This is a genomic window from Pseudomonas sp. UBA6276, from assembly GCF_002438365.1.
Taxonomy (GTDB): Bacteria; Pseudomonadota; Gammaproteobacteria; order Pseudomonadales; family Pseudomonadaceae; genus Aquipseudomonas; species Aquipseudomonas coleopterorum.
The window spans coordinates 1-55,030 of sequence record NZ_DJUS01000156.1 but is presented as its reverse complement, the minus strand read 5'-3'; the positions used below and the strand labels follow the sequence as shown (position 1 = coordinate 55,030).

Annotated in this window: 63 protein-coding genes and 1 pseudogene; 49 read left to right on the top strand and 15 right to left on the bottom strand. The window is 60.4% G+C overall.

All coding sequences use genetic code 11. The features are described from left to right. From B2V21_RS18180 to B2V21_RS21660, 4 genes are all read left to right on the top strand, one after another. Nucleotides 1-1,226: tyrosine-type recombinase/integrase (locus tag B2V21_RS18180; RefSeq protein WP_286917618.1), on the top strand; the 1,226-nt coding region annotated here is incomplete at its 5' end. Continuing rightward, nucleotides 1,223-1,543: a hypothetical protein gene (locus tag B2V21_RS18175; RefSeq protein ID WP_286917617.1), complete on the top strand. Its 321-nt coding sequence runs from the start codon at nt 1,223-1,225 to the stop codon at nt 1,541-1,543. The genes B2V21_RS18180 and B2V21_RS18175, both read left to right, overlap by 4 nt. Before the next feature lie 2 nt (nt 1,544-1,545). Next, a complete protein-coding gene (locus B2V21_RS18170) occupies nt 1,546-1,935 on the top strand; it encodes an antiterminator Q family protein (RefSeq protein WP_286917616.1) in 390 nt (129 codons plus the stop codon). 53 nt (nt 1,936-1,988) lie between these two features. Next, nucleotides 1,989-2,378, top strand: a complete 390-nt coding sequence (locus tag B2V21_RS21660) for a DUF1652 domain-containing protein (RefSeq protein WP_414708425.1) — start codon at nt 1,989-1,991, stop codon at nt 2,376-2,378. Nucleotides 2,379-2,468: 90 nt separating this feature from the next. Here B2V21_RS21660 and B2V21_RS18165 read toward each other — a convergent pair whose 3' ends face one another. After that, nucleotides 2,469-2,819 carry a hypothetical protein gene (locus tag B2V21_RS18165; RefSeq protein ID WP_286917615.1) on the bottom strand — a complete coding sequence of 117 codons (351 nt, stop codon included), beginning with the start codon at nt 2,817-2,819 and terminating at the stop codon, nt 2,469-2,471. A 576-nt stretch (nt 2,820-3,395) separates the two neighbouring features. Here B2V21_RS18165 and B2V21_RS18160 point away from each other — a divergent pair. From B2V21_RS18160 to B2V21_RS18150, 3 genes are read left to right on the top strand one after another with little or no spacing between them, the layout of a single operon-like run. Beyond that, a complete protein-coding gene (locus tag B2V21_RS18160) occupies nt 3,396-3,725 on the top strand; it encodes a phage holin, lambda family (protein WP_286917614.1) in 330 nt (109 codons plus the stop codon). Beyond that, nucleotides 3,722-4,150 (top strand): hypothetical protein, encoded by a 429-nt coding sequence (locus B2V21_RS18155; RefSeq protein ID WP_286917613.1) that lies wholly within the window; start codon nt 3,722-3,724, stop codon nt 4,148-4,150. Before B2V21_RS18160 ends, B2V21_RS18155 begins: the two co-directional genes overlap by 4 nt. Then, on the top strand, nt 4,080-4,268 hold the full coding sequence (locus tag B2V21_RS18150; protein ID WP_286917620.1) for a hypothetical protein: 189 nt from the start codon (nt 4,080-4,082) through the stop codon (nt 4,266-4,268). Before B2V21_RS18155 ends, B2V21_RS18150 begins: the two co-directional genes overlap by 71 nt. Nucleotides 4,269-4,311: 43 nt before the next feature. Here B2V21_RS18150 and B2V21_RS18145 read toward each other — a convergent pair whose 3' ends face one another. After that, a complete protein-coding gene (locus B2V21_RS18145) occupies nt 4,312-4,545 on the bottom strand; it encodes a hypothetical protein (RefSeq protein ID WP_286917612.1) in 234 nt (77 codons plus the stop codon). An 88-nt stretch (nt 4,546-4,633) separates the two neighbouring features. Between B2V21_RS18145 and B2V21_RS18140 the strand changes: the two genes are divergently transcribed. From B2V21_RS18140 to B2V21_RS17985, 32 genes are all read left to right on the top strand, one after another. Next, nucleotides 4,634-5,359 carry a hypothetical protein gene (locus B2V21_RS18140; RefSeq protein WP_286917611.1) on the top strand — a complete coding sequence of 242 codons (726 nt, stop codon included), beginning with the start codon at nt 4,634-4,636 and terminating at the stop codon, nt 5,357-5,359. A 284-nt stretch (nt 5,360-5,643) separates the two neighbouring features. Then, on the top strand, nt 5,644-6,135 hold the full coding sequence (locus tag B2V21_RS18135) for a terminase small subunit (protein WP_282346439.1): 492 nt from the start codon (nt 5,644-5,646) through the stop codon (nt 6,133-6,135). Then, nucleotides 6,107-8,014 (top strand): phage terminase large subunit family protein, encoded by a 1,908-nt coding sequence (locus tag B2V21_RS18130; RefSeq protein WP_286917610.1) that lies wholly within the window; start codon nt 6,107-6,109, stop codon nt 8,012-8,014. The genes B2V21_RS18135 and B2V21_RS18130 overlap by 29 nt, the downstream gene beginning before the upstream one ends. Nucleotides 8,015-8,019: 5 nt before the next feature. Further along, the gene (locus B2V21_RS18125) at nt 8,020-8,229 is read left to right on the top strand and encodes a hypothetical protein (RefSeq protein ID WP_282346441.1); all 210 of its coding nucleotides are present in this window, start codon (nt 8,020-8,022) and stop codon (nt 8,227-8,229) included. A gap of 1 nt (nt 8,230) precedes the next feature. Further along, the gene (locus B2V21_RS18120) at nt 8,231-9,850 is read left to right on the top strand and encodes a phage portal protein (RefSeq protein WP_286917609.1); all 1,620 of its coding nucleotides are present in this window, start codon (nt 8,231-8,233) and stop codon (nt 9,848-9,850) included. Nucleotides 9,851-9,853: 3 nt separating this feature from the next. Then, nucleotides 9,854-11,086, top strand: a complete 1,233-nt coding sequence (locus B2V21_RS18115; protein ID WP_286917608.1) for a S49 family peptidase — start codon at nt 9,854-9,856, stop codon at nt 11,084-11,086. Further along, nucleotides 11,083-11,433, top strand: a complete 351-nt coding sequence (locus B2V21_RS18110; protein WP_286917607.1) for a head decoration protein — start codon at nt 11,083-11,085, stop codon at nt 11,431-11,433. Before B2V21_RS18115 ends, B2V21_RS18110 begins: the two co-directional genes overlap by 4 nt. A 58-nt stretch (nt 11,434-11,491) precedes the next feature. Next, entirely contained in the window at nt 11,492-12,496 is a 1,005-nt protein-coding gene (locus B2V21_RS18105) for a major capsid protein (protein ID WP_286917606.1), read from the top strand. After that, on the top strand, nt 12,496-12,819 hold the full coding sequence (locus B2V21_RS18100) for a head-tail joining protein (protein WP_286917605.1): 324 nt from the start codon (nt 12,496-12,498) through the stop codon (nt 12,817-12,819). The genes B2V21_RS18105 and B2V21_RS18100 overlap by 1 nt, the downstream gene beginning before the upstream one ends. 2 nt (nt 12,820-12,821) lie before the next feature. Then, complete coding sequence (locus B2V21_RS18095; protein WP_282346453.1) at nt 12,822-13,307, top strand: hypothetical protein; 486 nt, start codon at nt 12,822-12,824, stop codon at nt 13,305-13,307. Further along, on the top strand, nt 13,288-13,530 hold the full coding sequence (locus tag B2V21_RS18090) for a DUF7210 family protein (RefSeq protein WP_286917604.1): 243 nt from the start codon (nt 13,288-13,290) through the stop codon (nt 13,528-13,530). Before B2V21_RS18095 ends, B2V21_RS18090 begins: the two co-directional genes overlap by 20 nt. A 3-nt stretch (nt 13,531-13,533) precedes the next feature. Beyond that, nucleotides 13,534-14,286, top strand: a complete 753-nt coding sequence (locus B2V21_RS18085; RefSeq protein ID WP_286917603.1) for a hypothetical protein — start codon at nt 13,534-13,536, stop codon at nt 14,284-14,286. A 56-nt stretch (nt 14,287-14,342) separates the two neighbouring features. Beyond that, nucleotides 14,343-14,645 (top strand): hypothetical protein, encoded by a 303-nt coding sequence (locus B2V21_RS18080; RefSeq protein WP_286917602.1) that lies wholly within the window; start codon nt 14,343-14,345, stop codon nt 14,643-14,645. Nucleotides 14,646-14,747: 102 nt separating this feature from the next. Beyond that, nucleotides 14,748-18,068 (top strand): tape measure protein, encoded by a 3,321-nt coding sequence (locus B2V21_RS18075; protein WP_286917601.1) that lies wholly within the window; start codon nt 14,748-14,750, stop codon nt 18,066-18,068. A 56-nt stretch (nt 18,069-18,124) separates the two neighbouring features. Then, nucleotides 18,125-18,634, top strand: a complete 510-nt coding sequence (locus B2V21_RS18070) for a hypothetical protein (RefSeq protein ID WP_286917600.1) — start codon at nt 18,125-18,127, stop codon at nt 18,632-18,634. Next, nucleotides 18,634-20,445, top strand: coding sequence for a hypothetical protein (locus tag B2V21_RS18065; RefSeq protein WP_286917599.1), 1,812 nt, complete (start codon nt 18,634-18,636; stop codon nt 20,443-20,445). Before B2V21_RS18070 ends, B2V21_RS18065 begins: the two co-directional genes overlap by 1 nt. 72 nt (nt 20,446-20,517) lie before the next feature. Beyond that, on the top strand, nt 20,518-20,901 hold the full coding sequence (locus B2V21_RS18060) for a hypothetical protein (RefSeq protein WP_286917598.1): 384 nt from the start codon (nt 20,518-20,520) through the stop codon (nt 20,899-20,901). Continuing rightward, nucleotides 20,902-21,417, top strand: coding sequence for a hypothetical protein (locus B2V21_RS18055; protein ID WP_286917597.1), 516 nt, complete (start codon nt 20,902-20,904; stop codon nt 21,415-21,417). 12 nt (nt 21,418-21,429) lie between these two features. Beyond that, nucleotides 21,430-22,266 (top strand): hypothetical protein, encoded by an 837-nt coding sequence (locus tag B2V21_RS18050; protein ID WP_286917596.1) that lies wholly within the window; start codon nt 21,430-21,432, stop codon nt 22,264-22,266. A gap of 15 nt (nt 22,267-22,281) precedes the next feature. Further along, entirely contained in the window at nt 22,282-23,805 is a 1,524-nt protein-coding gene (locus B2V21_RS18045; RefSeq protein ID WP_286917595.1) for a hypothetical protein, read from the top strand. 29 nt (nt 23,806-23,834) lie between these two features. Beyond that, nucleotides 23,835-24,386, top strand: a complete 552-nt coding sequence (locus B2V21_RS18040) for a hypothetical protein (protein ID WP_286917594.1) — start codon at nt 23,835-23,837, stop codon at nt 24,384-24,386. Continuing rightward, a complete protein-coding gene (locus tag B2V21_RS18035; protein ID WP_286917593.1) occupies nt 24,383-24,886 on the top strand; it encodes a hypothetical protein in 504 nt (167 codons plus the stop codon). Before B2V21_RS18040 ends, B2V21_RS18035 begins: the two co-directional genes overlap by 4 nt. Nucleotides 24,887-24,891: 5 nt before the next feature. Further along, nucleotides 24,892-25,413 (top strand): hypothetical protein, encoded by a 522-nt coding sequence (locus B2V21_RS18030; RefSeq protein WP_286917592.1) that lies wholly within the window; start codon nt 24,892-24,894, stop codon nt 25,411-25,413. Beyond that, complete coding sequence (locus tag B2V21_RS18025; protein ID WP_286917591.1) at nt 25,413-27,659, top strand: hypothetical protein; 2,247 nt, start codon at nt 25,413-25,415, stop codon at nt 27,657-27,659. Before B2V21_RS18030 ends, B2V21_RS18025 begins: the two co-directional genes overlap by 1 nt. Nucleotides 27,660-27,662: 3 nt before the next feature. Further along, entirely contained in the window at nt 27,663-28,100 is a 438-nt protein-coding gene (locus B2V21_RS18020) for a hypothetical protein (protein ID WP_286917590.1), read from the top strand. 57 nt (nt 28,101-28,157) lie between these two features. Then, complete coding sequence (locus B2V21_RS18015) at nt 28,158-28,598, top strand: lysozyme (protein WP_286917589.1); 441 nt, start codon at nt 28,158-28,160, stop codon at nt 28,596-28,598. Beyond that, nucleotides 28,595-29,131: a DUF2514 domain-containing protein gene (locus B2V21_RS18010; RefSeq protein WP_286917588.1), complete on the top strand. Its 537-nt coding sequence runs from the start codon at nt 28,595-28,597 to the stop codon at nt 29,129-29,131. Before B2V21_RS18015 ends, B2V21_RS18010 begins: the two co-directional genes overlap by 4 nt. Nucleotides 29,132-29,308: 177 nt before the next feature. After that, the gene (locus B2V21_RS18005; protein ID WP_286917587.1) at nt 29,309-30,103 is read left to right on the top strand and encodes a DNA adenine methylase; all 795 of its coding nucleotides are present in this window, start codon (nt 29,309-29,311) and stop codon (nt 30,101-30,103) included. Nucleotides 30,104-30,184: 81 nt separating this feature from the next. Then, complete coding sequence (locus tag B2V21_RS18000; protein ID WP_286917586.1) at nt 30,185-30,307, top strand: DUF2514 family protein; 123 nt, start codon at nt 30,185-30,187, stop codon at nt 30,305-30,307. A gap of 70 nt (nt 30,308-30,377) precedes the next feature. Beyond that, nucleotides 30,378-30,581, top strand: coding sequence for a hypothetical protein (locus B2V21_RS17995; protein WP_286917585.1), 204 nt, complete (start codon nt 30,378-30,380; stop codon nt 30,579-30,581). Nucleotides 30,582-30,997: 416 nt separating this feature from the next. Further along, entirely contained in the window at nt 30,998-31,300 is a 303-nt protein-coding gene (locus B2V21_RS17990) for a hypothetical protein (RefSeq protein ID WP_286917584.1), read from the top strand. Beyond that, complete coding sequence (locus tag B2V21_RS17985; protein WP_286917583.1) at nt 31,291-32,919, top strand: methyl-accepting chemotaxis protein; 1,629 nt, start codon at nt 31,291-31,293, stop codon at nt 32,917-32,919. Before B2V21_RS17990 ends, B2V21_RS17985 begins: the two co-directional genes overlap by 10 nt. Before the next feature lie 8 nt (nt 32,920-32,927). On the opposite strand, the gene B2V21_RS17980 is transcribed toward B2V21_RS17985, so the two are convergent. Next, nucleotides 32,928-33,344: a hypothetical protein gene (locus B2V21_RS17980; protein ID WP_286917582.1), complete on the bottom strand. Its 417-nt coding sequence runs from the start codon at nt 33,342-33,344 to the stop codon at nt 32,928-32,930. A 617-nt stretch (nt 33,345-33,961) separates the two neighbouring features. Next, nucleotides 33,962-34,420 (bottom strand): hypothetical protein, encoded by a 459-nt coding sequence (locus tag B2V21_RS17975; protein WP_286917581.1) that lies wholly within the window; start codon nt 34,418-34,420, stop codon nt 33,962-33,964. A gap of 563 nt (nt 34,421-34,983) precedes the next feature. Between B2V21_RS17975 and B2V21_RS17970 the strand changes: the two genes are divergently transcribed. Further along, on the top strand, nt 34,984-36,144 hold the full coding sequence (locus tag B2V21_RS17970) for an acyltransferase family protein (RefSeq protein WP_286917580.1): 1,161 nt from the start codon (nt 34,984-34,986) through the stop codon (nt 36,142-36,144). Nucleotides 36,145-36,149: 5 nt separating this feature from the next. Here the strand turns inward: B2V21_RS17970 and B2V21_RS17965 are convergent, their stop codons facing one another. After that, the gene (locus tag B2V21_RS17965) at nt 36,150-37,739 is read right to left on the bottom strand and encodes a histidine kinase famiy protein (RefSeq protein WP_286917579.1); all 1,590 of its coding nucleotides are present in this window, start codon (nt 37,737-37,739) and stop codon (nt 36,150-36,152) included. 62 nt (nt 37,740-37,801) lie between these two features. Then, nucleotides 37,802-38,227 carry a response regulator gene (locus tag B2V21_RS17960; RefSeq protein WP_156463097.1) on the bottom strand — a complete coding sequence of 142 codons (426 nt, stop codon included), beginning with the start codon at nt 38,225-38,227 and terminating at the stop codon, nt 37,802-37,804. Between the two features lie 128 nt (nt 38,228-38,355). Here B2V21_RS17960 and B2V21_RS17955 point away from each other — a divergent pair, with 128 nt between their 5' ends. Then, entirely contained in the window at nt 38,356-39,576 is a 1,221-nt protein-coding gene (locus tag B2V21_RS17955; protein ID WP_286917578.1) for a GGDEF domain-containing protein, read from the top strand. Between the two features lie 16 nt (nt 39,577-39,592). Here the strand turns inward: B2V21_RS17955 and B2V21_RS17950 are convergent, their stop codons facing one another. Beyond that, nucleotides 39,593-39,835: a hypothetical protein gene (locus B2V21_RS17950; RefSeq protein ID WP_049859949.1), complete on the bottom strand. Its 243-nt coding sequence runs from the start codon at nt 39,833-39,835 to the stop codon at nt 39,593-39,595. Nucleotides 39,836-39,887: 52 nt separating this feature from the next. Then, nucleotides 39,888-40,748 (bottom strand): DHH family phosphoesterase, encoded by an 861-nt coding sequence (locus tag B2V21_RS17945; protein WP_286917577.1) that lies wholly within the window; start codon nt 40,746-40,748, stop codon nt 39,888-39,890. A 189-nt stretch (nt 40,749-40,937) separates the two neighbouring features. Here B2V21_RS17945 and B2V21_RS17940 point away from each other — a divergent pair, with 189 nt between their 5' ends. Beyond that, on the top strand, nt 40,938-41,159 hold the full coding sequence (locus B2V21_RS17940; RefSeq protein ID WP_286917576.1) for a hypothetical protein: 222 nt from the start codon (nt 40,938-40,940) through the stop codon (nt 41,157-41,159). A gap of 38 nt (nt 41,160-41,197) precedes the next feature. After that, nucleotides 41,198-42,052, top strand: coding sequence for an NAD-dependent protein deacetylase (locus B2V21_RS17935; protein WP_286917619.1), 855 nt, complete (start codon nt 41,198-41,200; stop codon nt 42,050-42,052). Here B2V21_RS17935 and B2V21_RS17930 read toward each other — a convergent pair. After that, the gene (locus B2V21_RS17930) at nt 42,044-42,961 is read right to left on the bottom strand and encodes a ZIP family metal transporter (RefSeq protein WP_049859953.1); all 918 of its coding nucleotides are present in this window, start codon (nt 42,959-42,961) and stop codon (nt 42,044-42,046) included. The two genes, B2V21_RS17935 and B2V21_RS17930, sit on opposite strands and share 9 nt — an antisense overlap. 188 nt (nt 42,962-43,149) lie before the next feature. Between B2V21_RS17930 and B2V21_RS17925 the strand changes: the two genes are divergently transcribed. The 3 genes from B2V21_RS17925 to B2V21_RS17915 all read left to right on the top strand — a co-directional run bounded on the left by B2V21_RS17925 (nt 43,150) and on the right by B2V21_RS17915 (nt 45,023). Then, the gene (locus B2V21_RS17925; RefSeq protein ID WP_049859954.1) at nt 43,150-43,686 is read left to right on the top strand and encodes a DUF3455 domain-containing protein; all 537 of its coding nucleotides are present in this window, start codon (nt 43,150-43,152) and stop codon (nt 43,684-43,686) included. A gap of 96 nt (nt 43,687-43,782) precedes the next feature. Then, a complete protein-coding gene (locus tag B2V21_RS17920) occupies nt 43,783-44,319 on the top strand; it encodes a sigma-70 family RNA polymerase sigma factor (protein WP_049859955.1) in 537 nt (178 codons plus the stop codon). Further along, complete coding sequence (locus B2V21_RS17915) at nt 44,316-45,023, top strand: anti-sigma factor (RefSeq protein ID WP_376787106.1); 708 nt, start codon at nt 44,316-44,318, stop codon at nt 45,021-45,023. The genes B2V21_RS17920 and B2V21_RS17915 overlap by 4 nt, the downstream gene beginning before the upstream one ends. A gap of 16 nt (nt 45,024-45,039) precedes the next feature. On the opposite strand, the gene B2V21_RS17910 is transcribed toward B2V21_RS17915, so the two are convergent. Both B2V21_RS17910 and B2V21_RS17905 read right to left on the bottom strand, forming a co-directional pair. Next, entirely contained in the window at nt 45,040-45,339 is a 300-nt protein-coding gene (locus B2V21_RS17910; protein WP_082223603.1) for a YkgJ family cysteine cluster protein, read from the bottom strand. A gap of 101 nt (nt 45,340-45,440) precedes the next feature. Next, a pseudogene (locus B2V21_RS17905) lies at nt 45,441-47,283 on the bottom strand (DNA topoisomerase III). A 155-nt stretch (nt 47,284-47,438) separates the two neighbouring features. Between B2V21_RS17905 and B2V21_RS17900 the strand changes: the two are divergent. Beyond that, nucleotides 47,439-49,805 (top strand): DNA polymerase II, encoded by a 2,367-nt coding sequence (locus tag B2V21_RS17900; RefSeq protein ID WP_286917574.1) that lies wholly within the window; start codon nt 47,439-47,441, stop codon nt 49,803-49,805. Between the two features lie 2 nt (nt 49,806-49,807). Here B2V21_RS17900 and B2V21_RS17895 read toward each other — a convergent pair whose 3' ends face one another. From B2V21_RS17895 to B2V21_RS17880, 4 genes are all read right to left on the bottom strand, one after another. Continuing rightward, nucleotides 49,808-50,326, bottom strand: coding sequence for a sigma factor-like helix-turn-helix DNA-binding protein (locus B2V21_RS17895; RefSeq protein WP_282346523.1), 519 nt, complete (start codon nt 50,324-50,326; stop codon nt 49,808-49,810). A gap of 362 nt (nt 50,327-50,688) precedes the next feature. Further along, complete coding sequence (locus tag B2V21_RS17890; RefSeq protein ID WP_049859960.1) at nt 50,689-51,156, bottom strand: Lrp/AsnC family transcriptional regulator; 468 nt, start codon at nt 51,154-51,156, stop codon at nt 50,689-50,691. An 89-nt stretch (nt 51,157-51,245) separates the two neighbouring features. After that, a complete protein-coding gene (locus tag B2V21_RS17885; RefSeq protein WP_286917573.1) occupies nt 51,246-52,112 on the bottom strand; it encodes a pirin family protein in 867 nt (288 codons plus the stop codon). Between the two features lie 68 nt (nt 52,113-52,180). Next, nucleotides 52,181-53,554 carry an aldehyde dehydrogenase family protein gene (locus tag B2V21_RS17880; protein WP_286917572.1) on the bottom strand — a complete coding sequence of 458 codons (1,374 nt, stop codon included), beginning with the start codon at nt 53,552-53,554 and terminating at the stop codon, nt 52,181-52,183. Nucleotides 53,555-53,654: 100 nt separating this feature from the next. Between B2V21_RS17880 and ptrR the strand changes: the two genes are divergently transcribed. Next, nucleotides 53,655-54,566: a putrescine utilization regulator PtrR gene (ptrR, locus tag B2V21_RS17875; RefSeq protein ID WP_192000502.1), complete on the top strand. Its 912-nt coding sequence runs from the start codon at nt 53,655-53,657 to the stop codon at nt 54,564-54,566. A gap of 223 nt (nt 54,567-54,789) precedes the next feature. Beyond that, the coding region (locus tag B2V21_RS17870) for an FAD-dependent oxidoreductase (protein ID WP_286917571.1) at nt 54,790-55,030 on the top strand (241 nt) is incomplete at its 3' end.

Sequence of the window (55,030 nt, the reverse complement as noted above, 5' to 3'; positions counted from 1 at the left end):
TGCGCGACCCCCGGCACCCTGGCCTGTACCTGCGCTTCGGTCAGGATCGGCAGCGCGGGTCGTGGTACCTGGTCAAGGGCAAGGCGTGGAACCAGATAGCGCGCTACCCCGACCTCGGCGCCGCTGCGGTGCTGGCCGAGCTGCCAGCGCTGCGTCAGCGCCTGCTCCGCGACCCTGCCGCGGTCGTTGCCCTGGGCGGCCTGGCCACGGTCGGTCAGCTGCTCGACTGGTACGGCGACCGCATGGGCCGCGATCGCTCGCTTTCGGACAAGCGTAAGGCCGGTGCCAAGTCGGCCATTGCCTGCCACCTCAAGCCGCGTTTGGAAGACGTTCCCGTGCGCGAGGTAACGGCGCCGGTGCTGGACAAGCGCCTCATGTGGCCCGCGCAGGAAGACCTGTCGCTGTCCTACGTCCACCAACTGTTTACCCTGTTGGTGCTCGCGTTCCGCCAGGCGCACAAGCTGGGCATGATCGAATCGAACCCGGTGGCAGGCCTCAAATTCGTCGACTTCACCAAGGCGCGCATCATGCCCAAGGCAGCCCGGCTGCGCGGTGTGCACTTGGCAACCGTGGTGCCCATGCTGGCAGAGCTGTTCGATACCGAACCGGCCGAGGCCATGCTGGCGCTGATGATGCTGTGTCACGGTACCCGCGTCGGCGAAACGCGGCTGGCCCGCTGGCCCGATATCAGCCTGGCCGACGGGGAATGGTTCATCCCTGCGCAGAATACGAAAACCCGCACCGAGCATCGCCTGCCTCTGACTGCACAGGCACAGGCCCTGCTGGCGCGCTACCGCGCGATCCAGATCACCCAGGGCTACGACGGCACCTACATGTTCCCATCGCGCCGTGGGCGGGCCCTCAGCGAAGGCCAGGCCAGTGCCATATTCACCCGGATGGGGAAGGGCGAGTGGACCAGCCACGACCTGCGGAAGGTGGCGCGCACCGCGTGGACCGACCTGGGCATCGACGGGCACATCGGCGAGATGCTGCTGAACCATTCGCTGGGCAAGATCGCCTCCACCTACATCAACACGCAGGCCCGGGCGTACCGCCTGCTGGCCTTGGAAAAGTGGCATGGCTGGTTAGATGAGCGCGGCTTTAAGGCCATTCACAACCTGACAGACGCCCAATACGAAGAATCGGATAAACCGCTGCACGCCACGAACGACGTGGGCTGTGAGGCACTTTCGGAAATTGTGAATGGCGAGGTTTCAGAAGCATGAAAAAGAGCCATGGCCCTGCATTTCGTGCCGCCCGCATCGAGCTCGCCAGGTGCTCGGCCTGCCGTGGTCGCGCCGTGACGCAGGGTGTTTTCCATGAGTTGCCATGTCTGCAGTGCAATGCGTCCGGCTGGGTTTCGGCTGAAACCGGCCAAGCGCTACCGCTCGACGTACTGGTGATGCAGCTCAGCATCCGCCTACAGGCCGCCGAACAGAAGATCGAACAGTTGAATCGGTCGGTGCCGATGAATGGCCCGGCCGCCCAGTACACACAGAGCAACCGCCGCGGCGCCGGCGGCTCGAATTACACAGGAGATTGATCATGAATACTCGTAAGCCGCTGGAGCGCCCGCTGGGTGACACTGAGTACATGCTTGAACAATGGGGTTGGTGGCGAATGGATGGGATGGGAATTCCACGCTACATCTCGCCACTCTATGCGTTGATGCGGGAGCACACCCCTTGTGAGTCAGGTACGAAGAGCTACGTCATTACTGATGACCTGGCATTGGCCGTTGACGCAGCTGTTTCGCGCTTGACGACTCGCAACGAGCAAATGGGCTTCTTTGTATGGCTCTACTTTGGGGCAAAATGGCCTGCTCTGAGAATCGCTCGCCAATTCAATATTGGAGAGGCCAAAGCCAGGGAGATAATCAAGGCTGGGGTTGCTTGGGTGGACTGCGCGCTTGAGCAGCTACGTTATGCAGCATGACCGCTCAAGGAGAGGCCTTGATGTCCTGTTGACCATACGGCAGCGCGTGGCAAATGATTTCGGCGTTTGCTATACGTATCCGGGTCGAGCTGCTTCATGTGGCCGGCTCTCAGGCGATTTGTGATCCTATTAGCAGATATGGAGGGTGTATGGCGGGGTATGGACTGTCTTCCTTAGAAATCAAAGCTTTACTCGAGCGGGTGTTTTTACCGGATCTCTGCCGTTGCATCTCAAGAGACAATGACAATATGGACCTGACTCTCATCAGCGCTGAGGATCCATCAGTTTATGTGCGGGTTCCAGGGATCAGTCTGCGTAGCCTGGATTCTTCTCGAGCGATTGCTGACTTAGTAGCACAGGTGAAAGGGCTTCTGGTCGCTCGTAAGGAAGCGGTTGGGCTTGACCTTCCAAGAAAAACGAAAAATAGCTTTCCGCGCGGATAAGCATCTGTTTTCATAGCAAGGTGTTTAGCTGTTCCAGCGTGGCACCCCCTCAGAAAAGCCCGGCGATTGTATCGGGCTTTTTTGTCCGCGCTATACATCAAATCTCTTGTTTTCGGTGATTTTCAGGAACAGGCCCTCGGCCAATGTATCCCCGTAGAAAAATATTGAGGCACGCCTGCGATCAAATTTCCCAACTTTATTCCAGCGCACGCATGACAGCCCTTTTTTCGACGCTGCGATTTGGGCCTCTGTAACATTGCCGATAAGCCTTATGTCAAATGGATCATGCTTAGGGCTTAGGAATATGAGCATACACAGCCAAGAATCCAGCTCTGACATGTTGGCTTTTTCAACAACTAGGACTTCTTTGGATTCATTGAGAATGTAATGAATTTCATAGAATTCTGTAAGTCTCGCGGGTGCTGCTAATAGAGTTTGCATGACCAAATACCCGGCGGCCTCTACGTGCCCTGTCCAGTAAAACTGTAGTGCGGAGCTCTTAAGTTATAAGTGGTAAAAATTTTTTGTTACCCAGATTCCGTAATTCTCACGGTGGTTTTTTTCAAGTCCTGGATGGACAATACGAGTGATTCTATCTGGTTCTCAATCAATAAAATATCCATCATAAGGTGTTCGAGTTTCTGACTTCTAAGGAAGAGGGCATGGCTTCGTAGCATCTGCACGATCATCTCCAGCTGCAAAGTCGCATCGTTTATGTCTTGCTGCATATCTTTGAGATGAGTAGTAGGCATTCGATGCTCCGAAGCTTGGTGGTATGGGCTTCATCACAGATCCGTCAGGAGCGGATCTGTCGCTCACTTTCCTCAGGCTATCGTCTAGTGGTGCCGAAACTTCAGTAGTTTTTTCCTATTGAGACGATGCATAAAGCAGTTCAAAACAATTGAAGCTCCCTGCCTAGTGAGCATTAGCGGGTATTGATACCAATCTTACGCTTTGGCAACCGCTGGGGCTTCCGTATCTATCTCCCCGGTCCGGGGAGGCATTTGGATTTCAATCATGCCAGAGAAAGACCCTGACCTCTGGGCCCAGATATGGCTGCACCTGCGCCTGTACCTAAGCAACCCTCTCTGGCAAGGAGCGATCATGGCAACGGTTATTTCTGGGCTTCGTGTGTTGTACGAGGCCAAAGAGACCAGCAAGCGCCGCATCCTGCTGGAGTCGCTGATCTGTGGTGGGCTGAGCCTGTCGGCGAGCAGCGTCATCGAGTGGATGGAGTGGCCGTCGAGCTTGTCCGTTGCCGCCGGCGGTGCGATCGGCTTTGTCGGTGTGACCGTCATCCGCGAAATGATCGTGAAGTTTCTCGGTCGCAAGGCGGACAGCCTATGAACCTGCTCAAAAGCATTGCCGCTGCACTGATCATCGCTTTGGTGGCCGCGCTGCTCATTGCCATCCAGCAGTACCGCGTGATCGCGCTGGAAGGGCAGGTGACGGTGCAGACACAGGCGGCGAAGTATGCAACCGAAGCCAACACTGAAAGCCTGAAGACTATCACCACACTCCAGGCCGAGGCCAAACGCAACGCCAACTACCTGGCCGATCTGCAGCAGCGCCTCAAGGCCAGCGAAGACAAGGCCCGCCAAGCGAGGAAGGACTTTGAAGAACTCAAGCGTAAAAGCGCGGCTGTTCGCAAGTGGGCTGATCAGCCTTTGCCTGACGGCCTGCGCGGCAAGCCCGCAGCCACTGGCAGGAAAGACAGTAGCGGTAAGGCTGGAAGCGCCGGAAATGGTGCCTTGCGAGCGGGTCAGCGATAGCGATGACAACTTGGCGCTGAACGGCGACCTTTGGGCGCTCAAGGATCGGGCCATCAACCTGCTCGATACCTGCGCTGACCAAGTGGACGCGCAGATCAAACGCAGCCAGAGCAAGTAGGCTACGTGCCGATCTCATTATGGTTGTGTCTTGGTATCTGACGCTACCGTTTCACCAAGTAAAGAGATGGCCGAATCACCTGTCTTGATGTTGAGCTAGGCGCGTCGGTTAAGGCTTTGAGTATTAACAGTTGTTCATGGTAGAACGACATAGCGATGGCGAACTGATCAATCTGCTTCATCACCTCCGGATCTTCCGCAAGGTCAGTGTCCTTCAGCTTTGACACCGTGTCGGCTAATTGTCTGAGACAGTTTGCGGCTTCTTGAAGATCGTTCATGTCTGACTCACTTCGTGTTGATTGAGATATTCGGTCAACATCATATCGGCCGCACAGAGATATGCATGAGTAGCAACTCGGGGTGCACATGTTCAAGGTTCAATCCCGTGGTCTGACTGACGGCCTTGCCGAACTGACTATTATCGAGCAACGCCAGATCCCATTTGCCACAGCGGTCGCGCTTACCGAAACCGCGAAGGTCATCAAGTCCACGATCGAAGACGAGATGCGTACCGTCTTCGACAGGCCCACGCCCTACACCATGAACGCCCTGCGCCTGAACCCAGCCACCAAGCAGAAGCTCGAGGCATGGGTGTGGATCAAGGACGAAGCGGACGGCGCGGCGCCTGCGACCAGGTGGTTGACGCCTGAGGTCTACGGCGGCCCACGGAACAACAAGCGCAGCGAGTCGCTGTTGCGTGCACGCGGCATCCTGCCCGAAGGCAAGTTCGTCGTACCTGGCAAAGGCATGAAACTGGACAACTACGGCAACATCGGGCGTGGTCAGTTGCAGAGGATTCTGTCTGGCCTCGGTGCCCAGGGCGATCGGCTGCAGAACAGCACGGACAGCAGACGCAGTGCGGGCAATCGGTCGCGATACTTCGTGATGCGCAAAGGCCGCGAGGCGGTCGGGATTGCCGAGCGAGTAGGTACCAGGCGCGGGGATATCCAGATGGTGCTGGCCTTCGTCAGTAAGCCTGGGTATGCCAAGACGCTCGACTTCTTCGAGATCGGGGACCGGGTCGCTGATCGTGAGCTCGCTTCGCAGTTCGAGAAAGCATTCGACCGCGCCCTGTCCACCCGGCAGCGCTGACTGCAATGCACCAAGACGGTGCAAAAGGGTCCTTTCCCCCCACCCCTTGGGGTGAGGGTAATTCGAGCCCCGTCCTTCAACTATGTATGACTTTTTTCTGGAGGGGTTGGTTGTTGTTTTGTCGCTGGGCTGAAAGGCCCGGAATAGAGCGGTTTTAGCGAAAAAATACACCAACCTGACCCCCTGAAATACCAACCAAACACCAACCGGCCTGCGGTAGCTTCCCGCCTCGTCATTGGAGGAGGCATATGGAGCCGAAACCTCACTGGCTAAACAAGAGCAGCATGGCCGCCAGCCTCGGCATCACCGTGCAAGCGTTCGATAAATGGAAGGTCGAACCCATCGCCCGAATCGGTCGCGAAAACTTCTATGACGTGCGCTCAATCCTGGACAACCGCCTGAAGCTGGCTGAGCAGAAAGCAGCGGCGGACGAGCAGCCTTCCGGTATCGATCCCCTCATTGAGTACAAGCTGCTTGAGGAACGGCGCGGGTTGACCGCGGCTCAGCGGATCGGCCAGGAGAACAAGAACGCCGTATCAGCCCGGCAACTGGTGCCGGTCGACTTCATCACCTTCGCGCTTTCGCGGGTGGTGGCCCAGATCGGGTCCGTGCTCGACACGGTCGCCCACAAGGTTAAACGCAAGCATCCCGATATCGGGCCGCGCCATGTTGAAGCCATGCAACGCGAAATCGCTCTCGCCCGCAACATCGCCTCCGAGCTAGGCGACCAACTACCTGAGATCCTCGATGAGTACCTTGCCACCCTGGATGACTGATCTGCGCAAAGCGATCAAGGCCGGGCTGCAAGCACTATTCAAAGAGCCACCACTCACTTTGGTGGATTGGGCAGACACGCATTTCTACCTCTCGTCCGAGTCTTCCTATCAAGAGGGGAAATGGGAAACGGCGCCGTTCCAGGTTGCCCTGCTCAATGCCATGGGCAATGACCTCATCCAGTTCTTCAACCTGATGAAGTCTGCCCGGGTCGGCTACACCAAAATGCTCATGGCGAACGTGGGCTACAAGATCCAGCACAAGCGGCGAAGTGTGGCCGTCTTCTCGCCGACCGACCCCGACGCTGAAGAGCTGATGAAGCAGCACATCGAGACGATGGTCAGGGATGTGCCGACGCTCTTGGAATTGGCCCCATGGCATGGCAAGAAGCACAGGGATAGCTCGCTGACTTCCAAGCGTTTCCAGAACAAAAAGATGCTCTGGTGCCGCGGCGGCAAGGCCAGTCGAAACTACCGCGGTATCTCCGCCGACGAGGTCGTGTACGACGAGCTGTCCAACTTCGAGCAGAACGTAGAGGGCGAGGGCGCTCCCACGTTTCTCGGGGACAAGCGCCTTGAGGGCGCGATCTTCAAGAAATCGATCAGGGGCTCGACGCCCAAGATCAAAGGCACGTGCCAGATCGAGAAGGCCGTTGAGGAATCGCCGTACCTGCTGCGTTTCAACATTCCATGTCCGCATTGCGGCCGTGAGCAGCACCTGAAATGGGGTGGCAAGGATTGCGACTTTGGCATCAAGTGGGAACGGGACGAGCATGGCGAGATCACCCAGGCCTGGTATGTGTGCGAGCACACTAAATGCGTGGTCTGGTATCACGAAATGGTCGAGGCAGCTCACCGCGGGCGCTGGATCTGTGAGAAGTCAGGTATCTGGACCCGTGACAGCATCGACTGGTACGGGGCCGACGATGAGTTGAGAGCGACCCCACGAAGCGTCAGCTTTCATGTCTGGACCGCCTACAGCACTTTCACCACTTGGCTGGAAATGGTGCTGGAGTTCGACAAGGTCAAGGACAACCGCGAGAACCTGATTGCCTTCGTCAACACGACGCTTGGCGAAACATGGGAAGACGATCAGGGTGAGAAGGTCGACTGGGAGCTGCTCTATGGTCGTCGCGAGGTGTACCCGCAGGTGCATGCGCGCGGCCTGACCCTGATGGGATCGATCGATACCCAGGATGATCGCTATGAGGGCAGAGTCTGGGCTTTCGGCCTGGGCGAAGAAGCCTGGCTGGTCGACAAGTGGGTGCTCATGGGCGACCCGGCCAGCGAAGAGCTTCGCAAGAAGGTACGCCTGAAGGTGCGGCAGCAATACGTGCGCGGCGACGGCGCCAAGATGGGTGTGGAGCGCTGGTGCTGGGACTCCGGCGGCCACTACACCGATGAGGTCTACGCCGAAAGCCGTGCCCTGGGCGACACTTGGGTGATCCCGGTCAAGGGTGCCAACATTCCCGGCAAGCCGATCGCCAACTGGCCGAAGTCGCGCAACGCGAAGAAGGTCTACCTGACCGAGGTCGGCACCGAGAACGCCAAGGAGTTGATCTACAGCCGCCTCAAGATTCAGCCCAATACTTCCGGCGTGCCGGTACCGGGCTGCGTTCACTTCCCCGCCAATGACGACATCTGCGGTGAGGACGAGCTGAAGCAGCTCACGGCTGAAACCAAAGAACTGAAGATCGAGAAAGGCAGGCGGGTGTACCGCTGGACGGCCAAAGGTCGCCGCAACGAGGCACTCGACTGTTTCGTTTACGCCCTGGCCGCCTTGCGGATCAGCCAGCATCGATTCGGTCTCGATCTTGAAATGCTCGCCGGCGCCAAGCGCGCCCTTCCGCAACGAGGCACCCGTAGCCGGGTGCGAGGATGACAATCATGACCCCAGCGCAATCGCGGCTGGCCGCGGTGCAGGATGCAATCGACAAGATCCTGAAGGGTGGCCAGAGCGTTCGCTACGGCGAGCGTCAGGTAACCCGGGCTGACCTGGGCGCACTGCGCAAGCTTGAAATCGCTTACACGGCGGAAGTCGCCGCCGAAGCCAACCGCGCCCGCGGCCGCAACCGAATCAGCTATATGAGGATCTGACATGGCCTGGTGGACACGTACCACTCCAGAAGAGCGGATGGTGCGTGAAGCCACGCGCGCCGTCTCCGGTCTGGTGCAAAGCCAACCCCGTGCACAGGGCGGTGGCGGCGGAAGTGAAACGCGCTGGCGCGGCGCGTCGCGCATGCTGCGTAGCATGTCGAGCTGGATCCCGTTTCTGGGTAGCCCGAACCGCGATCTGAGCTCGCCCGAGCGCAAGACCCTGGTTGCCCGTTCGCGCGATGCCATGCGCAACCATCTCATTGCCCGCGCCGCGATCGTGCGAACCCGAACCAACGTGGTGGGTACCGGCCTCATCTGCCGGCCGCAGGTCGACCATGAGGCCCTGGGTCTCACGGAAGAACAGGCCGATGAGCTCAACGCGCAGATCCAGCGGGAGTGGGAGCTTTACGCTGGCGACCCGCGCGAGTGTGACGCCGAAGCAACACTGAACCACTACCAGCAACAGGCACTGGCGCTGGTTTCGGCAATGACTGGCGGCGACTGCTTTGTCGCAACGCCGTGGATCGAACGCCCGGGCACCGTCTACAACACCCGCCTGCAGCTGATCGAGACGGACCGAGTTTCCAACCCACACGGCCAGCCCGATAGCGAGCGCCTGGTAGAGGGCGTCGAGTTCGACGACTACGGTGCGCCGGTGGCCTACCACATCTGCAACGGGTACCCGGACGACAAGTTCCTGAAGTACCCGCTGCGTTGGGAGCGGGTCGAGGTGTTCGGTGCAGAGACTGGCCGGCGCCGCGTGCTGCAAATCTGGTGTGACAAGGAACGTCCTGGGCTCAAGCGCGGGGCTCCGTACCTGGCGCCAATCCTTGAGCCGTTACAGAAGCTCGAGCGGTACGCCAGTGCCGAACTGATGGCGGCGGTGATCTCGGCGATGTTCACGGTGTTCATCAAGAAGGGCGAAGACTTCGGCGCGGGTGCAGGTCAGGGCCAGCCGGTCTTTGGTGATGAGGACGGCACGGTTGGGGGCGATGTAGGTCCAGCGCCTCTGGAACTGGGCGAAGGCGCCATCGTTGACCTGGCGCCCGGCGAAGAGCCCATGGTTGCCAACCCAGCCAGACCCAACGCCCAGTTCGACCCATTCTTCTCGGCGATCGTGAAAGAAATTGGTGCTGCATTGGAGCTTCCTCTGGAAGAACTGATGCTGCACTACAGCAGCAGCTACAGCGCCGCCCGCGCGGCCATGCTGCAGGCCTGGCGCTTCTACACCATGCGGCGCTGGTGGCTGGTGTGCGACTTCTGTCAGCCCAGCTATGAGCTGATGTTCGACGAAGCCGTGGCGGCCGGCCGCATTCGTGCGCCGGGCTACCGGGACCCGGCTCTGCGCCGCGCCTATACCCAGGCCATCTGGATCGGCCCGGCGCGCGGTGCGATCGACGAGCTTAAAGAGGCCAAGGCGGCCCGCGAGCGCATCGACGTGGGCATCAGCAACGAAACCATGGAAACAGCGGCGATGTCCGGCGAGACCTGGCAGCAGGTCAACCGGCAGCGCGCGCGCGAGCTCAAGCAGCGCCGCGACAACGGAACAACCGCGGCAACTGTGGCTGCCGCGCCAAAGCCGCTCGTTCCCGAGCCTGAATCACCTGAAGACGAGGAATGACCCATGCCAAGAGCCTTTGAGCTGGCTTCTGCTCAGCCTTGGCTGATGCTGCCCGATGCCTTGGAGAACCTGCTCGCCATCTCCGAGCGCATGGGGGATCCAGTGGCGTTGGAGACAAAGCTGGGTCGCAAGCTGGACAACAGCCAGTCGGTCAGCATCCGCAACGGTGTGGCCATCGTGCCTGTGATTGGCCCGATCTTCCGTTACGCCAACTTGTTCACAGAGATCAGCGGCGCGACCAGCACCCAGGTGCTGGCGACCGACATTCGGGAAGCGCTGGATAATCCGGCGGTGCAGTCGATCATCCTGAACATCGACAGTCCCGGCGGCGTGGCCAGCGGCATCAACGAGCTCTCCGAGATGATCCACGCGGGCCGAGCGCAGAAGAAGATCGTGGCGTACATCGGCGGGAGCGGGGCGAGCGGTGCCTACTGGATCGCCTCCGCCGCGCACGAAATAGTCATCGACGAAACGGGAATCGCCGGCAGCGTCGGCGTGGTGGTCGAGGCGGTGGTCGATAGCGAGAAAGCCACCGGCCGCAAGAGCTACCAGATTGTGAGCCGTAACGCTCCGAACAAGCGTCCGGACCTGGCCACGGAAGAAGGCCGGGCAAAGGTCGCCGAGACAGTCGATGCGCTCGAGGATGTGTTCGTGGCCAAGGTCGCGCGCAATCTGGGCGTGGATGCAGAGAAAGTACCTGGCATGGGTGACCATGGCGGGTTGCGTGTGGGGCAGGCGGCCGTAGCGGCTGGTCTGGCTCACCGAACGGGCTCGCTTGAGGGCCTGATCACCGAGCTGTCCAAGCCGGCAGCGAAAATCACGAGGAAAAACACCATGACGAAAGTCAGCAACACCGCTGAGTTGCAGGCGGCCATCGCTGCCGGCGGCGATCTCACTGCCATCGAGATCAGCGCCCCGGAGAAGATCGATGTAGAGACCCTTCGCAAGGAAGCGGCAGCGACCGCTACCGCCAGCGAAAAGGACCGCATCACTGGTATCCAGGCCTTGGCGGCCCCCGGCTTTGAAACCGAAGTGCAGGCTGCCATCGACGGTGGGCTCACTGTCGAGGCCGCAGGCCTGAGCTTGTTCAAGGCTGCTCAGGACCGCGGTGTGACCTTGGACAGCATCAAGCGTGATGCCAAGAAGGTCGATCCCGCCTCCGCATCCGCGGGCAAGGGCAAGGTTGAGTTCTCCACCAAATCCATCTGGGCCTCTCGCAAAGGAGCGAAAGCATGAACTATGACATCGTCACCCAGGGCGCTCGCACCGCGGCCTTCCTCCTGAACGAGGCCTCTGGTGAGCGCTCCCGCGAGCAGATCGTGCTCCTGAAGGGCAACACTGCATTCCCGCCTGGCCAGATCCTGTCGAAGAACGCGGCCGGCAAGTACGTGGCATTCGCCGCGCCTGCCGAGGGCGCCGCCGTCGAGGTTGCGATTCTGTATGAAGGCCGTCCTGCGGATACCACTGCCGATCGCTACGCGGCCGCCGTAGTCCGCGACTGCGAGGTGGTCGAAAGCCTTCTGGTCGGTCTGACTGAACCAGCGCGTGCTGCTCTGCTCGCCGCCGGCATCATCCTGCGCTGATTTTCAGCACCTCATTCCCCAACCGCCGCTGGCGGTTTTTTTGTTTTTGGAGATCGGAATGGCCGATTTGAGCATTTTCAACGGTGATGCGTTTGGCACCATCGCCCTGACCACCGCTATCAACCAGCCTGTCGAAGGCCAGGCGGTGCCCACTCGCTTGGATACGCTCTTCGAAGAAGAAGGCGTAACCACCACTGCTGTCTTCATCGAGCGCGAGCACGACAACCTGACCCTGGTACCGGCTGCCGAGCGCGGCGCGCCAAGCGACCCAACCACTGGCCCGGGCCGCGACATGATCCCGTTCCAGACCATCCACCTGCCGACTCGCGCAGTTATTCGCGCTGACGAGGTCCAGGGTATCCGGGCGTTCGGCTCGGAAAGCGAACTCGAGACCGTCGAGGCGATGGTTGAGAAGCGCTTGCTGAAGATGCGTAAACGCCTGGAGGCGACCATCCGCTACCAGCGCGTGGGCGCCATCACTGGCAAGGTGTACGACGCCGACGGCACTCGGGTGCTGCTGGACCTGTATGCCCGATTCGGCATCGAGCAGCAGACCGTGGCCTTCACCATGGGCACCACGACCACCAAGCTGCTGGCCAAAGTGACTGAAGCCAAGCGCCGGGCGGAAGACGCTGTGGGCGGTACCGGCATCATCGCCGGCTGGCTGGGCATTGCCGGACGCAACTGGTTCGACGCATTCACCAACCATGATTCGGTGCAGAAGGCTTTCGATCGCTGGAACGATGGCCAGTTCTTGCGCGACGACCATCGCCGCGATGGTTTCAGCTTCGGTGGTGTGAACTGGGAAGAGTTTTACGGCAACCTGGGCGGCGTCCAGTTCATGGATCCCGACGTTGCCTACCTGGTGCCGGTAGGCGTGGATGGCCTGTTCATCACCAACTTCGCGCCGGCCGACTACATGGAAACAGTCAACACCACCGGTGTTCCGTTCTATGCCAGCCAGGAAATGTTGCGCCACAACAAAGGCGTGGACATGGAAGCCCAGAGCAACCCGCTGAGCATCTGCACCCTGCCGCGCGCCATCATCAAGTTGACCAAGTAATGGGCCGCTCGGAGTTCGACCAGGTCTTCGAGGGCGCGGACGACGAGCTGTTCAGCACCTTCGGCCAGCGAGGTGAGTGCTTCTATGACTCGCGGGAAGGGGCGCCGCCCCAGCCCGTGAGCGTGGTGCTGCAGACCAATGTCAGCGATCCAGCTGGCGGCAGCTTCGTTGCCGTCCACCTGGCCGCCGACCTGCGCATCAGCCAGGTGCCCAATCCATGCAAGGGTGATTTGCTCACCGTGGACTGCAAGCGCTACCTGCTCGATGAGTACGTGGGCACAGACGGCCTCATCAACCGCTTTTCACTCATGCCGGCGGACTGACTATGGACAACCCACTGACCTTGGGCCGAAAGGCGCTGATCGAGCGGCTCACCACGATTTCAGTGGCCAACGGGTATTTCACCTCGGCCGGCTCGAACGTGCGAACGGGCTGGCTCAATGAGCAGCTGCAGGCCCGCGACGCCAGCTTTCCTATCATCGTTGTGCAAAAGGGCCGGGGCCAGGCGCCAGTGCCCGGCCCCATGGCGCTGAAAGCCTTCTCTGGCTTCAGCATCGTTGGTGCTGTCAGCACAGGCATGGACGACTACGAGGATGCCATCGAAGCGCTTGAGCACGACCTGTTGAAGTGCCTGGTTCCCGTGCAAGGCCGCGCCCTGGACTGGCTACCAAAAGGCGTCACCGGCATCACAGTCGGCACCCCCGAGACTTTCCCACCAGGTGAGTCGCTCAAGGCCGCAACGGTCCTTATCCCCGTACAGCTGCACACCATCATTCAGGGAGAACACCCCCATGTCCGACAAAGCCGATAAGACCGACAAGGCGCCAGGCATTCCAGTGCCCAGCACCGTCAAGGCCACCGAACCGGTCGCCGAGGCGGAGCGTGCATTGCCGCGCTTCGAAGTGGAGCTGCTCAAGCCTCACACCCATGCCCGCACGGACTACGCGCCGGGCAACAAAATCAAAGTCACTGCCGAGCAGCGCACCTGGTTGAAAGACCTGGGCGTGATCGCTGGCGACACCTCGGAGAAGTAAGACATGCCACAGATTGAAACCTTCCTGGTCGGTGGCCAGGTCAAGATGCGCAAGTACGGTGTCGGCGGCCCATTCATGCCCGTGGGCCTGGTCTCGACGCTGACCCAGGCCATCGAAACCAACGACATCACCCTGGCCGATACCACCACCCCGCAGGGTGGCGAGTACGACTCCATCAGCCGGATCAGCAGCATGTCGCTGACCATGAACTGGCGCGAGTTCTACACCTCGAATCTGGCGGCCATCTACTGGGGCACCGTCGACCGAGTGCCGGCGACCACCGTCACTGACGAACCGCACACCGCGAGCAAGGGCGGCACCATCCTGCTGGACAAGATGCCACTGACCATCACGTCGGTGAAGCTGGCGGCCGGCGGTGCGACTGCTTACGACGACGGTGACGACTGGCAAATGACAGGCTCGGGCATCGAGATTCTGGAAGCGGGCGCGATCGCCGATGGCGCTCAGTTGCTGATCACCTATGCCTCTGCGTCCGTGGACATCATCGAAGCCTTGACCGGCAGCGGCGAGGTCTACGAGTTCCTGTTCGAAGGTGCGAACGCCGCGGGCACGAAAAATCGCGTCAACCTGCAGTACTTCCGCTGCCAGCTCAGCCCGGCCGCCAGCGCTGATTGGATCAGCACCGATGATTTCATGGGCAGCGAGGTCACCGCCAAGGTGCTCTCCGACCCCAAGAAAACCGGTGCCGGCAAGTCGAAGTACATGCGCATCATGAAAGAAACCGCTGCGGCCTGACGCCGCGCCTGTAACCCAGCCCGCTCCCGCGGGCTGTCTTCATTGTGGAGTGCAGCATGAGTGAAATGACCGCCTCGAAGGTCGTTATGATCGATGGAAGGGAGGTGATCTTCCGAGAGCTTTCAGTTGCGGAGATCCGCTTGATGATGTCGGAAGAGCCTGAGTCTGACGGGCTGGGCGGCTCCTTTTTTGAGGACATCCGCCTCTCTGATTTGCGGCGTTTCACCAACCTGGAAGTTGACGAAGTGGAAGGCATGAGGCCAAGCCAACTACGCGCCGTGATCACGCACATAAAGGGGCAGAACCCCGATTTTTTCGCGTGGCTGGCCAGGGTCAACAACCCGCCGGCCAGGCTCTGAAGAACCTCGACGACTGCATCTGCGCCCTGATCCGAATCGGGCACCACCAGGTGCTTTACTACCCATGGCGCCTGTTCCTGCGCGCTTTGAAGGGCTGAAATCATGCGTGACATCGAACTCCGGCTGACGGCTGACCTGGACGGCGCCACCAAGGAAGTGGCCGGGTTTCGCAAAGAATACGGCGAGATGGTCAAGGTGGTCGAAAAGCCCCTGCGCCAGGTTAATGCATTCCGCGAACTGGAATCGAACGTCGAAAAGACCGGTCGAGCTATGCAGGATGCTCGGGAGCGCGTTCGCCAGCTCGGCGCCGAACTGGCCCGGGCCGAAACGCCATCTCGCAAGCTGCAGGAAACGTATCGCGCTTCGGTCCGCGACCTTGAGCGCCTGGGCCGCGTCGAGGCGCAACAGGTAACTCAGCTGAACCAAATGGGCGCAGGTTTGCGCGCCGCTGGCCTGGATACCCGAAACCTTGCCGCCGAGCAGACCCGACTCAGCGCCGCGTACAACAAAGCGCTCGCGGCTGGCCGGGCAGATACCTCCCTCAACACTGCCAAAACAGCGCTTGGTGCCGGCGCGGTACGGGAAACGCAGGCTGAACTGCTTCGATTGCGGCAGCAGTATTCTTTGGTGAAGTCTTCGGGCGAGCTTTCCGCTCGTGATCTTGGGATCGCCCAAGACAACTACCGTCGCAAGGTCAGCGAAACGCTGGCACGGCTGCGTGAGATGCGTGCCGTCAACGCAGTGCCTGTGAAGGCAGTGCCGGTTCTGGCCGATACAGCGCGGCAAAACCTTGGCATTAACCAACTCAAGGCGCTGCGCGTACAAATTGCTACCTTGACCGCTGACTATCAGCGCCTGACTCGATCGGGAGTTCTGTCCGCCACAGAGCGGGCGGTAGCTGAAACGCAGTATCGCCGCAAGGTCGAAGAATCTCGGCGCGCCATCGCGGCCTTGTCTGGAGAGCAGCAACGTTCCGGTTCCATCTCCCAAGGTGGTGGCGGAGGCTTCTCGGACAATTTGACCCTGGCCGCGGGCGCTGCCTCGGCCGTTGCTGTGGCGGCGGCTTACCTGCGCACGACCGATAGCGCCAAAAAGATGGACGCGCAGCTCCGGCTCACTACCGCTTCGCAAGCTGAGTTCAATGAGGTGCAGCGCGCTACGTTCGATATTGCTCAACGCAACCAGGCTCCGCTGGCCGACGTAGTTACCCTCTATAGCCGTCTGCAGCCCGCCATGGTGCAAATGGGGAGGGGGCAAAAAGACACGCTAAACATCATCGATGCGGTCACCCAATCCCTACGGATCAGTGGAGCGACTGCATCGGAGACAGGTAGCACTATTACCCAGTTCTCCCAGGCGCTGGGCTCAGGCGTGCTTCGTGGTGAGGAATTCAACTCCATTGCCGAAAACTCACCAAGGCTGTTGAGGGCATTGGCGGAAGGGTTGAAGGTACCCACCGGCGCACTTCGAAACATGGCATCGGAAGGCAAGCTGACCGCCGACGTCATCGTCGACACGCTTTTGGGGCAGCTTCCGAAACTTGCGGCTGAGGCGGCGCAGTTGCCAGAAACGTTCGGTGGGGCTCTCACCAAACTCAACAACCAACTGGCTGTATCGGTCAAGCAGTTTGATGAGTGGTCCGGCCTTTCTTCGGATGCAATTGAGCTGGCGCAAGGCCTTACTGCCGCTCTCAAAGGGCTGTCCAGCGGCGAATTCGGAGATTATTTCCGCAGAGATAAACAGTCCATTGCGGGCTTCAATAACGAGATCGGCGTCGTGATGGCGCGAATCCGTGATTTGCAAAACGTCCGCTCAGGCTTGAAAAGCGATTCGGATACCTCGCTTTTTCAATGGAAGTTCTGGGATCGCAAAGAGATAGATGCCGAGGTTTCGGCACTCAAGCAGCACATTGCCGAGATGTCTACCCAGCGCGATAAGTTTGCTGCAGATCAAGGGCAGAGCAATGCTGAGCAGGACACTTTGGCTGCTGAACGTTTGGCCTCAGCTCAGAAAAATGCCCAAGATCTGAAGGATGTTCAAACCAAGCTGGTTGCTGATACCAAAGCTTCGCTTAAAGCCCAGGTTTCAGCTGAGAGAAAAGCCGCAAGTGATGTCGAAAAGGCCAAAGCTGCACAGTTAAAGACTCAAGAAAAGTACAGCAAAGCGATTTCATCTCTTGGCGCTGAAGCGAGCGGCGATGGTTCATATGCTTCTGCTCAGTCGCTGAAGGTGGGCGCTCGCCAAGCGCTGCAGAGGGGAGACGTTAAGTCAGCGAAAGAGCAGGCCAATGCAGCGCTTGAGATTCTCGAAAAGCTTGCCGACGCGGGGGAAAACACCTACGGCTTTGCCGGGTTCATCAAGGAGCTGAAAGGAATCGAGGTCGCGGCTGACGGCATCAATGTCAAAAAGGCTCAGGATAGCCTGGAGCAGGCCAAGCAGAAGACAGCCGAATTAAAGTCTGGGTTGGAAGAGCTGAAGTCGGTTGTGATCACGCCGACCATGTCAGACGAGGCAATCGCCAAGATCTTGAAGCAGGTTCAAGACCTCAAAATCAAGATCGGTCAGCAGTTCGCCATCCCGGTTGGCATTACCCCCACCAATGAAATGCAGACAATCGCTGGACAAGCCCCGGCGGTGAAGTTCCCGACTGTCGACGACGCCAAGACAGTGGCACCCACGCCCCTCGAAGTGCCGAAGACTCGCGGGAAGACTCAGAAGCTCACCTACCAATCGGGCGTTAACAGCTATTCGCAGCAGGATGCAGTTGTACCGGTGCAGCCCGTCGTCGAGGAGGATGCCTATCAGAAAATGGTGCGTGAAGTGGCCGCGCGCGGGAAGGTGCAAGTCCCTGTCGAGCCTGCGGTCCCAGATGGATCTATCGCTGATGTGACCGTCGCCGTTGCGCCAGAGTTGGACGATGCTGCAGCCACTTCCGCCAAGAGTCAGGTAGCGGCCGTTGCTGAACAGATGCGTCAAGCTCTGGTACTGCCTGTGACTATCATTCCGCCGAACGGGTCAGCCAGCGTTTCCCGGGCTGATCCGGATGTCCCTCAGTTTGCCCGCGGCGATATGGTTCGTGGTCCTGGCACTGGAACCAGTGACAGCATCCTGGCTCGGCTTTCGAACGGCGAATTTGTGATGCGAGCGGCTGCGGTCCAGCACTATGGCCCACAACTGCTGCGGCAACTGAACGAGCGCCGCTTGCCCAAGTTCGCAACGGGTGGGCTGGTAGCGCCGCGAATGATGCCCAGTATTCCAGCGCCCGCGGCGTCGATTCTGAATCAGATTGATCCGCCTATGCCGGAAAGCATGGGAACCGTTGCCCTATCGGTTGGGGGCGAGACTTATCAGTTGCAGGCCCCTCAACAGGACTTCCAGCGGCTGATCAGGAATCAGCGCCTCAAGTTCGGTAAGAACAATTGAGGATGTGCAACCAATCAGACCCACCTCGGTGGGTTTTTTCATTTCTGGAGTAATGGATGAGCCTGCCGCTGATCATGTTGGGGGGCATCCCCATCGTTCTGGATTCCGGCGCGCCGGATCAGTCCGACAACCCGCTGCTTGGGGAATCGATCATCCGGCTGTCCGGCGGCGAAGGCGTCAAGATGACCCACTGGGGCAAGGCCGCCGGCACGATCAGCGGCCAGGGCTGGATGCCGCCTGGCTTGGATGGCCTGGACTACAGCCAGCCGCTCGAGCTGCGCCTCACCGCGCAGGAGAGCATGGTGAGCAACGAGCGCATGCTGGCGCTCACCAGTACCCCCCGCGATGACTGGGCACCTTGGGCATTCGCCTTGGTTGGTCCCCGTTGGGTTGAGGTGGGGTGCGTTGTCGATGGGCTGATCGTTACGGTTGACCAAGTCGTGGGCGCCACCCGGTACATGGCGCAGTGGATGCCGGTTTACAACGTGTTCGCCAGCAAGCCCCCCAAGACACAGAGCTCGGGCCAGGGCAGCTTCGGGTGGACCATCGCCTGGGAAGAGGTCTGATGCTGATCAACGGATTGCCGCTCAACGCGGCAGCGCTGTGTGGCCTGCTGGGAGAAGCGCGTGCGCCCGAGCCACTACCGATCGTGCCCGGCCGTGCATTTCGCTGGCGCCTGCGCGTGACGGTAGGCGGCATTGATGTAACCACCCGGCTGACGGGCCAGGTCCACGTCGACCGCGAGCGCGGTGCTGCGGGCCTGGCGGACTTTACCTTGCAGATGAACGCGGGGCCGGTGGTGCCGATGGATTGGGTGGGCCGCGAAGTCACGATCGATTACATCAGCACCGCGTCAGGCATCACCACCGAGAAACGCCGCTACACCGGGCGCATCGTCACCACCGAATGGGGCTCGCTGGCCAGGCTGCTGGTGTGCCACTGCGGTGATCAGCTGCAGCAGCGCGTCGAGGCCATGAGCGCCCAGGCGGTGGAAGCGCTGGTCCCTTCCTACTGGTCGGGCGAGGTGTTTGAAGCCGTCGACGGGCGCAGCCGCTGGGACTATGCCCAAGAGCGCCTGACGTCGGTGCAGGGGAGCCTGGATTCTTCGGCGACCGGAGAACTGCGACTGACCACTTGGTATGCGGGTAATATCGATTTCACGTTCGGCGCCGGCACCACGGTCTACGACTCGGTGGCGCTGTCCTATGCAGATCTCACCAGCCTCACCAACACGGTGGAGATTGAGGCGAACTATCGTTTCCCGCGGCTTCGCCAGCTCAACGAGAATTTCACCTGGGTGCATCCGGACACCAATGGCATGGGCGGGCTCAGCGGGTTTTGCCAATGGCGCCCGGACAGTACCGAGCTGCCCGACGTGGCCATGGTTCGCGATGCCGTCACCGGTAGCGGCCTGAGCCTGGTGCGCAGCCCGAGCTACAATCGGGTGCCACTCAGCGCGCCGGATCCTTGCGGCACCGGCCAGCCTTGGGTGAACAACTATGCCGACCTGCTGCTGGGGGCGTCACTCACCGGCGGCCGACGCTGGAGCCAGCCGATCACTGAGAAATACACCCTCAAGGTGGTGGCCGAAAACAGCATTGCCCAGGCCGGTCAGGTCATTGCACGCGAGTCCCTGTCGATCGAGTACACCAACGACCTTGCGGACTCATGGGAAAGCTCGGCTTTCGGCATCGACGCGCCGAGGCAGGTGAGCACCACGACGGGCAATGGTGTGGGCGGCAATGGCACCGGCGGTGTAGGCGGCGCCCCTTCGCAGGACGGCGGCGAGACTGGCCACAAGGATCAGCGCGACGAGGCGCAGCGGCTGGGCGCTTTCCAATGCCTGCTGCATCAGGCCAAGACGTCGATCATCCAGGCGCACAGCGGGACTCGGGTCAGTTGGGAGTCACCGACCAGCATGGTGATGGATGTCGACTTGGTGCATACCCTCGCAATCAGCGACCAGGGCATCAACGCCGCGGCGCGGTGCAGCCATGTTTATGACACGTTTGACCTGGCGGCCGGTAGCGCCATCACCACGCTGACGATCACCGTGATGCGCGGGGGCGGCGCGGCAGAAGATCCGCTTGAGCCGCCTGCAGCATCCTCCGAGCCGCAACCTGAACCTGAAGGTCCGGACCCCATCGGACGGAGCCTTCCGACTCAGCTGGGCGGCAAGAAAGGAGCGCCGGCCTACAACGAAGAGCTGGACGGTTTTTCTGGCAACTACGACAACGCCGATCCGACGCTCGAGGTGTTCCCTCGACGCTTCCAGGTGACGTCGATCGACATACCCGAAGAAGACACCGACGAAAAAACCGTCGATATCGCGGCGACCTACCGGGTCGTCATCCCCAACGACCTTCTGGAGTTGTAAGCCATGTCAGAGACCGAGCGGCGTGCCTTGGGCGTTGCACTGGAGACGAACCGGCGGGCGAGTGGCGCCGCCATGGAATCATCCAGGCGCGCAATTGGCCCGGCAATGGAGGCGGAGCGCCGTGGCTCAGGGGCTCAGATTGCCGACGACATTCAGCGCCTGGGAGGAGTGCAGCGCCGAAGCACGACCCTGTCGCGGATCGAGCGCCGCGGTGGGATCGGTGGGCAGACCGGATCCGGGGTCTGGGCCGCGCCGAACCTGGGCGGCGGCGGGGGCATTGCAAGCCCGTTGCGCGAGGCTGACTACACAAAGCGCGAGTATTGGCCCAATGGGGCGCTCAGTAGCGATGGACTGTTCAACATGCCTGCCCTGAAGAGCCTGGTGCTCACAGATAGCAGCGGTGCCACTGTCGTCGTGAACCTTGCTCAACCCGTCACTCCGTCACAGGACGAATAGATGCGTTTTATCAACAATTGGATCACCCAGCTGAATCAGCCCATGGGGGCCTCAGCGACTTCGCTACCTGTGCCGGACGCCGCACTGGCGCGCCTGACTGAGGGCTCGTACCTCCTGACGCTGGTCAACTCCGCAAGCGCACTGGACCAGACCCAGTGGGAGGTCATTGAGGTGACTGTAGGCAACGGTTTGGTGCATGCCACCCGAGGCCGAGAGGGCACCGTGCGCAAGGCATGGCCGGTAGGCACGCTGATCTATTGCGGGGTCACAGCAGGGACGCTCAACGAGCTTTATGCGCAGATCATAGATCTCGCATCTCGCGTGTATGCCTTGGAAACAGGAAACCCCAACCCGGATCCTGATCCAGAGCCAAATCCCGACCCTGATCCAAATCCTCAGCCTTTGCCTGATTACGCCCTCATGGATGTTCAGGGCCGAATCTTCACGGACAGCCAGGGCGATATTTTGGTGGGTGACCCACCGCCCCCCACCACCGGCCCCATATTGATCAGCTAACCAGGAGTACGCATGAGCACCATCCAGCACACAGTTACAGGCACTGCCGACCCACAAGGCGCACCGCCCAGCGTTGGCGCCCATTACATCAACACCCTGACACGCCGCACCTGGATTTCTGCGGGAACATCGTCTGTTGAGGATTGGGGCAAGCCCCTGCCTGGCAAGGCAGTCATCAAAGATTACAAAACGCCCGCATTTGATCTGGACATGCAAAGTTCGATCACTACTATCCAGATGGAGAGGCCACTGGATGCCAACGTTGAAGCCTTTTCGGTCAACCTCCCAAGCTCCAATGTTGTGAGCATTGATGAGACGGTTTTGATACTGGACAACACAAACTTTGCTAAAGGCCGTGTTGACTTTGTTTCGCCACTACCGGACGCATGGCGACGTGGCGTGCCAAAGAGTATTACGGTCGGTGATCAAGGTATTACCTATCTCAAATTTTCGAGAGTGGTTAACGGGCAGGGCCAGTGCTATTACTCATTGGTTGAGAACAAAGTTCTGAATAATGGCGACGAGTATGAAGGGGTTTCTGGCGCTGTTGTCACGTTGGATTCGCAATTTCGCAAGACTATGTGGAATACATGGGCAGCCGCAGATAAGTTAATCCTTCCGAAACTCGAAGATACTTATCCCCCGAGCATGTATACGGAATATGAGCTTGTCGTTCACGATTTCAGCGGAACTCAACAGAAAATTCAGATCGACGTAGAGAAAGGGCAGCCTTTGACTGGTTATACCGAACTCGTCGTGGGAGCGTATGAAGCCAAGCTCTTCCGGTTTTCCTATTGGGTGGGTACCGCAAAGTACCGCTGGAAGTTGATGAGTGAGCACACGCTCTGAAGAAAGGGGGGAGCTATGGAGCGCACACTCGTGTTTCCCTGGCATGGTCGGGTGCAGGGTGGCCAGGTGCATTTGAAAGATGGCACTACCCGGCCTTTTCCAGCGTTGCCTACCGCAGTGGCCGGCGCCACAGGACCTGGTGACAATCACCGTATTGTTGTCAATGGCGTCGCCCCGCTGAGTGAAGAGGAGATCGCCCGAACCCCTGCCGGTGGGGAGTATTGGCCGGGGCGCGCGCTGATCACCGCCGGCATGCTTTACGGCAACCCGGTTGAATGGATCTACCAAACGCTGGACGGGTCACGCTGGAGTGTTGGGCTGGAATCCCGAACGATTGAAACTTCCAGTTCCTCGCTGCGACTTCGGTTTCGTCGATTCGGCGAGTTTCAACGAGCGCCTGAAGAGCAGGTGAGGGGAATAAGCATCCCGGTTGGTCGGCTCACGGCCGCTGAGCGCGCGCTGTTCTTTGCTGACCTGGGTGGGATAGGCGACGTGGTGATGCGGCTGCATTCGGTCAGTCCTACAGGGCGCAGGGCCATCCTTGCGCTGATGGCACACAACTCCGGCGAGGGATTCGACAACGCGCCGCGCGCCTACACCTTCGTTGAGATTTCCATCACCGGCGCCAGCGCGGAACTGCAGGCATCCAGCAGCGTGCTCTATGGCAAGGCAGACATACGCAAATCAAGCGAGGTGCCTCAGGACACTCACCTGGTTCCAGACGTCGTTGGTAACGAGTGGGAGGAGGTAGATCGCGAACCGGTCTACGGGGCGGACGGAGCCCGGGTGGGAGACCGTGTGACCTATGACTTCAAAGCCTCGGTCAGTTTGATTTCAACGCCGAGCAGCAGCGGCCTTCCGGGCCCAACGAGCTATACACAGGTGCAAACCTGGATCGCGGCCGTGACGTACGATGGTGAAACCCCGGTGCCGTGTACGATCCGTTGCACCACACGTGCCGAACGCGCGATGCCGAACATGTCTGCTGTGACGGATCTGCAGGAAATCAGGTATGTCCAGGACAATGGACAGCAAGAGGTCGAGCAGCGAGGGCAATACCATCTTGAGGGCAGCGCAAATAGCGTGTCGTCCGCAACGTGCAGTTGGGAATACCCCGGCGGAAGTTGGTCAAGAGGTGTGAACTTCACAACGGCCAGTACAATCCTTGAAACCCAAGTGACGAACATCTACACGGCTGACGGTGCTGAATCCTCCGTATCCAGGTTGCCTTATAACCAGGCCGGTGTCTTCGGGTATGGCTTGATTGAAGGAAACTACGCGACAAGGAAACCACGGGTTTCGTTTGGGCTGGGCGCTTTCTACCAGCATATAACGTTGGATCTTTACAGTAACAACTTGCTGGGAGTCTCCGTCGCTACAAACGGTAATGCCGCAGTTATGAAAGGCGGACTCACGGTCGATGGCTTCATGCCTCAAGAGGGGCCTTATCCGGCGGAAGAGATCACCCACTACGGCAGCTACAACCCTTTCACTCGCCAGATAGTCCTCGCATCACTCGAGCCCGCTAACTGGGCCTGACCCCCTGTATTTTTAAGGAGCAGCCAGCCATGCAGCCGGCCCGCCAAGACCTGCCCGTCGTTCCGGGCGCGACGTACCGCGACACGATTCGAATCATGCAACCGGTGTTCGTGTACCGGGATATCACCGGCATCGGCGGCGCACCGGTGGTGCTGCAGGTGCCCGATCACGGCCTGGCCTCGGACTGGCCTGTGTGGGTACGCGGCACCGCGGGGATGCCAGACCTGAACCGGGAGCCTTTCAAGCAGTTGCCGCACCGCGCCAAGCGGCTATCGGCCGACAGCCTCGAGGTGAATAGCCAGTCGGCAGCAGGTCTGAAGCCGTCGGGCGGCCAACTGGTGTACCGGCCACCGGTAGACCTGACAGACGCGACAGCGGTGCTCACGGTCTTCAGCGGCGCCGATGCGCTGTTTGTCCTCAGCGAAGGGGCAGGGCTGGAAGTTACAGCGCCGGGCACCATCGCGCGCACGCTGACGGCGGCCCAGACCCTGCTGCTTGCGCCGGGCGGCATGACCTACACCTTCGACCTGCTGTTCCCGGGCGGGGTAGTCACGCGCTACTTCACGGGGGCTTTCACATGACCTGCAGCCCCAACGTCATCACCTTCGAAGTCGAGAACCCAGGCGCCGCGGCGCTGGAGCGTGAATACGCCATTGCCATCGAGTTGATCGAGCGCGAGGTGATCACGATCGGCGAGCAGGGTCCGCCCGGCGTTGGCATCCCGGGCCCCGCCGGCGGATCTGCGGTGCAACGCCTGGCGGGCGAGACGCTCAGCGCCCTGGTGGCCGTGTACGAGCTGGACGGTGTGGTGTTCCGGCTCGACCAGGCCGACGGCGAGCATATTGCGCTGCTGCTGGGTATCACCCTCACGGCTGCCGATGTCGGCGCCACGCTCAACATCCAACGCACCGGCGTCATCGATGACGCGGCCTGGTCCTGGGCCACCGGCCGGGTATGGCTCGGCGCCGACGGTGCGCTCACCCAGGTACCGCCCACGCAAGGTTTCAACCTGCTCATCGGTGCGGCGGTTTCGCCCACCCGCCTGATCCTCAACCTGCAAGACCCCATCGATCTGGAGTAATACCCATGCCTGCACCCCGTTTCCTTCGCCTTGTTTCCGGCATCCAAAAAATGGTTGAAGCGCTGCAGACCTCGGCCGGCGCTGCTGATGCCGACAAGGTCGTCGCCACCGGCGCCGACGGCCGCCTCGACGCCAGTCTGATGCCACTGGGCATCGGCGCCAACACCACCATCGTGCCAGCGTCTGAAGCCCTGACCGCTGGCAACTTCGTCAACTTCTTCAATGACGCCGGCACGCTCAAGGCGCGCAAGGCCGACAACACCAACGGCCGCCAGGCGGATGGCTTCGTGACCAGCCCGGTCGCGTCCGCTGCCAACGCCACCGTCTATCCCATGGACGGGGTGAACTCTGGCCTGACCGGTCTCACCGTGGGCACCAAGTATTTCCTCGGCACCGCCGGCGGGGTAATCGCAGCGCCCCTGGACGAAACCCTGGCCGCCAACTACGGCAAGCTCTCCCAGCAGCTGGGTGTGGCCAAGTCGGCGACCGAGCTGGTCACCTCGGACTATGAACCGGTGATGATCTAATGACCGAAAGGACTCCGCTCGTCCTCATTGGGGGCGTAAAAAAACAGCTGCCTGTCGGGGATACTCTGGCGAAGTCCATTGTGGGTCTGGACCGGGCGGACAACACGCCCGATCTGGAGAAGCCGGTCAGCCAGCCCGCGCAGGATGCCCTGGCCAAAAAGGCTGACCTGGATTCGGGCGGCAAAGTGCCGATCGCCCAGATCCCGGTGCTGTCCACCAGTAACGTCAGCGAAGGCTCGAACCTCTACTTTACGGATACCAAGGTTCGCAGCGTCACGCTGAACGGTGTGGTGTTCACCGTGAACTCCGCTGTGGTCGCCAGTGACTCCCTGCTGGCGGCTATCGGCAAGATCCAGACCCAGATCAACAACCGCCTGCTGACTACCGGCACGGCGGCTGCGGCCACCAAGCTGGCGACTGCGCGCACCATCAACGGTGTGACCTTCGACGGTACGGCCAACATCATGATTACTGATAGCACCAAGGTGCCTTTGTCCTCTGTGGGCGTGGCCAACGGTGTCGCTGGTCTGGATGCCAATGGCATGGTCCCGGCAGCCCAACTCCCGTCCTATGTCGACGACGTGCTGGAATACAACACGTTCTCCAACCTGCCGAGCACCGGTGAGACGGGCAAGATCTATGTCACGCTCGACCCGTACACGGATGGCCAAGGGCGCACCAGTTCGCAGTTCCGTTGGACGGGCTCGGCCTACACACCCATCATCGCCAGCCCCGGCACCACGGATGCAGTGACTGAGGGCACCACGAACCTATACTTCAACACGAACAGGGTGCGCCAGATCCTGCTCACGGGTTTGAGCGTGGCCGTGGGCGGTGTGATTGCAGCGACTGACAGCCTGATGGATGCGCTGGGCAAGCTCCAGAACCAGATCAGCAACCTGAACAAGGGCAGCGTGGGCCTGGGGCAGGTAGACAACACTTCGGACCTGTCCAAGCCGGTCAGCAACCCAACAGCGGCTGCACTGGTGGATACCGGGGGCCAGAACTTGGCCTACAACAGCGCGTTCTTGAAGATCTCGTCGGCGGACTCCCGTTTGGCTGACGGCTGGGAATTTGACGGGCCGGGGAGCCCCGGTAACTCCACGGGATCGGTGTCGGTTGTCGCTTCCTTCATCACTCCGGTGGAAAACGCCCAACGTCTGACGGTCACCAACCTGAACACCAGCTCCTACTACAGATCTCTGGTGAACTCTCTGGCTCGGATATTCAAGGTGAATGCCGGGCAGACGGTGACGGCTTCAATCCGAGCGAAGGGTACGGCTGGGTTGCAACTAAGGATCTTCATTCAGGCCGTAGACTCCAAGCCCACTGCTATCGCTGCTCCTGCAAGTGGTTTCATCCTGCTGACAGGAGATCCACAGGCTATTTCGTTCACCTATGCAAATCTCCCGGCCAACACTGCAGGTGTGCGAGTGTTCTACCGGTTGTATTCTGGGCCTACAGTCACTGATGGCACCGTAGACTTGGCTCGTCCAAAGCTGGAGATTGGTTCCTATCCGACGGGCTGGTGCGAAGACACGGTGAGCATCCGCGAAGACGTCGCAAACAAGGCGCCGGTAGCGAATCCTATATTCACGGGTGACGTGCTCAGGATCAACACGCCTTCCACGATGATCGGCTCAGGCATCAGCGGCAACTCCGGTATAGAACTGGGTTCGTGGCAAGGGGGGTCGACGCCTTTCATTGATTTCCATTCTGGGGCGACCCCTGTCGACTATGACTGCCGGTTACTGGCCAGCGGTGGCAACGGCTCCAGCGGCAACGGTTCTTTGTCGTTCAACGGCGTTAACTTCAACTTCAACTCTGACGTGACGGTACAGAGGGGAGCCCAGTCATCAGCCCTTCTGATCAGGGCGAACCCTAGCCAAAACCGCTTCGTTCGTTTCATGTCGGACACAGCAGTGCGCTGGGACATTGGCGCGGGCAATGTTGCGGAGTCCGGCGGCAACACTGGTTCGGATTTTTTCATCAACGCCTACGCCGACAACAGCTCCTTCATAAACAGCCCATGGGGGATAAATCGGGCGACTGGTGAAACCCGAATGACCCGAGCGGCCGTATCCGGCCCGTTCAAAGTCGGGCAGTTCACCCTTGCGACTTTGCCATCCGCATCGGCCTATGAGGGCTACGACATAGACGTGACCGACGCTGCCGGCGGATCAAAGCGCTGCAGGTCCAACCGTACCAACTGGCTGATCCTCAATACCACCACCCCTGTGAGTTAAACCATGGCCCTCACCGAACGCAGAATTCGATACGAAACCCTTATCCGCTGGCATGAAGACGGCTCCGTTGGCGCGCACCAGGTGGACCTCGACCAAATGCTGCGCGATGGCGTTGTGATTTCCAGCACGTTGACCACCACCATGCCGCTCGGTACGGCCGATTATCCTGGCGTTACGCCGCTGAGCGAAATCCTGGGCGAAGCAGCGACCGTAGCACTTTCGCGTGTGGGTGTGCTTGAACAGGCGCTTGGTGAGGTCAACAGCCTGGCCCAGCAGAAATCTGAGCAGTTAAGCCAAGTTCGTGGCGAGATGGACACGAAGCAGGCCGAGCTTGCCACTGCCCAGCAGACTATCGCCGATCTGCAGTCGCAGTTGGCCCAAGGCCGCGCGACCGATGAGGCGCGGGCCGAGGTTGCCGCCGAGCCCGACCCCGCAACCTGAAAGATCGCCCCACCCGATGCCCGCCCTGTGCGGGCTTTTTTTCGTCTGGAGAAAAGCATGAAGACCTCAACGAAGGGCATCGCCCTGATCAAATCCGCCGAAGGGCTACGGCTCAAGGCCTACCCCGACCCCGGCACCGGCGGGTTGCCTTGGACGATCGGTTACGGCAGCACGTCGGGCGTCACCCGGAACATGGTCATCACCGAAACCCAGGCTGAGCAGATGCTCGCGGAAGATCTGGTGCGGTTCGAGCGCATCGTGGAGCGCCTGGTGCAGGTTCCGGTCAACCAGGGGCAGTTCGATGCGCTGGTGTCGTTCACCTACAACGTCGGGGAGGGCAACTTCACCAAGTCGACGCTGCTGCGCAAGCTGAATGCCAGTGATACCGCTGGCGCAGCCGAGCAGTTCTCCCGCTGGGTCCATGCAAGCGGCAAGGTGCTGCCAGGCCTGGTCAAGCGCCGCGCCGCTGAGCGGGCCATGTTTCTGGGGGCTGCATGACGTCGGGCAAAGCACTGGCCTATCTGGCCGCGGTGCTGGCGCTCATTGGCCTGTACAGCGCTGCACTGTACGCCGCCTACAGACACGGCGTGACGGTTACCAACGCCGCGCGGGACGCCGAGTGGTCGCAGGCGGAGGCTACCCAGAAGACTGAACTTGCTCAGGCGGTGCAGGCCGTGCGCGACGAAGAACAACGCCTCCAGCGTGAGGCCAACCAGGTAGGAATCGATGCGCGAGAAAAGAATGCTGCTGCCGATGCTGATGGCCGCGGGCTTGATGCTGCTGGCGACCGGCTGCACGTCCAGGCCGGGAAGCTTGCCGCCAGCGCTGGCGCCTGCTCCAGTGATACCGGCTCTGCCGATCGAGGCGCGTCAGCCACCCGCGCCGCCCTGGTGCTCTCCCAACTGCTCGAGCGCGCTGATGCGAGAGCGGGAGATCTGGCAAAGGCTTATGACCGAGCCCGAATAGCGGGGCAGGCGTGTGAAAGGGCCTATGACTTACTGCTGAAAGTGGCGAAAGGGCTCCCGCCCTGACCTCAGCGCATGCCATCGAAATAGTAGAAAGAAGCGGCCGTCCACCATGCGTCAACATGGCAGCCGGCCGCCGAACTGCAGACCAATCCTGCAAGTCCAGCCAAGGCTTCCTGCTTCGTGCACAAAGCGGAGGGAGCCTAGCACCTGTTCATATATACAGTAAAGGCTTGCTAAATCATGTCGAATCCCGTCATACCTTGGATGGGTGGCAAACGCCGCCTCGCCGATCGTCTCATCCCCCTGTTCCCGCCCCATGAATGCTACGTTGAGGCCTTTGCAGGCGGGGCCGCGTTGTTTTTTCTGCGCCCACAACCTGCACCCGTCGAGGTGCTCAACGATATCAACGGTGATTTGGTCACCCTGTATCGAGTCATTCAGAATCACCTGGAAGAGTTCGTGCGCCAATTCAAATGGGCGCTCAGCTCGCGCCAGGTGTTCGAGTGGCAGAAGATGACGCGGCCCGAAATACTGACCGATATCCAGCGAGCCGCCCGTTTTTTCTATCTGCAGCACCACGCGTTTGGTGGCAAGGTTTCGGGTCAGACCTTTGGTACAGCCACGACTGGGCCAGCCATCAACTTGCTGCGAATCGAAGAAAACCTATCGGCCGCATGGCAGCGCCTGGCGGGTACCTATGTCGAGCACTTGCCCTGGCATGACTGTGTTCAGCGTTATGACCGACCGCACACGTTTCACTACATGGATCCGCCATACTGGGAAACGGCAGGCTACGGCGTGGACTTCCCGTTCGAGAACTACATTCGCATGGCTGACTTCATGCGAACGTGCAAGGGTAAGGTAATGGTCAGCATCAATGATCATCCCGACATCCGAAAGGTGTTTGAAGGCTTCCATTTCGAGAGACTAGATATCCGCTACACGACGGCCAACCAGAGAATTGGGCAGTCTGATCTGGTCGGTGAGCTGGTAATCATGAACTGGAAGCCATCGGATCTTGGGCAACTGTTCTAGTGCGAGAGCCCACGACTGCTCTAGAAATACCGGCTCTACCGATCGAGGCACGTCAGCCCGCGCCGCCTTGGTGCCCCCCAAGTGATCGAGCGCGCTGATGCGAGAGCGGCAGAGCTAGCAAAGGCTTATGACCGAGCCCGAATAGCGGGGCAGGCCTGCGAGCGGGCTTATGATTTGATAGCCGGTAGTCCGCAGAGGGACTGAAAAGTAGCTCACCGCATGGATCAACATAGAAGCCCGATGTAAACTCCTCAGGTTGCATAGGAGGCTAACTATGGATGTGAAAGTGGCGACTCTGAGCGGGGACGCTGTGCCTGATTATCTGAGGGACAAAGGCGCGCCGTACGCGTATCAGGTAACGAGCTACGATGGAACCATTACGATTTTTGAGAAAGGTGCGGAGGCAGCGCATTACGCGAGCAAGCTCTACAGAGAGGTCCGGTTGAACCGGGGCCTCGAGGATGATAGGGCAGTTTGAGATAGATTCGTTGCGTCGACATCTTCGGATGGGTCGGGGACAGCCTATCGATTTACCTATTCCTGTCGCCCCTTTATCTGGCCCATAATCCATGCCAGATCTCGCCATGGCAAGTGGCCATAGGGATCATGTTTTGCACACTCCGGACCATGGGTAAAGAGGGATGTTGCGTCTGATGGCCATTGAGCCCACCCACACGATTTACATTCGAGGTGGTCAGATCTAATTTTCCAACTTACGCTCCATTCCAATAGGTCAATGTCGCTAGCGATAACGCGTAGAACTAGCTCGTTCATACACACCTCCACGAAGACATGCAAGCATAGCTGTCCTTGCGCATTTTGTGTGTTGGAGCTGCCGACCACTCATCTGTACGGAAGTAGTGCTGTTCATATCATCGGTTTTACGACCGGACCATGTACCGCATAATTCGACCTGAAACCTTTGATATCTCCCTTAGCTACCTGCTGCGCATTGGCGCTCGCAGGACCTATTCAATCCGCATGGCCGATGACAGCATGAACCGCGTAAGGATCTTTGAGCGTGATCTACTGATCGTCGACAAGGGTGCTGAATCGATCAAGGGGCAGCCGTTGATCGGCGTGGTTTTCACAAGATTTCTTCCATTGCGCCCTCAACTAATGACGAGTGCAGCCGATGGCAATGCTACTGCCGCAATTCTTGACGATACGCATTGGATGGAGTACCTATGCCTTTGAGAAAATTTTCGATCGCCAAGCGAACACTTGCCTGTTTTGCGCTGATGGTAATGTTGGTTTTGGGACTTGGCTTTTTTAGCCTTTCACAGACCGCCGGTATACGTGAGGAAGGTCTAATAATCGAGAATGATTCTTTGCCAGGTATCGCTCTTGGCGATGACATAGCTCTCGCAGTTGCCTATACGCGCTTTGATGTCATGAAGATGCTCTCTGCAGCAACCCCAGAAGAACTGTCGCAATCCGGTGAAGCGCTCAAGATCCGGCAGGCCGCTTTCGCCACAGCAGTGAAGGCTTATCAGCCAATCATCTCCTCTGATCAAGAGCGTGCATTGATTGAGTCAATCAGTAGCCAATACCAGCGCTATATCGATGCCACCGAGCTAGCTCATCAGCTAATGAAGAGCAATGACTTGGCGGCTGCTCGGCAGAAAGTCTTACGCGAAATGCCGCTGATTGCAGAAGAGTTAGCTGGCAAATTGGCTTTGCTCGAAAAGCAAAATGACGAATCCGAGTCCGCCTCCAGCGTTCGTGCTACATCTGCTTATGAACAAGCTAAAATCATCACCATCAGTACCATGGTGGTCGCTATTTTGTGTACGCTCATTCTCGCTTGGCGCCTTACAAAGAGCCTTGCTGGTCCCATCCGCCTAGCACTCAAAGCGTCGGAGACAATTGCTTCAGGAGATCTGCGCGCCAATAGCATGAATATAGAAGGCGTTGACGAGCCCGCACGGCTTTTGCAGTCGATGGAGCGTATGCGTATTAATTTAAGTACAACGTTGGGCCAAGTCGGTGACGCCGCGAATCAACTCTCTGTTGCAACGGAGGAAATGGGTGCACTGATGGCCAGCAGCAATCGCGACTTGATTACACAGAATGGCGAAATCGAAATGGCAGCGACCGCGGTCACTGAGATGAGCCATGCGGTAGATGAGGTGGCAGGAAACGCAGTCTCCACATCAGAGGAGTCGAAACGCTCGGCTCAATCTGCAAATGAGGGAAGTGACGAACTAAATCGGACGATGAACTCGATTCTTCAATTGACCCAGAATGTCGACAGCGCCTCGCATCAAGCGCAATTGCTGGCAACACGAACTTTAGAAATTACCAAAGTCCTGGACGTGATCCGCGCTGTTTCCGAACAGACCAATCTATTGGCTTTGAATGCCGCCATTGAGGCTGCTCGTGCAGGAGAGGCCGGCAGAGGATTTGCGGTGGTTGCCGATGAAGTCAGAAGCCTGGCACATCGTACTAGTGAGTCAACACGCGAAATCGAGACGATGATCGGGCAAATCCAACAAGGCACGAGAGATACTGTATCGGCGTTGGCTGTGAGCACTGAGCAGGCTGAAGTCACAAAGGTTCAGGCTGAGTCGGCGAACCGGGCATTGGCGTCCATTGCCCGCTCGGTTGCGGTGATCGATGAGCGTAATATGCTCATTGCCACTGCTTCGGAAGAGCAAGCGCAAGTCGCCCGTGAAGTTGATCAGAACCTAGTCCGCATCCGCGACTTGTCTGCACAGTCTGCCGTGCGAGCTGACCAGACCAGCAGCGCAAGCCAGGAGCTGGCGGTGCTAGCTGCCTCTCTCCATCAGACGCTGCAGCAGTTCAAACGCTAAGTTCTGGTTCAGAATGCTGTCCACGAGTTCACGGCTGCTGCTGAAACTCGTTGGCCGCTGCAGATCACATTACTAGCGCCGATACGAAAAGGGTCTGGATTCGGTTCCAAGGCCTGGGCAGCATCGACCGGTTGCGACTGATGAAGCTCAACCTGACCAAGGATGCCGCTGTTCAGCCGCACCGCAACTACTTCAATAGCGGAAAGTGACGCGCCCGATTGGCCCGGTACTATCCCAACTGGTCGAGCGCTGATGAGAGAGCGGGAGACCTGGCCAAGGCTCATCACCGAGCCTGAATAGCCGGGCAGTCCTGGGAAATCGCTAGCATTGGGGAGGCTAATGTTGATGTAGGGAGTCTTGGAAAGGTTTCTTGGCCCGGATATCATCAGCAACAACCTATGGCCTAACAAAGCATCCGCAAACATGTCTCAGCAATCCCTGCTCGGTATCGACCTAGACGCCGAGGGCAATCCCATCTGCCCGGCTGAATTGTGCGAGAAAGTCTATGCCTCATGGCGCGGATGCTTGTGCGAAATTCGAGCCAGCAAGAAGCCGGCGGAGGCGGCACGACATTATCAACGTGCGTCTGGTTACCTACAGGCTCTACGAGACGTTCGAGCGGTCGAAGAGGTGGGATACAGGCAGCTTCATGCTCAGATGATAGCGGAGTGGACGGTCTGGGCAAATCGCACTGACAGCGCGTTGTAAGCATCGAAAACTGTGTTTACTACCACAACGCTAATATAACGGTGACTGCGATAATTCGCGCGACACCAGCTGCGGCAGGAAATATTGCAAACGGGAAAAGAAGGCAAATCGTTCTTTTGCCTTTCACGAGGACTCTCGATCAGCGTTGCCGACGACCCACAGCAGGTCACGCCAGGGGAACACGCTCTGAACCCTGATCAGCTCGCAGGTTGAGCCGTGCACGAATGGCTTTGCTGAGTCCTGTAACGACTGCCACCCGTCACAGCTCCTACAGCGGATGTGTGGAAAGGGGTCATCGTGCACTGACCAGAACTTGGTCCAGGTGTCCACGTCACTAAGCTTGGGTGTCAGGTTCAGCCATTCCAGCGTGTCCATATGCGCCTCCGTTGTCGTGGTCCAAGCATAGTAGGCTTTGCTGTTCTTCGCTTGGGCAGCGCGCGGGTAAGGGTGGCTTCGGATCGGGCGCCGCCAGTATTTCGCGGAAAGGGTAGGGGCTCTCGGCTGACTGCCTCGCTGCCATCTGCATCCCGCGAATCTGATTGCCGAGCGCTGATAGCTCGACGTGAGCGGCGGAGAGGTCGCGCTTGTACGACGCCAGCAGATGCAGCGCCTGGTCGCGCTCGCGCGCAGTGACGGCGTGGATGTCGACCAGCTTCAGGATATTCGCCCGGGCCTGGCGCAGGTCGGCGGCCACCTGCTCGTACTCTGCCTGGACCAGTTCGGCCTGCTGCTTCCATATTTGGGCTTCGGTGGGTATGCCGAGGCATCCGAACTCTTCGTCTTCGATTTCCATACTGCTGCTCGCCGATACTGTATTTGTGTACAGTATTCGAGATGTTGCCGTTTGCTCAAGGATGGATCGATAGGTGGTGCAGGAAAGGGGCGTTGAAGGTCGGCAGAACGCCGGGGGAGGGCAGTGAAGGCGTGGGACAATTATGGGACACTGAATGTCCCAAATAACCATTAATGCAGCTGCATGGCTATGCAGTTTGGGGCAATGATTGCGGGGGTAATGGGATTTTTGTTCAATAAAATAATTAGATAAAAACGGATTGCAAATCCGCCTACGCCGGTTCGATTCCGACCTCGGCCTCCATCATTGAGAACCCCGCAGATTAACGTCTGCGGGGTTTTTCTTTGTGCGGCCGAAAAGGCCTGTGTACCCGAACTGCACGTACCTCTACGGTGGTGGTCTGTTGGTCTGCACAATGTCAGTTGCGCGTCAGAGGTACCGCGCGCCTGATTGCGGTTGTGCCTGCCAAAGGATTGGTTTAGCTTTGCGCCAATAATGGCAACGGGCCATGCCTCTTGGCATGACACCGGGATGGCAACGGTTACAACACTCTGGGATCAACCATGAAAAGATTCGTCGTGCTCGATAGTTTCCGCGGTCTCTGTGCGGTGGCTGTCGTGCTGTTCCACACTTACGTGGTTCAAAGCATTGCCGAGCTCGAGTTTTTCAAGCACGCGTTTCTGTTCGTGGAGTTCTTTTTTATCCTCAGCGGTTTCGTGTTGTTCCACACCTACGGCCAGCGTTTGAACAACGCGACTGATTACAAAGATTTCTTCATCAGTCGCACGGCTCGCCTTTATCCGCTGCACCTGACCATGTTGGGCGTTTACCTCGCACTGGAACTGGGGCGCTCGTTGGCTGAGAAGAAAGGGTTCAGTTTCAACGAACCGGCATTCAGTGGCGCTACGTCGATGCACGAATTCCTGCCCAACCTGCTTCTGCTGCAATCCTGGCTGAACAGTGCCATGACCGGCTCGTTCAATTACCCGGCCTGGAGCATCAGCATCGAGTACTACCTGTACTTGGTATTCGGCGTCATTGCAGTGCTGGCGCGCACCCGCAGGGTCAAGATCTTCGCAGTCATGTCCCTGGCGGCCTTCATCACTTTGTGGAACGGTGAGTCCTGGCTGAAGCTGGAGATCTTCCGCGGTGTTTCATGCTTCTTCGCCGGCGCCTGCCTGTACGTGCTTTACGACCGTATCAAGGACCTGGACCTGGACGCCGTGGACTTCAATCTGCTGGAAATTGCCCTGGTCCTGGGCAGCTATCGCCTCCTGGTATCGGACATCGATCACAAGGGCGTGTATGCCAGCCTGCTGTTCTGTCTCTTGATCCTGGCATTCTCGTTCGAGCGCGGCGTGGTTTCGCGACTGCTGCACCACCGTTTCTTCGTCTGGCTGGGCGCCTTGTCGTTCTCTATCTACCTGACGCACGCGGCCATTCTGTTTGTGTTCAAGAGCGCCATCATCGTTCTGTCGAAAGTGCTGCACACAGACCTGACAGAGACCTTGCAGGGCCATGACATGCCCAACATGGTCAAGTACATCTCGACCCACAGTGTCTGGCTCGACAACGGCATCGTCGTCTTGCAACTGGCGGCGGTCCTGCTGGTCTCGACCTTGACTTACAAGTACGTCGAGATGCCGGGCGTGCAGCTGGGCAAGCGCCTGACACGCCGCAAAGGCTCGACGCCAGGTCCTACCTTGCAGGGTGCGGCGCAGTAACTTGATCAGCTCACCCCGTTGGGCCCTTCCAGCACCCGGCGGATCTTCTTCGCCAGTTCACTGGGAATATAGGGCTTGGAAATCACCTGGAAATCCGTGCCGCCCACGTCGGTGCGTTCCAGGGAGTTTTCCGAGTAGCCGGTTGTAAGCAGGATCTTGATGCTGGGGCGCATGCGTTTGGCTTCGCGGGCGAGCATCACGCCGTTGATGCCGCCAGGCATGATCAGGTCGGTGAACAACACGTCGAAGTCGTCGTTCTCAATCTGCTCGAGGGCGTCCTTGCCGTTGTAGGCAATGGCGCAGCTGTAGCCGTATTCCTCGAGAATGGTCTGCGCCAGTTCGGCGACATCGGGCCGGTCTTCGACGATGAGGATTTTCTCGTGACCGGGATAGGCGTGAGTGTCCTCGATTGGTGTCAGAGCATGAGGTTGGCTGTCATCGGCCGGGAAATACATGCGCAGGGTCGTGCCGATGCCCTCTTCTGAGTAGATGCGCACCGAGCCGCCGGATTGCTTGACGAATCCGTACACCATGGAGAGCCCCAGTCCCGAGCCCTTGCCTTCTTCCTTGGTAGTGAAAAAGGGGTCCATGACCCGGTTGACGATCGATTCGGGCATGCCGCGACCGCTGTCGGTGATCGCGATACTGACGTAGCGGCCAGGCATCAGCCCGTCGTAGGACACCTGCCGATCGAGCGTGACATTCTGCGTATCGACGGCCAGGGTGCGGCGGGAACGGCCCTCCATGGCGTCGCGGGCATTGATGAACACGTTGAGCAATGCGACTTCGGTCTGGGTCGGGTCCAGGCGGCAGTTCCACAGGTCTTCGGCCAGGCTGTAGCGGATCTGCGTATCGGCCAGAGTGCGCTCGGCGGTTTCCTTGAAGTTGTCGATCAGGCCGTTCAAATTCACCACGCGGCCTTGCAGCTTCTGTTTGCGAGAAAACGCCAGCAGCTGTTGCGTCAGGGTAGTCGCGCGCTCGGCGGCATCGCGGGCGTGCCTGGCGTTGCGCCGCAGGCGCTCTTGTTCGTACTGCGGCTTGTCGACCGAGCGCTGGATCATGTCCAGGTAACCGATCATCACCTGCAGCAGGTTGTTGAAGTCGTGGGCAATACCACCGGTCAACTGCCCCAGAGCTTCCATCTTCTGGGCCTGACGCAGGCCATCTTCGGCATCGCGACGACGACTGACGTCAAGTTGCGAGGCGAAGAAATAGATGAGCTCATTGGATTCGTTGTACACGGGCGAGATGAACAGGGCATTCCAGAAACTGGAGCCGTCCTTCTTGTAGTTGACGACTTCGACGGCCACTTCCCGACGCGCCTCTACTGCGGCCCTGACTTGGGCAATGGTATCGGGATCGGTTTCCGGGCCTTGCAGGAAGCGACAGTTGCGACCCAGCAGTTCGTTTGACGAATAACCGGTCATCTCGATGAATGCATTGTTGGCAAAGATGATCGGATTGTCCGGCATCTTGGGGTCGGTAATGATCATCGGCATACGAGTGGTTTCGACAGCGGCGAAGAAGATATTGTGATCAGACTTGCTGATATCGCCCGTGAAGCCGTCGGTCACTCGGGTAGTACGTTTAGTCATTACTGCTCCGGGTAAGGATACACAGGGCCTGCGTCACTGCCGCCGCATGGGCGATGGCACGATCAGGCCTGGGTAGGAGGTGCGAGTTTTTCGCAGATGCCTTTCAACTTGTCCATCGAGAAAGGTTTGCCCAGCCAATGCACTTTCTTGTCGCACAGGGAGTTCGCGGCCCCGTGGAAACCGGATGCGACGATCACTGGTGTTTCCGGGTTGCGGGTATGAACGCGATTCACCAACTCCACCCCGTCGATCTCGCCCGGCATCTGCAGGTCGGTGATCAGCAGTTTGAGCGGGAAGGGCCGGTTGACGATGTGCTGCCAGGCTTCGTCGGCCGTGGCGAATGCTCGGACGTGATAGCCGAAGTCTTCGAGAATCTCCACCAGGAGTTCAAGGACCAGCGTTTCATCTTCGACGACGACAATCGTTTCCATGGCGGCAATCATTTGGAGGGCTAGCAAATCGGACACGGCGCCGACGGGAAGATTCACTGTGCCGGACCGCTCGTAACTTCCCACTACCGTTCATGCCATTGGTGCCCGACAATCGCCCTGCACTAATGGCACTAAGATATCATTGCGCAGTCTAGTAAAATTCTGAATCACATCTCCGGTGTCCCATGCAAGCCGTTCAAGCCCAACCGGCCCAATCCCCTGAGCCGCACACCATGGCAATGGTCGAACAAGCCATCGCCGGCGGGGTAGGCGGACTAACCTTCGAGCCGGCCCTGGAGCGTCGCTACGAGACGGACACGCAGCGTCAGCGCCTGCAATTTCTGACGTCGACAGGCATTTGCGGCGCGGTCATCTACAACCTCTTTCTGATCAGCGACTGGCTTGCCCTCCAGGACGTGTTTGCCTACGTGGCCGTAGGGCGCCTGCTGCTGATCACCCCGATGATCATCGCCATCCTCCTGCTGGCACAGCGCCTGACCTCGCGTCGTGCGCTGGAAACCGTCTCGGCGGTGGCCACGGTACTGTCCTCGCTGATGCCGCTGGTGGTGATGATCTACAGCGACAGCCCCTATCGTCTGCACTATCAACTGGGCATGTTGTTGCTGATGGTCTACTGCACGATGATCCAGCAGTTGCCGTTTCGCTTTGCGGCAGCCGCCATGGCCAGCATGTTGGGAATCCAGCTGGTCACCACCCACATTGCCGGGTTCATGGACCCGGTCACGTGGCGCGCCAATGCCTTTCTATACGGCTCCACGGTCGTACTGCTGTTGATGGCGTCGTATTTTCTGGAGCGGGGCAGCCGCTTGAGCTACCTGTATGCCTTGCGCGGACGCCTGCTGGAGGTGCAGCTCACCGATATGGCCCGTACCGACCCGCTGACCCAGTTGTTCAACCGCCGACATCAGGGCGATGTAATGGCCCAGCTATGGCAGGCCGCAGGGACCCAGGCGACTCGCGTCACGGCGATCCTCATCGATATCGATCATTTCAAGCTCTACAACGACAGCTATGGACACCTTCAGGGAGACAACTGCTTGAAGCAGGTCAGCGCCACCATCAAGCAGTTGTCCGCGCAAGCCAACGCTCTGCCGTTTCGTTTCGGCGGGGAGGAGATGCTGGTGTTGTGGGTAGGGGTCGACGGCCAACAGGCCAGACAGCTGGGGCAAGACCTGTGCACGGCGGTGGCGGATCTGGCGCTGCCCCATCCGGCCCTGGGTGCGGAGGCGCGGGTAACCATCAGTGTGGGAATAGCGACGGGTCTTGCGCCCTATGTCACGGCGCACAATTTGATCGGGGCGGCGGACCAGGCGTTATATGCCGCCAAGGACGCCGGACGCAACTGCCTGCGTCAGGCACCCTTCGAAGGCAGCGCGGCGGCTTGACTGGCGATGCGAGTGGTCAATCCTGCAGGGCTCGCAGCCGCGCTTCCTTGGCATCGTCGAAAATCATGTAAAGCGTTTCGATGTCGGCAGGCTTGAGCTTGCGCGATTGTTCCAGCCCCAGAATCAGCGCGATTTCGAGCGCGCCTTCGCGCTCGACATCCGCTTTCGTGCTCGCGGCATTCAGTGCCCGTACCAAGTCGTTGATCGAACCTCGCACATCCTTGGGCAGCTTCAGTAGATCCAGGCGTTCCTGCGGCATATATGACGCTCTCCAACAAGACAACGGGGGACGGTGGCGACTCCACCTGGCCTCAACGCGTCAATTCATGGCCGTAGGGTACGCGGAAGCCCGACGCATTGCGATGACCGCCACCGCCGAACTGTTTGGCGATTTCGGACACGTCCATGCCTTCATCCGTGCTGCGCAATGAAAACGAGCGGCCTTTGGGACCGTCCGAGTAACACGCGGCAAATGGCTCGCCCTGGGTCATGATATTGCCCGCATCGCTGGCGAACAGCGAGGGTATGTTGGCCACCGGAACGTCATGACCGCCAATCGACATGCGACGCGCAGTGGACCGCAGCAGATCGGCCACGGTTTTTTGCCGCTGCCTTTCGATCGCGATGCCATCGGCCAGCAGATCCTCCACCGGCGCTGCCAGCAGCCTGTCCCAGACAGTGAAGTCCTGCGGATAGCTGAACAGATTGGACAGCACTTCACGGGTACCCGGCAGCTTGAAGCGCCACAGGTCACGATCTTCGATATGGTCGATCAGGGCAGGGCGCGGCTGGCCGGCGAAGAAGTAGTCCCAGGCCAAGCCCGCACCCGAACGGTTCATATCGAACAGGGCGTGCACGTTGCCGCCCTCGACCGGTTCGCCGAAGGCCCCGGCCACCGGCACCTTGAGCAGGTCTGCCTGGGCAGTCTTGTGGTGATCGAGCACCAGAATCGACAAGGCCTGCGCGGCCATAGCCATGAGCGTTTCGTAATCGTAGGCGAAATCCACAATCAGCACGTGCCGACCACTGACATCAGGAGGCAGCTGGCCGTGGCCGGCGGCGTGGAACTCGACCTCAGGCCCAAGTGCCTTGCGCACTACCCAGGCTGCGCCGAACCCGTCGGCGCAGTTTCCATGGTAGATGCAAAGCGTGTTCGTAGGGACTGCGGTCATGTAGGGCTCCGGAATAGATGATCAATGCGCATCGGTCATTCTAAGCGATTGCAGGGACGTGCGCGTGAACCCGATGGCAGAACTGGCCTTTGGCCTACGACCGTCCATCGCGGCGGCGAAGCATTAGTTCGACGCCGGCAGTCATTGTCATGGGATGAGCCCGAACAAGGATTTCATTGAGGAGCCACCGTGTCGATTTCAACGTCCAGTCCAGACCAGCGTCACCATGCAATGCAGGCACTGCTCGAAGAGTTCGCGTTGCGCGGCGTCGACATGCATGCGGTCGCCGAAGCTGCCAAGCTGCGGCTGCTGGGCAGCTCCGAGCTGTGCCTGCTGCACGCCGACTACCGCGTTCAATGCGCCAGGGCGGTAGATGAATTGCTCAGTCAGGTCACGCTGTCGCAAACTTGAACGGTGGCGCCCGCGCGGGCGACAGCTCTCAACCAGAGGTGCATGCAGCCATGGTCGAACTCGATACGCTGTACCAGCATATGGCGCAGGGGCCCTATCTGGTCTTGACCGGGGCCGGTATCAGTACCGCTTCGGGCATTCCCGATTATCGCGATACCGAAGGCGTCAGGCGCGGCAATGCGCCCATCATGCATCAGGATTTCATCGCCAGTGCCGCCACGCGCAAGCGCTATTGGGCGCGGGCCATGGTGGGCTGGCGCGGCGTGCACCAGGCTGCGCCGAATGCCGCCCACCAGGCGCTGGCAGTGTTGCAGTCGCAAGGCCTGATCAGCGGCGTGATCACCCAGAATGTCGATGGACTGCATGATGCTGCCGGTAGCCGCAATGTCGTCGAACTGCACGGCAACCTGCATCGGGTGGTCTGTCTGGACTGTGGAATGCGCCTGCAACGCGACGATGTCCAGTTGTTGCTGGAAGAACAAAACCCCTACTTGCAGGATGTGCACGCGGTACTTGCGCCCGACGGTGATGCGCAACTGGCGGCGCGCTTTCTGGAGGCCTTCCGAACGCCCCACTGTCCGTGCTGCGGAAGCGACATGCTCAAACCAGACGTGGTCTTCTTCGGTGGCGGCGTGGAGCCTGCGCATGCTCAGGCGGCCTGGAAAGCCGTGGCGTCGGCACCGGGCATGCTGATCGTCGGCTCCTCGCTGATGGCCTACTCAAGCTTTCGCCTGTGTCAGGAAATGTCGCGTCAGGGCAAGCGGCTGCTCGCGATCAACCTGGGACGCACCCGCGCCGATGGGTTGCTCAGCGTCAAGGTCGTACAGCCCTGCGAGCAGGTGCTGCCCCAGATCGCGCACAGGCTCGTCCAGGGCGCTCCACCATCAGCCTAACGCGGTGTCCATGAACATCATGACGGCGAAGCCCAGCATCAGGCCCAGCGTTGCTGGGGTCTGGTGACCATTGCGGTGAGTTTCCGGAATGACTTCATGGGACACCACGAAGATCATGGCACCAGCCGCCAGGCCCATGCTGATCGGGTAGGACAGTGCAAAGCCGCTCGACAATCCCAGGCCGACCATCGCCCCCAGTGGCTCCATCAGGCCCGAGCCCATGGCCACCAATGCGGCTTTGCCGGAACTCAAGCCCGTTGCCCGCAGCGACATGGCCACCGCCAGCCCCTCGGGAATATCCTGCAGCAGGATCGCGCTGGTCAGCGGAATCCCGACCGCCAGGTTGCCATCGGACAGGCTGACGCCAATGGCCATGCCTTCGGGGAGGTTGTGCAGCGTGATGGCCAACACGAAGAGCCATACCCGGTGAATCCGCTCGGCGTTGGGACCGTGTCTGCCGGCGTTCTCATGCTCGTGGGGAATCACCTTGTCCAGCGCCAGCATCAGACCGACGCCAAGGCCCAGGCCCAGGATCACCACCAGCGCTGCCAGCGCAGGGCTGTCGGTGTGGGTATTGGCGGCTTCCAGACCTGGCAGCAACAAGGAGAACGTACTGGCCGCCAGCATCATGCCACCGGCGAAGCCAAGCATGACGTCTTGCACCTTCGAGGAAATTTCCCGCAGCGCCAGGGCAATCAACGCACCTAGTGCCGTCGCCGCGAAGCCACCGGTACCACCGAGCAGGGCGTACCAGGCGTGTTGACGGTCCGCATGCAGCAAGGCATTGACGATGCTCCACACCAGGACCACGGCGCTGACGGCCAATAGCACGCCGGTGAGTGTCCATAACCAGGGTTTGTCGCGAAATCGCTGTGGCCAGCTGTCGCTGGCGGCGGTGTTGGAAGGCATAGGGCTCTCGGGAATTTGCGGCAGGCATAAGCATGGACCCAAATAAGCGGCAGGGGTTGCGCCGCATGTAAATGGACGCGATAGGAAAATCTTTTTTTTTCGTGCATCCAAAGCTTCGGCTCGCGAGTAGTACCTACAGCAGCCACACAAGGCGCTGCCGCCTCGATCACTCTTCTGGAGCTTACGCGATGAACAGCACACACCGTTTCTGCCTGGCCAACGCCCTCTTCGCCGCTACTTTCGCTTTGGCAACCACTGCCCAGGCGCAAATGGATCTGCCTGCCCCGGTCCAGGTTCCGGCTGGTAACAAGGTCGCCATGGAAACCGTCGGCAAGGGTGAAATCACCTATGAATGCCGTGACAAGGCCAATGCCGCCGGCCAGACCGAATGGACGTTCGTCGGACCCAAGGCGGTCCTCGATGATCGTGCCGGCAAGCAGGTGGGCACCTATTATGGCCCTCCCGCCACCTGGCAGTCGGCAGACGGCTCCAAGGTGACCGGCACTCAGGTCGCCGTGGCTCCAGCCGGTGACGGCAATCTGCCGTACCAATTGGTAAAGGCCAACCCCGCCGAAGGCAAGGGCGCCATGCAGGGTGTGACCTACATCCAGCGCACCGCGCTCAAAGGTGGCGTGGCTCCCACCAGTGCCTGCACCACCGCGCAGAAGGGCCAGAAAGAAACCGTGAAATACCAAGCCGACTACATTTTCTGGTCCGCCAAGTAACGAAGTCGTAGCAGTGGCGCGCGGAACGGCAAATCCGCGCGTCTGGGCTACACTGCCCAGCGAACTTCATTCTTCCACTTGCCATGGCGGTCTTTCGTGTCCTTGCCGGAAAATCCATTCGATTACGAAGTCGCCTTGCAGAAGTGTGCTCGTGGCGATCGCCAGGCACTGCAGGGTTTGTATCAGCGCGAGGGCGGGCGCCTGCTGGCTGTGGCCCTGCGCCTGGTGGGCGACCGGGCATTGGCCGAGGACATCGTGCACGACGCGTTCGTGCGGATCTGGACCCAGGCGGCCAGTTTCGATGCCCAACGAGGCTCGGCGCGGGGGTGGATGTTCACCATCACCCGGCACCTTGCGCTCAACCATATTCGGCGCCACGCCAGGGTGCGAGCTCTCAACGATGAAGATCTGGACGGGTTGGCGACCGAGGAGCCAGCGGAGGCTGTGCTGGGCAGCGCACGAATCGACGGATGCCTGGAACAACTCGATCCGCAGCGCCGCCAATGCCTTTACCACGCCTACCTGGATGGCTATTCACATGCTGAAATCGCTCAGCGGCTGCAAACGCCGCTGGGTACGGTCAAGGCCTGGATCAAACGCAGTCTGGCGGCGCTGCGTGAGTGCATGGGATGAGCGAACCAAGCGAGCAGGTAGAACCCATGAATACTGAAGAACTGGCCAGCGAATACGTACTCGGAACGCTCGACGCCGCGCAGCGCGCAGAGGTCGAACGGCGATTGGCCACGGATCGTGAACTGCGCGCCGCGGTCGATGCCTGGGAAGCGCGGTTGCTGCCGCTAGCTGAACGCGTTACCCCCGTACCCACGCCTGCGACCTTGTGGTCTCGCATCCAGCGCAGCCTGGACAGCGCAGGGGCGCAGCCGGTACCCATCTGGTGGAATCGCCTGGGTGTATGGCGGGGCCTGGCGGGCGCCGGGCTGGCGGCAACCCTGGTGCTCGGCGCCCTGTTGTTCAACGTCCGCGCGCCGGTGCCGGGACCGGCCTATGTGGTCGTGCTCATCGCGCCCCAGGACAAGGCACCGGGCTGGGTCGTGCAGGCCAGCGATTCGAGGGAAGTGCAACTGATCCCCCTCAGCGAGACGGCGGTACCGCCGGATCGAGCCTTGCAGTTCTGGACCAAGGCCGACAGCTGGCAAGGCCCTGTCTCCCTGGGGCTGGTGGAGCCTGGACAAAGCGTGCATGTCCCCCTGGACAAGCTGCCACCGCTGGAAAACAACCAGCTGTTCGAGCTGACCCTGGAGCCCAAGTCGGGTTCGACGACAGGCCGACCGACCGGCCCCATCCAGTTCATTGGTCGTGCGGTCAAGGTGATCTGAGCCGTAGCGCGGACGCCTACGGCCGCAGCCGTTCTTCCTGGCAGTCCGGGCCGCCCATGTCGAACTCGCGACAGATCAACGGGCGATTCAGGTAGATACTGCAACTCATGGTGCGTCGGTCCAGTGCCGCGCACCAGCCATCGTCGAGACGCGACATGGTTTCCGATCCCCATTCATCCACTTCGATGAAGCGTTCCGGCACGCCGGTGTCGGTGATCAGCATGACTTCCAGCCGGCAGCATTTGGCCGCGCAGCGGTCACAGCTGATGGTAGGGTCGAAGTCGCTGGCTACAGCGATGTCATGCAGCACGATCAAGGGCAAGGCCTGGCGGAAAATGATCGGCGCAGCCTACCGGGTGTTGCGCCATTTCACAAAGCAAGCCGACCGTATCGGCGCTTCAAGCGACGGGTTGCAGCTCAGGCCGCCTTGGAGGGTTTGCGTTTGCGTTTGTTTTTCCACGGTGTGGCACCCTTCGGCGCCGGGCCGCTGATGACCATGCGCAACCCGGCACAACGTTCCACCAGCTTGCTCATCCAGGCCGATTGCTTGGCCACGAACGTCTCCAGCGACATCTCGCCGCTCTGCACCATGTCCAGTGCCTGTTCCCAGATGGCGGTGGTGCCCGGGTCGGCGATGGCCCGCGGCACCGCGTCGATCAAGCTGAAGGCGGCAGGTGCGGCGGCCAGGGCCTTGCCCTGTTTGGTCAGATAACCTCGGTCGATCAGGCCCTGGATGATGCCGGCACGAGTGGCCTCGGTGCCGATCCCGGTGGTGTCCTTGAGTTTCTGCTTCAGGCGCGGGTCTTCGACCAGCTTGGCCACGTTCTTCATCGCCTTGATCAGATCGCCTTCGGTGAAGGGCTTGGGCGGTTGAGTCCACAGATCCTTGAGTTTCACTTCGCGCACCGCGCAAGTCTGGCCCTGGATCAGCCGTGGCAGGGGCTGTGGTGCCGGTGCTTCGCGGCCCTTGGCTGCGCCAAGCGCTTGTGGGATGGCGCGCTTCCAGCCGGGCTCGACCACCTGTTTGCCTACCGCACGCAGCGCGTGGCTCGCGCAGTCGAAGTCGGCCTGGGTACGGTCGTATTCGTGATTGGGCAGGAACTGCGCCAGGTAGCGGGCGCGAATCAGGCTGTAGACCGCGCGGTATTTGCCCTGCAGCTTGTCCGCCGTGGCAGCGACTGCGGTCGGAATGATGCCGTGGTGGGCACCGACCTTGGCGTCGTTCCAGGCGCGTGAGCGGCGCTGGGCATCCAGGTAGGGCAGCAAGGGCGTCAGTCCGGGATCGGCGCGGCCCAGCGCGGCGATGATCGCGCCTGCATCCCCATGCTGGCTGAGTGGCAGGTAGCCGCAATCGCTGCGAGGGTAGGTGATGACCTTGTGGGTTTCGTACAGTGCCTGAGCCACATCCAGCGTTTCCTGAGCGCCCAGGCCAAGCTTCTTCGAGCAGACTTCCTGCAGTGTGCCCAGGTCGAAGGGCAGGGGGGCGGCCTCTTTCATGCGCTCGGTGCGCAGCTTGGTCAGCGTTGCCTGGTTCGCCTGCATCATCGCTGCAGCGGCCTGTTGCGCCAACGGCTGGTTCAGGCAGCGTCCCTGGTCGTCGCAGCTGTCCGTCGGTGGTATCCATTGCGCCGTGAATTCGGTCTGCTCGCCGAGCAGTTGCACATCGATGGCCCAATAGGCGGCGGGGACGAAATCGGCGATGCTGCGGTCGCGGTCCACCACCAGCCGCAGGGTCGGCGTCTGGACGCGCCCCACGGGCAACACACCCTGGTAGCCGGCCTGACGCCCGAGCAGGGTGAACAGCCGGCTCATGTTCATGCCGATCAGCCAGTCGGCNNGCCAGCGCCTTGCGGATCGAGGCGTCGTCCAGGGCCGAGAGCCACAGGCGCTGCACCGGACCCCGGTAGCGACAATGCTCGACCAGCTCGCGGGCGATCATTTCACCTTCGCGGTCGGCGTCCGTCGCGATGACCAGTTCCCCAGCTTCACCCAGCAGGCGCTTGACCGCCTTGAACTGGCTGGCGGTCTTGCGCTTGACCTGCATCTTCCATTGCTGCGGGATGATCGGCAGGTCTGCCAGCACCCAACGCTTGTAGCGGGCGTCGTAGGCGTCCGGCGGTGCGGTCTCCAGCAGGTGGCCGATGCACCAGGTGACCGTGACGGCGTTGCCCAGCCAGCAGCCGTCGCCACGACGCGTGGCGCCGAGGACCTTGGCGATGTCCTTTGCCTGGGACGGTTTTTCGCAGAGAAACAGCCGCATGAGAACCTGATCGAAAAGCTGTACAGAGGTCTAGCATGCCAGACGTGCCGACACAGGCAAGCTTTATGTGTATGGATGTACAGTTTATGATGTTGCTTCATATGAGCCGGACGTGCCGTTGCCGCGCCCACATTTTCCGTTAAAGGCCTGCTGCCGTGACCCCACAACAGGGCTTCATCCTGACGCGACATTGGCGCGATACCGCCGAAGGTACGCAGATCGAGCTGTGGCTGGCGACCGACGCCGGCCCACGTCTCGTGCGCCTGCCCGCGCAGCCCTCGGTCGCGTTTCTGCCCGTGCAGCACCAGGAGCAGGCGCGGCGCTTGCTCGAGGACGAAGCCGGCGTCGAGATCAAACCGTTGGCCCTGCGTGATTTCGACCAGCGTCCGGTGGCCGGGCTGTACTGTCGGCAGTACGGCCAGTTGCAGCGTGTGGAAACGGTGCTCAGGCAAGCCGGGATAGAGCTCTTGGAGGCCGACATTCGCCCCCATGAGCGCTACCTGATGGAGCGCTTCATCACCGCCGGTGTGGCCTTCGACGGTCAAATGCAGGCCGATGGCCAATACCATGAGGCCAAGCTCAAACCGGCGTCGGGCTACCGTCCACAACTGCGCCTGGCATCCCTGGATATCGAGACCACGGCCCAGGGTGAGCTGTACTGTATCGGCATCGAGGGCTGCGGGCAGCGCGACGTGTTCATGCTGGGTCCGCCCAATGGCGATACCCGTCAGACGGATTTCGCTCTGCACTACCGGGACAGCCGGGTGGAACTGCTGCAGAGCCTCAACGCTTGGTTCGCCGAGCACGACCCAGACGCAATCATTGGCTGGAATGTCGTGCAGTTCGACCTGCGGGTCCTGCACGAACACGCCAGGCGCCTCAACGTCCCGTTGCTGTTGGGCCGCGGGGGCGCCGAAATGACCTGGCGCGAGCACGGCAGCGGCAACGATCACTATTTCGCCGGAGCGCCTGGGCGGTTGATCATCGACGGCGTCGAGGCCTTGCGCTCGGCGACCTGGAATTTTCCCTCGTTCAGTCTGGAAAACGTTTCTCAGACCTTGCTGGGCGAGGGCAAGGACATTTCCACGCCTTACCAGCGCATGGACGAGATCAACCGCATGTTCGCCGAGGACAAGCCGGCCCTTGCACGTTACAACATCAAGGACTGCGCACTGGTCACACGGATTTTCGCCAAGACCGAGCTGCTCACGTTTCTGCTCGAGCGCGCTAGCGTCACCGGCCTGCCGGCAGACCGCAGCGGCGGTTCGATCGCGGCTTTCACCCATCTGTATCTGCCGGCGATGCACCGCCAAGGGTTCGTCGCGCCCAGCCTCGGCCGACGTCCGCCCGAGGCCAGTCCCGGCGGCTTCGTCATGGAGTCGCGGCCGGGTCTGTACGAGTCGGTGCTGGTGCTGGACTACAAGAGCCTGTACCCGTCGATCATCCGCACCTTCCTGATCGACCCGGTGGGTCTGGCCGAAGGCCTGGCCAATCCCGACGACGAGCACTCGGTGCCCGGCTTTCGCGGCGCGCGATTCTCACGCACCGTTCATTGCCTGCCCGCCATCGTCGCAAGTGTCTGGGAAGGGCGCGAAGCGGCCAAGGCGCAGGGCAACGCGCCGCTGTCGCAGGCGTTGAAGATCATCATGAATGCGTTCTACGGCGTACTGGGTTCCAGTGGCTGCCGCTTTTTCGATACGCGACTGGCATCGTCGATCACCCTGCGTGGCCACGAGATCATGCGCCGTACGCGCGAGCTGATCGAGGCGCGCGGGTACCCGGTGATTTATGGCGATACCGACTCGACGTTCGTCTGGCTCAACGGCGCTCACGACGAGGCTGATGCCGCTCGTATCGGCAAGGAACTGGTGGTCGAGGTCAATCAGTGGTGGCGTGATCATCTGCGGCGCGAACATGGGCTCGACAGCGCCTTGGAATTGCAGTTCGAGAGCCACTTCCGGCGCTTTCTGATGCCGACCATTCGTGGCGCGGAGGAGGGCAGCAAGAAGCGCTACGCAGGCTTGGTCAGGCGCGCCGACGGCCAGGACGAAATGGTCTTCAAGGGCCTGGAGAGCGTGCGCACCGATTGGTCGCCGCTGGCTCGCGAGTTCCAGCAAGCGCTCTACTCGAAAATCTTCAGGCACCAGGGCTACCAGGCGTATGTGCGTGATTACGTCAAACGGACCCTGGAAGGTGAATTGGACGGCCTGTTGGTCTACCGCAAGCGGCTGCGCAGGCCGTTGCACGACTATGAGCGCAATGTTCCTCCTCACGTCCGAGCGGCGCGTATCGCCGATGAACACAACCGATCGACAGGGCGCCCGCTGCAGTATCAACGTGGGGGCTGGATCAGCTATGTCATGACGGTAGCGGGGCCCGAACCTCTGGAAGCGCGTCAGTCACCCATCGACTACGACCATTACCTGACTCGACAACTGCAGCCCATTGCCGATGCGATCCTGCCGTTCGTCAACGACGACTTCAACACGCTGATCGGCGGCCAGCTCGGTCTGTTTCAGTAAGCTCAAAGACTCTGGCTGATGAGCTCCAGGGCCAGTGCCATGGCCAGGCCTGCCGTCGCCCACCCCCGTAGCCCCAGCCCTTGCCGAGCCTTGTGGTGCCAGCGGTCATGCCCCAGCAGCGTGGCGGGCGCGAGCAACTGGCGCCATTGCAGCTCGGTGGCGTGAAAGGCAGCCAGGTGCGCGGCATCGCTGTCGAGCCAGCGACGGAAGTCGATGCGCTCGCTGGCCGTGGTGAGCGGATTTTGCAGTTTGACGTACCAGTGAATGGCCAGGCTCTGGCCTGGCAGCAGCGGTTTGCAGCAGGCGCGCATCGCGCTCTGCATCCGCTGTTCGACGTCGCCCAGGGTCAGGTGCAGTCGCTGGGCGATGGCCGGGTAGTCCAGTTCGTCGAGACGGCTGTAGAGCAGCACCTGTTGCGTTCGACGCGGCAGGCCACGCAACTGCCGATAGAGGCGTTGACGGTGCGGCTGGCCGTGAATGAGGTCCAACAGATCATGAGAGGGCGTGAGCAGTGGGGTCATGGGGACACCTCCTTTTGCGCGAATCCTGGTCATCTGTAGAGAGAAGGCGAGTTCGGACTTCCGTTTTCCGATGTTCTTTTGATATCATTCGCGCCATCTTTGCAGTGGCGCCACCAAGTCGGTGATGTTCGAAACCGACGGCGTGCAACACTCTTCATTAGCCTGAAGAGCCAAAAAAAAGACCCGGCAAAAAGCCGGGTCAAAAACCGTGATTAGCCTGATGAGGAGATAATCTGAAGGTCCGACCTAAGGCCCTTCGGATTATCCAACCGATCTCTCGACCGGTTGAGCTCAATAATAATCGTTATCATTTGCATGTCAAATGATTTGTCTGCGTTTTCTTTCTTTTCTCCTTCCAGCCTTCATTCCAGCGGCAGTTCGGTCGTGCGTTTGACTTCGCTCATGGCGATGTTGGAGTAGGCTTCCTGCACGTGGGGCTTCTGCAGCAGGTGGTCACGCAGGAATCGCTCGTAGCTGGCGATGTCCTTGGCTACCACCTTGAGCATGAAATCCATGCCTCCGGCCATGGTGTAGCACTCCAGCACCTGCGGATAGCCGATGATGGCCTCCTCGAATTCGGTCAGGTGCCGTCGGCCATGGCCCGACAGCTTGACGCTGACGAAGATGGTCATGCTCAGGCCGAGCTTTTTCGGGTTGAGCAGGGCGACCTTGCGCTCGATCAGCCCTTCCTCCTGCATGCGGTGGATGCGTCGCCAGCACGGCGATTGGGACAACTCCACGCGTTCGGCGACCTGCGCCGCCGAGAGGTCGGCGTCGTGTTGGAGCAGGCGCAGGATGCGCCGATCGATCGGGCTGAGGCTGTTCTGCATGAATGAGTCCGGTTCTTGTGATTATCGGGTCGACTTCATGCAGAGTATGGCGCGTTCCTAGGGTTTTGCTCCAGTGAACCGCTACGAGCTCAGCCCTGGATGTGACCGAACTTGCCAGCCTGATAATCGGCGAACGCCTGCTGGATCTCTTCGCGGGTGTTCATCACGAAGGGTCCATAACTGGCCACTGGCTCGCCCAACGGTTCGCCATGGCCGTACAGCAGAGTGGCGGAGCCAGTGGCCTCGACGGTTACGTTGTCGTGCGTCTCGCTGAGTTTGACCAAGTGATGGCACTGCAGCGCGGTGCCTGCGACGCTGGCTTGGCCGTCAACCACATACAGAAAGACGTTATGGCCCACCGGCGCTGGCAGCGAAAGTCGGACGCCGGGTTGCAGGTGCACGGTCATCAAACACAAACCCGTCAACGAGTCGATCGGCCCGCGCTCAGAACGCTGTGCACTGGAAACATAGTCACCGGAAATCAGGCGGACTTCGGCCAGAGGTTCAGTGATCGTGGGGATGTCCGCGCCTTGCAGGCCGACATAGGCCGGGGCAGTCATCTTCAGGCGTGCGGGGAGGTTTACCCACAACTGGAGAATCTCCAGCGGGCCGCCCTCGCGCTTGAACGACTGCGGCGAGAGCTCGGCATGGACCAGTCCGGAACCTGCGGTCATCCATTGCACGCCACCGGCCCCGATGATGCTCTCGTAGCCACCGCTGTCCAGATGCGACAGCTCGCCTTGCAGGATAAACGTGACGGTTTCGAAGCCGCGATGGGGATGGGGGCCGAACGGCAGCCCTTGATTGTTGCGTGGGTAGGTCTGCGGGCCGTGATGGTTGAGGAAAAGAAAGGGATCGAGGTGCTCGATGCCAGGGCCCGGCAGCGGGCGACGGGTGATCAGGTCACCGATGTCGTCGCGCTGCGCGGGAAACTGCTGGAGAACGGTGCGGGTCATGGGGCCTCGGCGCGTGGGTAGACGATGCAATGCATGACTATGCCGCACAAGCCCGCTGCCTGAACAGCTCAGCGGCGATCGAGCCACACCGTCTGGGCGTTGCAGAACTCGCGCACACCGAAGTGTGACAGTTCGCGTCCGAAGCCGCTTTTCTTGATGCCACCGAAGCCCACGCGGGCATCCGACGCACCGTAGCCGTTGATGAAGATGGCACCGGTTTCCAGGCGCTCGGTGAAGTATTCGATCAGTTCGGCATCGGCCGTCCACAGCGTCGCCGACAGCCCGAACTCACTGTCGTTGGCCAGTGCCAGTGCGTGCTCTGCATCGCGCGCCTCGATGATCGACGCCACGGGGCCGAACAGTTCCTGATCGAAGGCGGTCATGCCGGGCTGCACGTTGCCAAGCACCGTCGGGGCGTAGAAATTGCCAGCGCCGGCGAGTTTGTGCCCGCCCAGCAGCAGTTCGGCACCTTGCGCGATGGAGGCCTGGACCTGGCCATCCAGCTCGTCGCGCAGATCGTAACGCGCCATGGGGCCGATGTAGGTGTCGTCGAGCTGCGGATCGCCGACCTTCAGCGCCCGGGTGGCGGCCAGGAAGCGTTCGGTGAAGGCCGGCAGAATGCTGGATTCGACGATCAGGCGCTTGGCCGCGGCGCAGACCTGACCGGTGTTCTGGAAGCGGCCGAGCAAGGCAGCCTTGACCGCTTCGTCCAGGTCGGCATCGGCCAGGACGATGAACGGGTCGCAGCCGCCCAGTTCCAGTACGCATTTCTTCAGTGCTGCGCCCGCTTGAGCGGCGATGGCCGAGCCGGCGCCGACGCTGCCGGTCACCGTGACGGCTGCCACACGCGAGTCGGCGATGGCTCGCGACACACCGGCTGGCTCCACGTTGAGTACACCGAATAGGCCTTGGGGCAGCCCCGCCCGATCGAACGCTTCACGCAGCAGGGTGGCGCTGCCCATGACGTTCGGCGCGTGCTTGAGCAGATAGCCATTGCCCGCCAGCAGCACGGGAATCGCCCCGCGCAGCACCTGCCAGAGCGGGAAATTCCACGGCATCACCGCCAGCACCGGCCCCAGCGGGCGGTACTCGATGCGCGCCTTCTGCCCAGGCACTTGGGTGGCTTCGGCTGCAAGCATCGCCGGGCCGTGCTCAGCGTACCAATGGCACAGTCCGGCGCACTTTTCGACCTCGGCGCGGGCCTGGGTGATGGGCTTGCCCATTTCCTGGGTGATCATCTGCGCCAGTGGTTCGCCCATCTGGCGCAGGACGTCGCCCATGCGTGCGATGACGGCGGAACGTTCACTCAGCGCAACGTAGCGCCACTGTTCGAAGGCGGCGAAGCTGCCGGCCAGGGTCTGTTCGAGTTGCGCCTCGCTGTCGAACGGGTAGCGTTGCAGCTCGGCGCCGGTGGCGGGGTTCATGGAGATGGCATGGGTCATGGCGTTCACCTGTCGCGAGAAGATGTCAGCCACGATACGGGGATGGTCAAATCATGAAAACTGAATAATAATAACAAAAACCATCTCGTTTGGAGAATGTATGGACTTGACCCAGCTGGAGCTGTTTCGCGCGGTGGCGGAGGAGGGCAGTATCGCCGCTGCGGCGCAACGGGTGCATCGTGTGCCGTCGAACCTGACCACGCGGATCAAGCAACTGGAAAGCGAACTGGGGGTCGATCTGTTCATCCGCGAGAAACTGCGTCTGCGTCTGTCACCCAATGGCTGGAGCTTTCTGGATTACACCCGGCGCATTCTCGATCTGGTCGAAGAAGCGCGCCAGGCGGTGTCCGGTACCGAGCCCCAGGGCTCCTTCGCGCTGGGATCGCTGGAAAGTACGGCGGCGGTGCGCATTCCACCGTTGCTGGCGGCTTATCACCACCGCTATCCGAAGGTGGAACTGGATCTCTCCACCGGGCCTTCGGGCGACATGCTCGACAGCGTGTTGAGTGGGCGCCTGGCGGCGGCTTTCGTCGACGGACCGCTGCGTCATCCCCTGCTCGACGGACGGGTGGTGTTCGACGAAGAGATGGTCCTGGTCAGCGCGCGCAGCCATGCGCCGGTGTCACGACCTCAGGACGTGAATGGCGAAACCATTTATGCCTTTCGCGCCAACTGCTCCTACCGTCGCCATTTCGAGAACTGGTTCGTCGCCGACGGCGCCGCGCCGGGCAAGATTTTCGAGATGGAGTCCTACCACGGCATGCTCGCCTGCGTCAGCGCCGGGGCCGGCTTGGCGTTGATGCCGCGCAGCATGCTGGAGAGCATGCCGGGCAGCAGCAACGTCAGCGTATGGACCTTGGCCGAGGATTTTCGCTGGCTGCACACCTGGTTGATCTGGCGCCGCGGCGCTGGCTCGCCGAACCTGGCAGCGATGCTCGAACTGCTCGATGAAAGCGGTCTGGCAACCGTGACCGGCTCCGGTACCCCGGCATCCACCGCAGCAATTGCATGATCCTATGCACCGGAAGGGGCTTGCGACTGGGATCGAGTGGCAAAATGTCGCAGGCAATCGTTGACGTTGCGGGCCACGGAAAATAGGCTACGCGCCGACTAAGGGTGAACATCCGCGGTGCCTGCGCTTCCTATAGAATGCACCGCATGTTTTTCGATGCCTGATGAGGGCACGCCAGCCGCAGGCGCCGCCGTGGCGCCCGGCCAGATTTGAAGGAGTACGCATGGCTGTCTACAACTACGACGTAGTGGTGCTGGGTTCCGGCCCCGCCGGAGAAGGGGCGGCGATGAACGCCGCCAAAGCCGGGCGCAAGGTGGCCATGGTCGACAGTCGGCGCCAGGTCGGCGGCAACTGCACCCACTTGGGTACGATTCCTTCCAAGGCGCTGCGCCACTCGGTCAAGCAGATCATCCAGTTCAACACCAACCCCATGTTCCGAGCCATCGGCGAGCCGCGCTGGTTCT

Bases quoted from the DNA above. Each gene is read 5' to 3' on its own strand.
- B2V21_RS18175 (WP_286917617.1), top strand. From the start codon at position 1,223: ATGAAAAAGAGCCATGGCCCTGCATTTCGTGCCGCCCGCATCGAGCTC.
- B2V21_RS18170 (WP_286917616.1), top strand. From the start codon at position 1,546: ATGAATACTCGTAAGCCGCTGGAGCGCCCGCTGGGTGACACTGAGTAC.
- B2V21_RS21660 (WP_414708425.1), top strand. From the start codon at position 1,989: ATGATTTCGGCGTTTGCTATACGTATCCGGGTCGAGCTGCTTCATGTG.
- B2V21_RS18165 (WP_286917615.1), bottom strand. From the start codon at position 2,819: ATGCAAACTCTATTAGCAGCACCCGCGAGACTTACAGAATTCTATGAA.
- B2V21_RS18160 (WP_286917614.1), top strand. From the start codon at position 3,396: ATGCCAGAGAAAGACCCTGACCTCTGGGCCCAGATATGGCTGCACCTG.
- B2V21_RS18155 (WP_286917613.1), top strand. From the start codon at position 3,722: ATGAACCTGCTCAAAAGCATTGCCGCTGCACTGATCATCGCTTTGGTG.
- B2V21_RS18145 (WP_286917612.1), bottom strand. From the start codon at position 4,545: ATGAACGATCTTCAAGAAGCCGCAAACTGTCTCAGACAATTAGCCGAC.
- B2V21_RS18140 (WP_286917611.1), top strand. From the start codon at position 4,634: ATGTTCAAGGTTCAATCCCGTGGTCTGACTGACGGCCTTGCCGAACTG.
- B2V21_RS18135 (WP_282346439.1), top strand. From the start codon at position 5,644: ATGGCCGCCAGCCTCGGCATCACCGTGCAAGCGTTCGATAAATGGAAG.
- B2V21_RS18130 (WP_286917610.1), top strand. From the start codon at position 6,107: ATGAGTACCTTGCCACCCTGGATGACTGATCTGCGCAAAGCGATCAAG.
- B2V21_RS18125 (WP_282346441.1), top strand. From the start codon at position 8,020: ATGACCCCAGCGCAATCGCGGCTGGCCGCGGTGCAGGATGCAATCGAC.
- B2V21_RS18120 (WP_286917609.1), top strand. From the start codon at position 8,231: ATGGCCTGGTGGACACGTACCACTCCAGAAGAGCGGATGGTGCGTGAA.
- B2V21_RS18115 (WP_286917608.1), top strand. From the start codon at position 9,854: ATGCCAAGAGCCTTTGAGCTGGCTTCTGCTCAGCCTTGGCTGATGCTG.
- B2V21_RS18110 (WP_286917607.1), top strand. From the start codon at position 11,083: ATGAACTATGACATCGTCACCCAGGGCGCTCGCACCGCGGCCTTCCTC.
- B2V21_RS18105 (WP_286917606.1), top strand. From the start codon at position 11,492: ATGGCCGATTTGAGCATTTTCAACGGTGATGCGTTTGGCACCATCGCC.
- B2V21_RS18100 (WP_286917605.1), top strand. From the start codon at position 12,496: ATGGGCCGCTCGGAGTTCGACCAGGTCTTCGAGGGCGCGGACGACGAG.
- B2V21_RS18095 (WP_282346453.1), top strand. From the start codon at position 12,822: ATGGACAACCCACTGACCTTGGGCCGAAAGGCGCTGATCGAGCGGCTC.
- B2V21_RS18090 (WP_286917604.1), top strand. From the start codon at position 13,288: ATGTCCGACAAAGCCGATAAGACCGACAAGGCGCCAGGCATTCCAGTG.
- B2V21_RS18085 (WP_286917603.1), top strand. From the start codon at position 13,534: ATGCCACAGATTGAAACCTTCCTGGTCGGTGGCCAGGTCAAGATGCGC.
- B2V21_RS18080 (WP_286917602.1), top strand. From the start codon at position 14,343: ATGAGTGAAATGACCGCCTCGAAGGTCGTTATGATCGATGGAAGGGAG.
- B2V21_RS18075 (WP_286917601.1), top strand. From the start codon at position 14,748: ATGCGTGACATCGAACTCCGGCTGACGGCTGACCTGGACGGCGCCACC.
- B2V21_RS18070 (WP_286917600.1), top strand. From the start codon at position 18,125: ATGAGCCTGCCGCTGATCATGTTGGGGGGCATCCCCATCGTTCTGGAT.
- B2V21_RS18065 (WP_286917599.1), top strand. From the start codon at position 18,634: ATGCTGATCAACGGATTGCCGCTCAACGCGGCAGCGCTGTGTGGCCTG.
- B2V21_RS18060 (WP_286917598.1), top strand. From the start codon at position 20,518: ATGGAATCATCCAGGCGCGCAATTGGCCCGGCAATGGAGGCGGAGCGC.
- B2V21_RS18055 (WP_286917597.1), top strand. From the start codon at position 20,902: ATGCGTTTTATCAACAATTGGATCACCCAGCTGAATCAGCCCATGGGG.
- B2V21_RS18050 (WP_286917596.1), top strand. From the start codon at position 21,430: ATGAGCACCATCCAGCACACAGTTACAGGCACTGCCGACCCACAAGGC.
- B2V21_RS18045 (WP_286917595.1), top strand. From the start codon at position 22,282: ATGGAGCGCACACTCGTGTTTCCCTGGCATGGTCGGGTGCAGGGTGGC.
- B2V21_RS18040 (WP_286917594.1), top strand. From the start codon at position 23,835: ATGCAGCCGGCCCGCCAAGACCTGCCCGTCGTTCCGGGCGCGACGTAC.
- B2V21_RS18035 (WP_286917593.1), top strand. From the start codon at position 24,383: ATGACCTGCAGCCCCAACGTCATCACCTTCGAAGTCGAGAACCCAGGC.
- B2V21_RS18030 (WP_286917592.1), top strand. From the start codon at position 24,892: ATGCCTGCACCCCGTTTCCTTCGCCTTGTTTCCGGCATCCAAAAAATG.
- B2V21_RS18025 (WP_286917591.1), top strand. From the start codon at position 25,413: ATGACCGAAAGGACTCCGCTCGTCCTCATTGGGGGCGTAAAAAAACAG.
- B2V21_RS18020 (WP_286917590.1), top strand. From the start codon at position 27,663: ATGGCCCTCACCGAACGCAGAATTCGATACGAAACCCTTATCCGCTGG.
- B2V21_RS18015 (WP_286917589.1), top strand. From the start codon at position 28,158: ATGAAGACCTCAACGAAGGGCATCGCCCTGATCAAATCCGCCGAAGGG.
- B2V21_RS18010 (WP_286917588.1), top strand. From the start codon at position 28,595: ATGACGTCGGGCAAAGCACTGGCCTATCTGGCCGCGGTGCTGGCGCTC.
- B2V21_RS18005 (WP_286917587.1), top strand. From the start codon at position 29,309: ATGTCGAATCCCGTCATACCTTGGATGGGTGGCAAACGCCGCCTCGCC.
- B2V21_RS17995 (WP_286917585.1), top strand. From the start codon at position 30,378: ATGGATGTGAAAGTGGCGACTCTGAGCGGGGACGCTGTGCCTGATTAT.
- B2V21_RS17990 (WP_286917584.1), top strand. From the start codon at position 30,998: ATGTACCGCATAATTCGACCTGAAACCTTTGATATCTCCCTTAGCTAC.
- B2V21_RS17985 (WP_286917583.1), top strand. From the start codon at position 31,291: ATGCCTTTGAGAAAATTTTCGATCGCCAAGCGAACACTTGCCTGTTTT.
- B2V21_RS17980 (WP_286917582.1), bottom strand. From the start codon at position 33,344: ATGTTTGCGGATGCTTTGTTAGGCCATAGGTTGTTGCTGATGATATCC.
- B2V21_RS17975 (WP_286917581.1), bottom strand. From the start codon at position 34,420: ATGGAAATCGAAGACGAAGAGTTCGGATGCCTCGGCATACCCACCGAA.
- B2V21_RS17970 (WP_286917580.1), top strand. From the start codon at position 34,984: ATGAAAAGATTCGTCGTGCTCGATAGTTTCCGCGGTCTCTGTGCGGTG.
- B2V21_RS17965 (WP_286917579.1), bottom strand. From the start codon at position 37,739: ATGACTAAACGTACTACCCGAGTGACCGACGGCTTCACGGGCGATATC.
- B2V21_RS17955 (WP_286917578.1), top strand. From the start codon at position 38,356: ATGCAAGCCGTTCAAGCCCAACCGGCCCAATCCCCTGAGCCGCACACC.
- B2V21_RS17950 (WP_049859949.1), bottom strand. From the start codon at position 39,835: ATGCCGCAGGAACGCCTGGATCTACTGAAGCTGCCCAAGGATGTGCGA.
- B2V21_RS17945 (WP_286917577.1), bottom strand. From the start codon at position 40,748: ATGACCGCAGTCCCTACGAACACGCTTTGCATCTACCATGGAAACTGC.
- B2V21_RS17930 (WP_049859953.1), bottom strand. From the start codon at position 42,961: ATGCCTTCCAACACCGCCGCCAGCGACAGCTGGCCACAGCGATTTCGC.
- B2V21_RS17925 (WP_049859954.1), top strand. From the start codon at position 43,150: ATGAACAGCACACACCGTTTCTGCCTGGCCAACGCCCTCTTCGCCGCT.
- B2V21_RS17915 (WP_376787106.1), top strand. From the start codon at position 44,316: ATGAGCGAACCAAGCGAGCAGGTAGAACCCATGAATACTGAAGAACTG.
- B2V21_RS17895 (WP_282346523.1), bottom strand. From the start codon at position 50,326: ATGACCCCACTGCTCACGCCCTCTCATGATCTGTTGGACCTCATTCAC.
- B2V21_RS17890 (WP_049859960.1), bottom strand. From the start codon at position 51,156: ATGCAGAACAGCCTCAGCCCGATCGATCGGCGCATCCTGCGCCTGCTC.
- B2V21_RS17885 (WP_286917573.1), bottom strand. From the start codon at position 52,112: ATGACCCGCACCGTTCTCCAGCAGTTTCCCGCGCAGCGCGACGACATC.
- B2V21_RS17880 (WP_286917572.1), bottom strand. From the start codon at position 53,554: ATGACCCATGCCATCTCCATGAACCCCGCCACCGGCGCCGAGCTGCAA.
- ptrR (WP_192000502.1), top strand. From the start codon at position 53,655: ATGGACTTGACCCAGCTGGAGCTGTTTCGCGCGGTGGCGGAGGAGGGC.